Genomic DNA, 57,671 nt, shown 5'->3' with positions numbered 1-57,671 from the left:
AATTTTTTAGATACATTAATGGAATGTATAATTTTTACGCTCAAGTGCCAGCAAAAAATAATGATATTAAACAAAAATTATTAATAAAGATTACTACATTAAATATGGTTATTGGTATTGAAAGTGAAAAGGATATATCAGAAGAATTTTACAAGGAACTATTAACTATATCTAAAAAATTAGATGGAATCATATTTTGGGGCTCACGAGAAATGCTGAACAGTGATGGAAAATTAATACTTGATTTAGATGGAAATTCTGAAATAGAAGATTTTGTAGTTACCGCACATACTAGTCATTTAGATAGAAATTTAAAGATAATTGATTCTGGGATAAAACGTAAAGAAAGGTCTGAAAAAATTCTTTTAGAGAAAAACATACCATTTATAGAACATTTACCTCCTATAGTTGGAGATGAAGATGCAAAAATAAGGACTAAAGAAGAGGTTGTTAAGCGTGCTGTAGCTTTATGTATTGTTGCACTTAAGGGTGAATGTCAATTAAGCGGCGAAGACATTAATGTAGAAAAAGAAATTATTTCTACTGTAATAAGTATTTTTAATGCACAGGATTATTTTTCACCAGACGAAATTGAATTTATAAATAATGATAATCCAAAAGAGGAAGATTCCATTCAGTTTGCATGGAGATATGAGTGTCTTTGGACATTACTATGGGCTTTAGGATTTATCGAAAAACTTGAATATCCAGATAAAATATGCGACGTTGCAAAATCTGTAAGTATTTTAAAAAACTTTGAAGACTTCAATGAATTCTTAAATAAATCAAATTTAAGATCAAAAGAAGAAATACTTGATGAAGCAGATTTAATCTATAGATATGATTGGGCTTGTGTGAATGCAAGAATAAAAGGAAGACAAGCTCCCTCAGAATTAGATAGTGGTGTAGTATCTGAAAGACACAAAACTTTAAATTGGCTAATTAATTATATGGATGATGAATGGGATGATGTTGGAACAGATACATAATTTTAAAAAATCGAGGAGGAGTAATGTATGATTATTACGCCTAACTTACATTTTAATGGAGAATGTGAACAGGCATTGAAGTTATATGAAAAAGTATTTAGAGGCAGGATAACTACATTGATGCATTATAGTGATGCAGACCCATCTGATTTATCCAATTTATTATCAGAAAAAGAACAAGGATATGTATATCATGCAGAGATGATAATTGGTAGTCAGCGATTTATGTTCTCAGATTCTTTAGATAAAATTCCATTTGGTAGGAATTTATCTATTGTTGTTACTTTTGAATCTGTAGATGAAGTAAAGGATGCTTATTCAATGTTAAGTGTTGGGGGGAGCGATATCGTACCACTAAAGGAAACTACATATAGTACTTGTATGGTATCATTAGTGGACAGGTTTGGTGTGAGATGGGAGCTTATGACAGAGAACAATTCCTAACTGATTTACATTTTATGAGTGCAGAAAATATATTTCCCTCTTTATTATAAATATTTCTATCAGGGTGGTGCGTTAGGAAGATACTCTGCAATAACTTTAATAAAAAAGAGTATGCCCTAAAATACCTTTTAAATTAAGGATCTGTTAGCGATAAGTGTTGATTTTTCGTTAAATTCAAAAAGACTAGTCAATATCTACTGACTAGTCAAAAATGGAAAGTGAAGATTTAACGAAATAACACTTCTGCAAATATAATAATCATCCAAGTTTATCGCTAACTTTTTTCTTTACTGGCATCCAAATTTCGCTATATACATTTTCCGATGTTCCATTGTGCTTTGTAAAAGAAATTCCAGGTATATCTGCTACTTCATAATCTGAAGAAGGCAACCATACAGAATAAATTTTTGCAGTAGTTTCTTGAAGAGTAGCAGGAAATGGTCCTTGATTAGGGAAAATTGCCCATAAACTTTCTTCAATAGAAATTTGCTCTAAATCATCGAATGGATTTTCTTTTGTAGTTGCAAAACCAATCATATGAGTTAAGCAGCCTTTTTCTTCCAAGAAGCCATCATCAAAATCATAAGATACATTCAAGACTTGATGAGGATATAAATCAGCTAGTTGATGCATTTCATTTCTTTGTTGTCCGGTAATTGACTGGGCTAGTTCTAAGATAGTATTATTTACACCTTCGAATTGAATTGGCACTCTTTTCGATACACCTACTATATTAAACTTCTCTTTTTTTTCAATTTTGAATTCCATGGATATTCCTCCTCTTATATCTATAAAGAATGAAAATTTAGGAAATGATTTTTGAATTTTGTTTTTAGTTACTTCTGAAGGTAAAAAACCACTCCATTCACGAAAGGCTCTTGAAAATCCTTCTATAGATTGATAGCCATATTTATAGGCAATATCTGTTACTTTTGCTCCATTTATTAATTCAACATTCGCAACTGATAATCTCCTATTCTTGATATACTCATTCAATGACATTCCAGCCATATAGGAAAACATTCTTTTAAAATGATAATCAGATACTCCTACAATTTTTGATATATCTTTTCCAGAGATTTCTTCCGTTAAATGTGTTTCGATGTAATCCATTAAATTATTGAATTCTTGTAACATTCATTTCCCTCCTTTACAAATACATCTTATCGTTAAAATTTATAATTTACTCGATATTTTTTATACGGAATTTATCGGAGCAGGAAGTACAAAAGAAAAAAGTTGGATTATGTATGCCGCAGTTCGTAACAAACTACGCAACTTTGTAAAGGAAAAGGACTAACTAAATTGATTAGCCTCTTAAGAGAAGGCTACTCTTTATTTATATTCGATTGATATTCAAGGATAATCTTCCTTGATTGTTCCCATATGTCTTGCTGTGAATAACTATCTGGATATTGTTCTTCTCCTAGTTTTCCAGTAATGTATTCTTTAATTCCTCAGAGAAATACATTCGATAATAGAGTTCTAGTTTCTTAATATACTGCGATGTGACAATCATTCAACTATTCCCTTTCTATCAAAAGTTTCAATCTTTAAAGTTTTCTTACTCAAGAGATGTAACTTTTTTGATTTCAATAAATTCTTTCACTATTATAACTGGCTAAAGTAATCTGTAAGCTTCTCTTTTTCCTTTGCACATAATTGCTTGTTTTCTTCTTCCAATTTTTTATTTCTCTGCTCCAACTTCTCAATTCTTCTTTTGAGGGAAGCGATGACGGCATTTTGATTGTTTTCATCTCGTTTGATTCTAGAGTCTACAAAACTTTTTTCTTGTTGATTTCGTAAGAAATCGATGCGTTCTCTAATGTCTGGATGATTATAAAGCGTTGCCTTACTTACTCCAGCTTCTTCTGCCACACTGTTAAAGTTGATTGCCTTAGAACTCTTTGTAAGGCGTTTAATGGCTTCCTCTAAGCATTGGAAACGCAAAGATTAATATAAGCTTTGTTGGATTTCCTTTTTTCATATCTATTACCATAGTAAGTATACTCATTTGTTGCAAAATAATGTTTTAGATAATAAAAATATTAATAATTTAATATAATTCATTACATAAGTATATCACCTTATTTTTAGGTGATTAAGTATATGATAACATATAAATAAATATATGGAAAATCCAACTATGGATATTAGAGGATTAGGATATAAAGGTATAGGAAAGAAAAAATATTAGATTTGGTTAATTAAATTTTTTTATGTAATTCTAAATTAAAAAATTAAGAGAGTTGTTGAAGATAAAAAAAGTAACAATCCCAGTAAAAATAAAATTTTTACTGGGATTTATGTGCAAAATCTCTAATTGTTTTTTAATATGCTTGACAAATGATAAGAAAAAGATATATTATTAATGCATGTTAACTATTAAGGTATCTTAACAATGGAGGTTACTAAAATGAATGAGAAACTTATTCAATATGTAAAAGAGATGAGAGAAGCAGACTATGCATGTAATATGATGTTATTGCAGGAATATAAAGAATTAATGGATGATGAAATCACCACAAAGCAAAGTGTTTTGCTTGAGTTGGTACATAAACATGGGAGTCTTAATATAAGTGAAATCGCTGAAGCTATGGAAATTACATCTAGTGCAGTTAGTCAAATTGTCAGTAAACTAGAAAAAGAAGGATATATAAAGCGAGAAATTAATCCTAGCAATCGTAGAGAAATCTTTGTTGAAATAGATACAAAAGGTGTTGAGTATTTTAAAAGATACGAAGAGGTTGAGCGTTCTATTATTAATCGTTTTTACTCAAAATTGAATTGGGATGAGATTGTAGTTTTAAGAAAACTTTCGCTAAAATTTAAGAAAGTCATTGAAAAAGAACTACAACAAAAATAATTTTTTTTACTATTTACTTAAGCAATCTAAAATATTTACATAACTAAACTAAAATGTTTTTGTTAGAAAAATATACAATTACCTTTAAAAGATAATTTAGCTAATATTGAGTTATGTTTTATTAATTATTTTGTTTTAGATGTTTAATTCAAAGGGGGAATTTTTATGAATAAAAAACAAAAAAAACTTCATAATTTATTTATGAATTTAGCTGACAAAGGCCAATTTAATGGAGCAATTTTAGTAGCAGATGGTGGGGAAGTAATTTATAAAGGAGCTTTTGGTATTGCAGATGTATTAACCAATCGTCCACTGACTACTGATTCTGTATTTGAATTAGCCTCTGTATCTAAGCCACTCACCGCCATGGGAATTATGATTTTAAAGGAACAAGGAAAGCTTGATTATGAAGACTTGATTGAGCAATGGATTCCAGATTTTCCTTATAAGGGAATTACAATCAGACAACTCCTTAATCATACATCCGGTTTACCAGATTATTCTGTTCTTTTTTTAGAAAAGTGGAATCGTAATAAGATTGCTAACAACCAAGATGTATTAGAAATGCTAAAAAAATATAAACCATCTGTGTACTTTGAACCTAATGAAAAGTGGGAGTATAGTAATACCGGATATGTTATTCTTGCTTTGATTATAGAAAGAGTAACAGGAATGAGTTTTGAGGAATATATGGCTAAATACATCTTTCAGCCACTTGGTATGAAAAATTCACGAGTATATAATCGTAGATACCGCCAAGAAGAAATATCTGATTATGCTTATGGATATGTGTACTCTCATGAGTCGGAGACATATGAGCTTCCAGATAAATTAGATGGAACAGAATATGTTGTATTCTTAGATGGAATGCAGGGAGATGGAATGATAAGTTCAAATATTGAAGATCTCTTTATTTGGGATATAGCATTATATTCAGAGAAACTAGTGACTAGAAAAACATTAGAAGAAGCTTTTGCACCAGTATGCTTAAATAATAAAGAAACCTTTGATTATGGATTTGGATGGATCATTGATCGTGATGATGATATGGGAAAAATAGTTAGTCATAGTGGTGGATGGCCAGGATATAACAATTATTTATTCCGTTATATAGATGAGGGTAAAACAATTATATATCTATGCAATTTTGAACAAAATATAGATCTTCAGCAGCAAACTATTTTAGCAGTGCAGCAAATTTTGTTTGATAAACCATATGTAATTCCAGAAGCTCCTAAGGAAAAAGAGGTAGCAGATATAGATAAAAGTGTTTATGATCAATATATAGGAACATACCTTTTAGCTCCTGAGTTAAAAATAATAGTTACAAAAAAAGAGGAGAAACTATTTTTTCAAATGTTAATGCGATCGCCATATGAATTACTACCTTTATCAGAGACAAGGTTTTTTATAAAACATGCTTTAGTTGAAGTAGAGTTTTTAAAAGATGAAAAAGGAAAAGTTTGTGAGTTAGTTATTTATCAATCTGGTGGTGAAAAGGCAATTCGAATTGATTAAAATTTCCATGGACAGTTGTATAGTTAATTAAATTCTCTTATGTGATCCTAAACCAAGAAATTAAGAGAGTTGTTGATATAATAATTATTAATAGCTCTCTTAATTTTAATCTTTTTTATAGCCATTAAATAATATTCAGTTCTAAATTTACTATTAAATTGATATTCTATTTATTTTTCAAACTTAAAATCTAATATAGAGAACAAATTTTTCATAAATTTTCATATATTTCTGTAAAATAGCTTAATATATTGAAAATTAAGGATTAAAAGTTATATACTATAAATTGTAAACTATAATTTGTATATTAGAGGTGAATTATGAAACAAGAAGAATTTTTTGATTTTTTAGAAGAGTGTTATTTAGAAATGCTACAAAAGCAAGATAATCTTATAAAAGATTATAATATTACTGAATATGATGAGTACTGGTATAATCAGCGAAGAAAAGTACTACAGTTTAAGAATAACGATATTGTTCAATTAGAGTTTAGTACAATATTTATTGGTACATGGGCTCATAAAAAGAACACATGGCTATGGGCATGGGCAAATAGTGGAATGACAGAAGAAATTAGAGAAGATTCGGAACAAATAAAAGAATTAGCAAATTTGACGGGAAATGATATTTTTATAGAACCACATTTTCAATGCGATGAGGAGATGGCTTATGAAATTACAGCCCTTGCAGTTCATCAATTAAATGCACTAGGAGTATATAGAGTTCCAGGGGAATTAAGTAATTTATTTATTGCAATTATGAAGAAAAATGAAATATAAAAAAACTTATGCATATGTTTTTAAGAAAATAGAAGTAAGATTTAAAAGTAGATAAATTTGTAACTACTAATCCAATAAACAATATAGTCACTTTAATTATCTTATTTGTATCTATTTTAATTGTTGCTATTTCTATGATCTATATTACTGAATATATGTTTAATCATAAAAAAATTAATAAAAGATATTTAATATTTAACTCCTTTATTATAAGTATAGTATTGATGCTTGCTATTATTTTGAAAAAAGAATTTTTTTAGCTATAAAAAATTATTCTTTATATAATTATTTTAAATTTTTTATAGCTTAGGGGGAATTATGGAAAAAGGAATTGAAACCAAAGGAGAAGAGTCAGACTTAGTTATTAACTTAGGAACTGAGAAAAGATTAAGAGAAAAACTATGGAATATAAATTTTATTTTATTATTGCAAGGCCAATTAGTATCAATCTTTGGCAATACAGTTTATGATATAGCACTTAGATTTTGGATTCTTGATAAGACAGGATCAACAGCATTAATGGGATTATTTATGGCGGCTACTGTTTTACCTGAAGTTTTTATATCCCCATTCGCAGGGGCATTTATTGATAGGCATGATAGAAAGAAAATATTAGTTATTACAGATGCCATTAGTGGACTAGCTATAGTTCTTATAGGAATAGCAGCAATGACAGGAGCTTTAAAAATATGGATGATTCTCCTAGTTGGTATTATTGTTGGTATATGCAGTTGTTTTTTTAATCCAACAATTGATTCATCAATACCAGACATTGTTCCGAAATCTAAATTACTAAAAGCAAACTCAACATTTTCTTTAATGACTACAGGAAATGATATAGCAGGATATGCTTTTGGAAGTTTTTTAGTTCAAATTATTGGAGCACCTATAGTATTTTTATTTAATGGAATAAGTTTCTTATTTTCAGCTGCCACTGAATGTTTTATTAAAATACCTAAAATTGAAATATCTTTAGAAGACTCAAGTTTTTGGGAGGATATGAAGGCCGGAATAAATTTTGTAAAAAATGCAAAAGGATTAAAATATCTTTATGTAACAATTTCCTTTTTAAATTTTTCTGCTTCAATGTCAATGACTCTGACACTACCTTGGTTCAAAATGAATAATCAACTTGGTATAAGCCAGTATGGAATAGCCATGGCAATTAATACATTTGGAATGTTTCTTGGATTTACTAGTTTATCTATATTGGAACTAAAAAAGGAAAATAAATTTTATGCCTTCATATGGAGTGGAATTACAACGGCTATTACAATGATCATTTTCTCCATTACATTAAACTTTCATTTAATTGCTGTTTTGTTTTTTATTAATGGATTTTCTATAGCTATAACAAATTCATTAATTCAATCAAGTATGCAAAATAGCGTACCTTCAAACATGAGATCAAAAGCATTTGCATTTAGCCGTACTTTGTCATCTGCTTTAATGCCATTAGGCATGGTGATCGCTGGAGTCTTAGGTGAAAGAATAAATATAAATATAGTTATTTTTGCTGATTATGCTATGTATCTAGTGCTATTTATTTATCTTTCGTTCTTATCAAATGTAAAAGAAATAATTAATATATAGGACATGCATTCTTGTATACAACCAATGACTTGAAATAAAATTAAAGAACTAGCAAAGATATCCGAAATGATTACGGACCCCAAACTATTAATTTTAGATAATAATGGGATTATGCAAATGAGGTTTGTCTAAATAGAGAGGTCAAGTAATTAAGAAATAATTTCAAATTTTTGGAGGTAGTATGAAAATATATAAAAAGATAATTTTAATATTAGTCGGTTGCCTATTAATAGGTTTTATAATTGAAATTATCTGTGGAAGATTAGATAAAAACAAATATATTGCACCTGGGAAATTAGTTGAGATAAATGACAATAAGATGCATATATTTGGCACTGGTAGTGGTGATAATACCATTGTATTAATACCTGGTTATGGAACTTCATCACCTTATGTAGATTTTCAGCCTTTATGGAGTAGATTATCAGAGAATAATAGAGTGGTTGTAGTAGAAAGATTTGGGTATGGATTTAGTGATATAAGTAAATCAAAGAGAAGCATGGAAAATATTATTAAAGAAATGAATGAGGCTCTTAAAATTAGTGGAGAAAATCCACCATATACTTTAGTTGGTCATTCTCTTGGAGGCACTATAAGTATTGCTTATTCACAAGCTTATCCCAATGAAGTAGCAAATATAGTTATGTTAGATGCACCAGTACCAAAGGTTTATAAGGATTGGCAACGACCATTTCAACCACTTGAAAGTATAATTCCATTTCTTAAATCTACAGGTTTAATTAGAGGAATCACTTTAAATAATAAAATCATGGCTCTTTTAAGAGGAGAGCAAAATGAATACAAGGAAGTTTCTAAGGAATTTTGGGATATTGATAGAAGTTTGTTTATAAGAAATGCAATGAATTCTAATGTGAAAAATGAAATGAAATTATTAAATGAAAGTATTAAGTTTGTGGACGATAAACCTTATACTTATGAAATCCCTATTTTATTTATTACAACTCCTAATATGTATGAAATGATTCCTTCTGTTAAAGGTATACAGGATGAATATATTAAAAAAGCTAAAAAAGCGAAATTGATAGAATTAAATGGTAGACATTATATCCATCAATATTATCCTAACGAGATTAGTGAAGCTATAATTGATTTTATCAATGTAGATAATAAATAATTTAATGTAAGAAATTATTTACCAGGGAGGATTTTAAATGGAAGATAAATTAAGAGAACATATTGAAATCAACGAGTTTGATGAAAAAGCAAAGCATTGGAATGATAATATACCAAAGAGGAATTATGATGTAGCTTTTGACTTTATTGAGAAGTTTAATATTCAAAAGAATGCCACAGTCTTAGATGTAGCTTGTGGAACTGGAGTTCTTTTTTCTATTCTTAAAGATAAAAATCTTTCCAAATATATTGCAATAGATATATCAGAAAATATGGTAAATAAATTTCTTGATATTTACCCAGAAGTGGATGTTAGACAAGCAGACTTTGAAAGGGTAGTGTCATTTGAAAATCCCTTTGATTATATAATTATTTATAATAGTATACCTCATTTTAACAATCTAGATATGGTCTTTAAAAATGCTTACGATAATTTAAAAATAGGTGGAAAATTTATTATTGCCCATTCAAAAACAAGAAAGGGTTTAAAGGAACATCATAAAAATATGGGATATGTTTCTAGTAAAAAGGAACCTATACCAGAAGATGGTACTTTATTAGAAAGTGCCAGTAAATATAATTTTAAAAACAACGAAATAAAGGATAGTGATTATTTTTGTTTTTCCTGTGAACGAGGGTAAAAGTGTTCATAAATAAAACATAATTTATAATAGAAAATTTCTTTACATAGTTAATTCACAATAAATGCAAAAGGAGAAATAATTATGGGATTTGATATAACATTTCACCCAATTACAAGGGAGGAATTAAAAACTTTTATATTTGATGTTATTGAAAAGTCAAGCTTATCAGAAGAAAGGGCGTTAATGATATCAAAAGACGAGAATAAACAAGAGAGTATTAAAAACATATATATGAGATTAGAAGAATTTAGAGATGAATTACTTAATGGAGAATGTGGATTTGGAGAAACCTATGGATTTGCCGCTGCAGCAATAGCAGGATATATTCATCCCTATTGGTATTCAAGGCAAGGCTGTATAAGCTTTATTTGTATGGAAGAAAGCAAAAACAAAAACATGTTTAATAAACTATTAAATAACAGTAAGAAAACATTTAATGGACTACTAGAAAGCTTAGTTGAGCTTTCACCAAATACATTCAAGAAAATTGAAGATGAAAGTAATGGACTAATAACTAAAAACTATTGTGGAGGTGGGTATATAGATAATTCTAAGTTGAGTTATTTAAAAGAGTTAATAGAGGATCCTACCTATAAAAATTTAGTTTCAAGAATAATGGATGAGGATAATTTAAAAGCGTTAAAGCATGTAGTTAATTATGCATTATTGCACAACACCGGAATATTAGAAGCTTCTGATATAGTAGTACCTGTGAGTAATGAATGTTATTCTGATTTTGATAATTTTAGGGCCGACTTCATGAGTACAGATAATGATTATAGTAATTCTAGAGAAATATGATATTTAAGCTTATTGTAATGGCAAAGATACATTTATAAAAGGGATAAATAAAAAGGCGGAAGAATGGCAAAGGGAAATAAATAAATATAGAAAGTTGGAGAGTAGCAATGGGATTAATAGATAAATTTTTGGGTAGAAAAGAAAACAAAAAGGAACTTAAACAAGATAGAGCAGAGAATGAAGATAAAGATTTAAATTTAGAAGATGGACCAGCATTAATCATGGTATTTGATAGTCTTCCTATAATAGATGGCAAAAACCTAAGTGAAAGAATAGAGAAAATAGAAAAATTAAATACAGAGGTAGAAGTTACCATAGAAAAGGAATTGAATAATGGAGAGACATTATTGTCTGTAATTGAATTTGATGATCACAAGATAAAATTAGTTGGATTTAATGCTCCTTTGCCGGATGACGTTATCAATTATACTGTGGATTGTTCTTATTGGAAGCCAGAGGATAAAGATAATATCAGAAATCATAAAGCACATATAATTTGCTACTATGATGGACAAAATCTAGATCCTTCAGAAAAATATATAGCTTTGTATAAGGTAATATACGGCTTTAAGGAAAAGGGGTTAGTAGGAATTATTAATGAAGGTGCCTGGACATGTCAGCCAGCATATGTTGTTGAAGATTTAGTTGGGAAGGAAATGTTGATGGCTTCTAGGGAAGTGCCACCACTAATGTTATGGACAAATTTTATTAAGATGCCGATGGATTATGGAACTTGGATGTTTACAAAAGGTAATCACATATTTGGATTAAATGATTTTGCATATTTAGGGGATATTAAGGAAGCGTCCGAAATAAATGAAATATTTAATAATATATTTTATTATATCTATGAAAATCAAGCTATAGTAGCGAGTGGACATACGTTACAAATAGAAGAAGAGGTTTATTTAAAATTTAGAGATGTGTATAGAGAAAATGAGTATCTAGAAAGTCCATTAGGTACGCTAGTAATAGAAAAAATAAATCAAAATGAGATAAATACACCAAGATAAAGATATGTAAAAACCTTAATAACACCATAGAAATGAAACTAAAATCAATTGATTGGAGGGATATAGACGTGGAGTCAATTGAAAATCTTAAATATGATAATTTAGATGAATGCTCAAATTTATTCATAGCAGCATTTAATGCAGAACCTTGGAATGATAAATGGAACTTCAATACTGCTCGTAAGAGATTAGAAGATATATATAAAACACCTAATTTTAAAGGATTAGTTTATAAGAAACACAATAAAATAGTAGGAGTTATTATGGGGAACTATGAACAATGGTATGATGGATTTCACTATAATATAAAAGAGTTTTTTATAGATACAAACACTCAGAAGAATGGAATTGGAAGTAAAATGTTAAGGTGTTTAGAAAAACATTTAAAAGAAACAGGTGTAAATGTCATACATCTGTTTACATCAAAATCCGATAAAACAGAGGGGTTCTATAGAAGAAATGCGTACGAAGTACCTGATGAAATAACAATGATGAGTAAAGATATATAATTATTGGTATGTTATTAACTAGAGTTTTATTACTTAGTATAAGAAGTATAAAGGAGTTAGTAGTAAAATGAATAATAAGAATAAGGCACTTATAAGTTGGTCCATAGTATTGTTAATAATTATTGTAGGAGGAATATTTGTATACAATAATAATTTTGCAGGTATTACATCTAATAGTTATTTAACAAGCAAAGAGGAAAATAGAACTTTTCTAGAGCATGTTAATCAACAATACACTGAAAATGGGGCAAGTTTTGATTTTTCAGGATTTACAGGAAAATGGTCTTTAATAGAATTTGAATCTAGCAAGGATAATAAAATAGTTTTAGAAGATAATACAAAAATTGAAAAAGGTCAATTTTACATTGTAGTATTAGATTCAGATTATAAAAATATAGCCATGCATGAATCAAAGGAAGGAGAAAACTTAGAGTTTACTACACCTAAAGACGGAAAATATCTTGTTAGAATTGTTGGGAAAAATGCAAGCGGTAAATTTGATATAAAGATAAGCTCAGAGAATGATATAAGTATTACCCACAAAGATTTTTGGGAGTAATTTTGTCCCATAATAAAGTTAATATGAGCTTAAAATCAAGTCTTAGGTAAATTTAACTTTATATCAAGGAAATAAAACTATAAATTTAAAATATATAAATAAATGTATAGATAAATATTTAAATAAAAAGGGGGAGAAAGTAATGGCTGTAAGAGAAATACTTTTATTAGGAAACGAAAATTTATATAAGGCTTGTAAAGAAATTGCAAGAGATGAACTTAATAAGGCAAAGGAAATAGTTGAAGATTTACATGATACCATGATGGATTTTAGAGATAAATATGGTTTTGGAAGAGCTATAGCAGCACCACAGATAGATGAGCTTTATAGAATAATATATATGAATTTTGATAATAATTCTATAGCCTTTATAAACCCTAGACTTGAATTTATAGAGGATGATAAATTTGAAATGTGGGATGACTGCATGAGTTATCCGGGTTTAGAAGTTAAACTATATAGATATAGAAAGTGTAAAGTATATTATAAAGATTTAGAATGGAATGATTGTATTTTAGAGTTTGAAGGTGATTTATCAGAATTGATACAGCATGAATATGATCATTTAGATGGTATATTAGCGGTACAGAGAGCAATTGATAATAAATCATTTAGGGTAAATAAAAATAAATCTGGATGCTTTTAAGTTAGACGAACTTGTAAATAAGTAAGTTCATGTAAAGGCCATTATTTTAAAATTTAGGATATTCCATATTTATAAATAGTATTGTAACTAAATAAGCTACAATACTATTTATCATTTTTTGCCTTTCTTATGTCTTTATTTCTTTTAATAAGTAGCTGAAATCATATACATCATGTCTTAAATTAAAAAGCTTCATAAAAATATTTTAATTAGTGAATCTATAACATTATTTTTTATCCAATATACACATTATGCTAAATTTCTACAATTAACCTTATTTAGTATAAAATAGCATATTTAATTGATATTTACAATAAAATGTGATACAATACGGTTAATAAAATAATGTAAGTTATGTAAAATATTTGGAAATTATGTTTATTAAAGGTACTCTAATTAGTTTCCAGTAGAGTAAATGCGTTTGAATAAAGATGGGAGGATATGACTGTGGAATATTTATGTAGTGATATTTTTATGGTTAGAGTTCCAGCGTTATCGTTAAAAACTTTTTTTGAATTTAGTACTTCAAAGTGCAATATAATAGATTATATTTCTAAGGATATTTACTTAAATAATTTTATTGAAGAAAGTTTATTAATATCAAGTAGATCTTTATATCAGAGTCTAAAGAATCCTTCAACTAGTGAGAAAAAAATTAGAAATTTAAATTCTGGAATATTAAATTATATGATAAGAGCATCTACTAGACCAACTCCTTTTGGATTGTTAGCAGGAGTAGGGCTGGGTGAATTTTCAAATCAGACTGAGATTGTTATGAATCAAAAAGAATACATAAAAGATGTTAAAATAGACACACAATGGATGGCTCATGTAATACATGAATTTGAGAGCGATATTAATGTAGTTTATCAATTAAAAGTAAAGTTCAATCCTATTTGTTATTTATGGGGAAAAAGACTCAAAAATCCTTATTTTTCTAATCATGGTGCTCCTAAAGAAGATAAGGAGAAGGTTGAAGAAAATGATATACAATACACAGGTTTGATTGAGCTTATTAGAGGAAAAACAGAAAAATTCATACCTTTTCTAGAAATAAAAAATATTATAAAAGCAGCATATAAAGATGCTCCTGAGGAACTAATTAACCGAACTTTACTTCAGTTAATAGAAAATGAATATTTAATAACTAACTTAAGGATACCTGCTTATTGTGATAATGCGTTAGGTCATGTTATTAATGAGCTGAAGGATAATGAGCATGTTAGTGAGTTAGTGGACAAGCTCAAAGAAATTGAAATGTTATTAGAGCAATATTGCAAAGTTGAAAATAAATCAAAAATGATAGAAATGATTTATGATAAAATGCAGAGTATTTATAAATCAAAAAACTATTTAGAGGTTAATAAAGGCTTAATTTTGAACAAAAACTGCTTAGCAGATAAGATTAAGAAAGAATTAGAGCATTTTGTAAATTGTTTAACCAATATCTCTATGGACGCCACTGAATATTCAAAACTAAACAAATTCAAAGAAGCATTTTCAGAAAAATTTGGATTGAACGTTGAAGTGCCATTAATTGATGTTATTGATAAAAATGGGTTTAATGGATTAGAATTATTGGAAAATTCTAATGAGACTATAACTGAGAGAGAAAAAAAAATAAAAAAAATAATTGATAACAAAATTATCTTAGCTTTGATGAATGGTAGCAAAGAAGTTAATTTATACAATGAGGATTTTTCAACAATATCCAATAAGAAAAAAAATATAAAGGCTCCAAAATCTTTTGATATGAGTTTTTATATAACCAGAAATGATAAGGGTTTAAATGGAAAAAATTATAATATTATCGTTGGACCAAATGCAGGTTCTAATAAAGCTGGAAGTATGTTTCAAAGGTTTTATGATACTTTTAACAAACAATTAATAACAAGATATAATGAAATATACTCAAAGGAGATTGAATTAACTAAAAATGATTATTTAATTTTAGAAGTAAGAGAAATGTCTGTTAATGGAAGAGTAAATAACATTATAAATAGATATAAAAATCATGAATATTATTTGGCGATAGCTTGTACTGATGAAACTGTGTCTGAAGAAATTCACATAAATGATTTATGCATAGGGTTGTCACAGGAGAGAGAATTATACATAAAATCAATAAGCAAAAAGAAAAAGTGTAAAGTAGTTATGGATAATATGTTAGTCTCTCGTTTAAATAGTAAGATGATAAGTTTCTTAAGAACAATTTCTGATGAGTATGAAGATAAAGTAATTAATAGAATTTTTAATCTTTATAAAAATGAATATATTTATACTCCAAGGATTAAGTTTGAAAATATTATAATTCATCCAAGAAGTTGGAATTTTAGCATTGAAGACTTTAATGTAAAAAGTTTTGAAACTTTTAAAAAGAGTTTTGATAAAGTCATCCATACATATAAAATTGATGAATATGTATATCTATGTGAAGGTGATAATCGATTATTAATTGACTTAAAACTGGAAGAATCTTTGCGCTTTATATACTTATCAGTTAGGAATAATGATAAATTGAACTTATGCGAAACTGAAATACTTCGGGAACCAATTGTTAAGGATTTGAAGGAAGATTATTATATATCAGAATTTGTTTTCTCATTCATACAACATGAAACAAAAAATGAATTGATGTTGCAAAATATGAAATATGACTTTGTACAAGACAATAGGATCTTTCAAAATAAAAATAATAGATTTCCTTTAGGGGCTGATGGTTGGATTTACATGAAATTATATGGAGTAGGAAATAAAGAAAATGAATTGTTAACGAAAGAATTATCAAGCTTATTAAATGAGTTAGATGCACAGAAATTCTTCTTTATTAGGTACTCAGATAGTGGGAAACATCTGCGTCTAAGATTTAAATTTGAAAACGAGAGTATTGCATTAAATAAATTACACAGGATTAATTCTTGGATTTTCGAATTACAAAAAAACTGCTTAGTTAATAGGAATGTATTTGATGTGTATGAAAGAGAAACAAATAGATATGGTGGATTAGAGTTAATAGAACATGCGGAACAACTCTTTTATGCTGATAGTATTTTTGTAATAAACATGCTAAATTTATTTGATTTAGAAAATGAGAAGGATAGGGAGCTAGCATACATGGTGGGCATGATATCGATATTAAAAGAGCTAACTCATGATGAAAAGGAATTATTTCAGATTCTAGATGAAGAAAACTTGAGAAATCAATACAAAGATGAATTTAGAAAATCAAGGTCCAACTATCTTAGAATTACAGAATGTATCTTTAAGAGAGAGTTAAAAGAAATTGATGGCAGATTACTAGACGTAATGGATGCCTACAAAAAGAGGCAAGTAACATTATATGATTTCAAAAGTGAGTTAGAAAAGCAGATTCAAAATAAGAAGATAACGAACACTAAAAAAAACATAGTACTTTCCGTAACCCATATGTATTGTAATCGTATGACTGGAATTATAGAATATGAAGGAAAATATTTATCAATTATAAGACATTCTCTATACGCTTTAATAGAAAAGTGGAAGCATACAAATAGAAAATAACTGTATTTTAGGTTTGTTTCAGTAGGTCATCAAAGGGGTCGTAAGAGCTAATAAAAACAAAAACATATTGGAAATTAGAAAGGGGAATTGTTATGAGTAACTTTAAAGATTTTGATTTGGATTTAAAAGAAATAAAAACTAATAATCAATCTGAAGGCATGGCTTCTTTTCCTTCATCCGATTGTTCATTAAGTGATATGACAGCGTGTGGATATTGTGCTGAGCCAGGAAAGGACAACCGCTGCTAATGATTCGTAAGAGTTAATAAAAAACAAAAACATATTGGAAATTAGAAAGGGGAATTGTTATGAGTAACTTTAAAGATTTTGATTTGGATTTAAAAGAAATAAAAACTAATAATCAATCTGAAGGCATGGCTTCTTTTCCTTCATCCGATTGTTCATTAAGTGATATGACAGCGTGTGGATATTGTGCTGAACCAGGAAAGAATAATCGCTGCTAATGGAGCGTAAAGGCTGATAAAAAACAAAAACATATTAGAAATTAGAATAAAGCATTACGACCCTTTTGATGACCTACTGAGTAAATAAAAGGAGGCAGCTTATGATAATCAACAATACAAATAATTATATAGATATTTCAGAAGATACAAAAGATAAAATCAATAAGTTTTTAGAGTGTTTTTTGGGATATGTTGAAGAACAATACGAGTTGAAAATCATAAATCCTGTACACTATTGTGATTTGCTAATCATGATTTCTGAGGCATATCCATTACTAGAGCGTAAAGAAAAGTGGGAACAAATAGGATATGATTTATGTAAAGGACTGAAACAGAATATAGAAACATATGGCATTTCAGAAAAACATATGGGAATGATTGGTGGACTAGGGTATATGTGCTTCTGTGTCAATTTATTTAGTGAAAAAACTGGTAATTTATTAAAATTTTCTCATACATTGAATAAGCTTTTATTCCAAGAATCTGTTAAACTTACAGAAAGATTAAGAAGAAAAAAAGATGTAAATATGAATGATTATGATATGATTGCAGGAGTATCTGGTTTTATATATTTTTTGCTAGATTTTAAATGGAATCTTGAGGAAGAATCACAATTAAAAAAATTAATTGAATATCTTGTTGAATTAACAAAATATCATCAGTATATGGGATGTTCAGTTATTAATTTTCATCTTACTAAGGAAAACTTATCTAGAGAAGATGAAAAACTTGAGTTTCCAAATGGAAATATTAATTTTGGTTTATCCCATGGAATGTTAGGACCATTATTAGCATTAACAAAAGCACACAGTAAAGGCATGGAAGTAGAAGGAATTGAAAGTGCGATTAATGAGCTGTTTGGTATTTATGATCAATTTAAAATATATCATAATGATATTGCTGCATGGCCTACACAACTATCTTTTGAAAGTTACATTAAAGGAGAATTTGAGGATAATTTAAGGCCTGTTATGGCAAGCTGGTGTTATGGAAACACGGGTATAGCTAGGGGGTTACAAAAAGCGGCTCAATATATGAAATATGTACAAAAAGAAGAAGTTTATAAAAAAGATTTGATTAATATAATTAATCAACCTGTGGATCGATATAATTTATACGAGACAATCATATGTCATGGATATTCAAGTGTTTTATGTATAAGAACCATGGCTTATAGAGATACAAAAGATAAACGTTTTGTTGAAACAATCGAAAAAGATATAGATGCGGTCATTAGTATATTTTATAGAAATAGCGATACTAGCTATGATATAAATAAAATTATTAAAAAACATTTTAAAGATAATATGTCTTTAATGCTAGGCGCAGTTGGGGTTGCGTTATCACTTTTAGGAGTTGTTCATGAGGATATGGAATATGGAAAGTTATTGATGGTTGATTGATTTTATTGTTCAACGAAGAAATGTTTATGAAAAAATAAATACCGAAGGTAAAATAAATCGTATGTAAATATTTGGGGAAAATATAATCTGATAAAAGCTGTCTCAAAATAGAAAGTAATTTCTAGAGCGAGACAGCTTTTTGTATATATTTTTAAAAACTATCAATGAATTAAAGAAATCTTTAAGAAATTTTAAGAAATTTATAAAATTTATATGATAAAATGTAAGTATGAAACTATAATTGGATATATTTGCATTTTACATATAAAAGATATGTTATATGGAGGAATTAATTATGATTGAAGAAAAGCAATCCCAATTGATAGAACTGATAGATGAATTAGAAATTATATTTTCTGTTAAGGATGATATTTCTAATGAAGAAATACATAATTTTATAGATAAATTTAATTTATTGTCTGAGTATGATATAAGGAAGAGAATATCAGAAATTACTGGGGATGACACATATATAAATAATGTAGAAGATACACACATAAAAAATACAGAAGATATGCACATAAACAATAGAGAAGACACACACATAAATAATGTAAAAAATATACGCATAAACAATATAGATGATACACAAGAGTTTACATTGCCTATTGGATTAGAACATGATCATGATGAGGATTTTAAAAAGAGAGAATTTAGTAGCTATGAAAATAATATAAATGAAGAATGTAGCAATGTAGATAAAGAACACAGCAGCATGAATGAAGAATGCTGCAATGTAGATGAAGGATATACCAGTGTAGATGAAAAATATAGTAGTACAAATGAAGAGTGTAGCAGTGTAGATAGAGAATATAGCAATGTAAATGAAGAATATAACAATATAGATGAAGAAGATAGCAGTGTAAATCAAGAATGTGTCAATGCAGAGGAAAAAGAGAAAGAAGAGTTACATAAAGACAAAGAGAAGTTACATAAGGCTATAGTAGAAGCCGTAGAGGAGAAAAAATATTCCTTTAATGAAAATTCAATACCTGAGGTGTTATTCATAAGGGGTGAGACCAAGTACGGGCAACTTTCCATAGAGTGGGGTTGGCCAGATGAAATAGAAGAGGTTTTAATATGTCACAGAATGGATAAGTTTCCAACAGGGCCTAGAGATTTATCATCAACACAATGTGAGATTAAAAGGTGTTGTGAGGATAAAATAGGTAGCTATACCATTAACAAGGCAAGTCAAGGAGACTTTTATTTTTGTGTTTACACAAAAGTAAATCTTAACGGAAAAATATTTTATTCACAGGGGCAAAAAAGGCTTGTGGTAAACAAAGAACCTTCGGAAATATTCTATGAAATAAAAATTAAAAAAAATATTTTTGGCAAATTAAAGTCTGCACAGATTGTAGTGTGGAGTAAAGAAAAAGAGGTGAATTTACCTCAACTTACTTTAGTAGGGAAGGTTGGAAATATGCCTCTTCAAAAATCTGATGGAGAGAGTATACTGAATATTGATTATGAAGCTATCACTAAAGATAAGTCCATAGATATTGAGTTACCTGATGATAAGATAAGGGGAAACATGTATGTGAAACTATTTTTTCATGATGATATCAATAGTAGACTCTTTAGAATAGTGTCTCCAGCGAAAGAAAGATTATATTTTAAATAAAAGAAAGATTATATTTTAAATAATTGTAATCATTTTGTAAAAAGAAAGTATTAATATTTGAGGTGATATAAATTATGAACTTTAACTTTAAAAAGAAGGATTATTATATATGCCCATATTGCTTTTCAAAGCATGATTTAGATAGAGTTGGTTTTATATGTGAAAATGAAGGGGAAAAATGCGAGAATGCAAAAATAAGATTTATAATGGAATTCGATGGTGGAAAGAGTAAGGGGCAAATGCCTGAATTTGAGACCTGCGATAAATGTGGTGAGAAAACAACTACAAAGGTATGTCCAACGTGTAATGAAGAACTTCCTTATTCTATTGGAAATTATGATAATTTGATATTTTCAGTGATTGGAGCAAAAGAAGCTGGAAAAAGCCATTACATTGCTGTATTAATAGATAAAATAATGAACGAAATAGGGTCATCCTTTAATTGTAGTCTTCAAGCTATTAATGATTCAACTATCAATAGATATAGGACGGATTTTTATAACCCAATTTTTAGACAAAATGAAGTAATAAGAGTAACTCGTTCAGCAAAAACAGATGCATCAGTAAAACAACCTCTTATTTACACATTGACCTTTAAACAAAAGAGTGGAATAGGAGGCTTCTTTAAAAACAATAAAAACAAAATAAGTAATGTGGTTACCATTGCCTTCTTTGATACTGCAGGAGAGGATTTGGATTCAGAAGATACAATGAAGGCGGTAAACAGATACATATACAATTCATCAGGAATTATATTTGTTTTAGATCCTCTGCAGCTAGAAAAAGTAAGAGATATGCTACCAGAAGAGGCTTCATTGCCAGAAAGAAACACGGAGATAGAGGATTTGCTTTCAAGAACGGCAAACCTTATAAGAAAAGCTAATGGTATAAAAATGGATAAACTCATCGATATACCAGTAGCAGTGGCTTTTTCAAAAATTGACGCAGTGGAATCTTTAGTTGATTCATCCAGTTCTATAAATTATGAAAGTAAACACATAAGCAATGGATATTTTGATTTATTAGATTTCCAAGATGTAAATGGAACAATGGAATCTTTAGTTAGAAGCTGGGGAGGAGAGAATTTTGCTAATCAATTAAGTACTAACTTTAAAGATTATGCTTATTTTGGAATGACTTCATTAGGATGTAATCCTAGAAGTAACAAAATTACGAAACTAAGACCTCATAGGGTAGAAGACCCTTTCTTATGGTTATTATATAAACACAAATTGATAAAGGCAGAAAAAGGGAAGTGATTTATAGCTATGAAAGTTCAGCAGCTTTTTTATACTTCATGTAAAAAAGGTATTTCTTTAGGAATGGGATTTCAAACATATTCTATGTCTAAAGGAATCACAGAGGAAGAAAGAAAAGAAATTGAATCTCATTGTATATATATACCGCCAGATAATCTTCCAACTCAACCTACGAAGGAAGAGATAGAGGAGCTATTTCCAATAGCATTGTCTTCTTTTAGATTAAAGAATGGTAAGTATTGCATTTGTCAATCAAAATATATCGGTAAGGATTACTCAGGAAGATATGGAAATTACTTTTCTCATGTTTTAATTTCTGATGAGACGTGGCCATTTTATCCTATAGAACTTTATGGTTCCATAACTTTTAGAGATTGTTTAACCCTTGAAGAAGAAAATGCAGTAGAAATAAATCCATTACCTAATTTAGAAGAAATACATTTAGGTAATGAAATTGATTTTTACACCATATCAAAATTTCTAAAAGGAACAGGAGTAGAAAATAGAAGAAAAAGTTTTAAGGTTTTCATGGATAATGTTGTAAGGTACCAAAAGGAAGGTAAACCTATAGTATTTTGGGACTCTAAAGAAAATAATCCCTATTGGATTGGAGCAATACAAATGTCTTTACCTAAAAATTTAGCACAGACATTTTCCTTTACAACATACTGTTATAACCCTGAAAATACTAATTATATAATTTCCGGCTTAGACAAAGATGGAAGCGTATTTAACTTAAAGGGCAATCAAAAATTATATAAATATACTTTTATAAATTTTAATGAAAGTAACCAACAAATAGTTAATACTAATTTTTCAAAGTTAGTGGAAGTGGGCTACACAGTTTCAAAGGAAGTACTGTTATCTTTTTTATACTTTATTGAACAATTTCAATATAACCTTTTAGATGAGGATATAGAAGATTGCATTTGCCTATACAATATAGTTAATAAAGGGATAGAAAAGCTAAATATTGAAAATGTAAAAAAAGCTATAATTTTTGCTAATACATATAAATCACAGGATGCCTTTACTAAACTTTTTGAACAAATTAGCCCTAATCTAGAGAAGATTAGCACTCAAGTTGACATGGAACTTACAGAAATAGTAGCTAAGTTTTTATTCAATATGGGAAGAGAGACAGGTAAATATGAACATATACAAAAAGCTTATGGTTTTTTATTTGATGCTATTCACTGTCTTATTATAGATGAAGAAGATATAGATGAGGAAGAAGTTTTTAAATTATATAAAAAGATTAGAGAAAATGAAAAAGAAAGCAGTCATGAATTTATTAAAATGTGTTTAGATAAACAAAGGATAGGTAGATTAAACACTTACCTTGAAGGAGCTAAGGTTAGACATGCAAAATTTTATCTTAAGTCAATAATAGACGACATAATAATGTTTAACAGAGAATGTGATATAAATGATAAGATACAATTATTTAGTATGAACGATGAAGAGGATGTAAAGAGAACAGAGTTATTAAAAAAATGTATGGAAATATTATTACATGCTCCTAAAGATATAGAAGAAGTTGTTCATTATTTTAAAGGTGAATATGAATATGTGTCTAACATAATAATTATGGAATATATACTTAACTTACATAAATGCAAAAATAGCTTGGTGGAGGAGACTTTAGCTAAGTTTGTATTTACTGAGGGAGATAGGGATGTTTACTGGAAAAAGAAAATATATTCTAATATTTATCCTCAGCCTTATGGTATGGATTTTATGTTTTATATGTTTAAATATGAGCTTTCAAAGAATATGGATAATGAAAAATTCTTTATTGAATATTGTGAGGAAATTTTTGATGAATTTATAGAATATAGAAATAAAAGATTTTGGCAGGCAGTAGAGACATACATGAATTTTTTTGAAGATATACCCTTGGAAGAATATAAAAAAATATTAAATTATATATGTAAGAACTTATCCTATATAGAAGTAAATAAAAAGCTTCTTCAAAAAATTATATTAAATTTTGAGGGAAAAATTAATGTAGATAATGCAGATAGTCTTTGTAATGGCATTGAGGAAGTAGAAAAACTTAAAAATAAATATAAGATAAATACTCATTGCAGCATTACAGAGCTTGTATGCATTTATAAGAAACTTAAAGATGATTCCTATAACAATAAAATGAAGGCTTTAAGATGTTTTAAGGCTGATTTTTCACATATGAGTTCAGATGAATATGAAGAGTATTTAAGTTGGATTTTATCAAATTTCAGTATATATATTAGGGATTATATTGATCATAGCAAGATAGAGAGAGCTTTTTTATGTGAAGAATATGAAGAAATTTATTATAGAATCTACACTGATATCATAATAAATATTCTATATGAAAAAAAATATAAAAATATATTAAAGGACTCTAATATAGAAACTTATGAAATATTTTTAGACTATGTTATTTTTATATTAAAAGATAAGGTAGATTTTGAAGAGAATATACAACATTATGTTGAAGATAAAATTATATATGTATTGCAAAATTCTAATGAAAGAAAAATAAACAATTATGACAAATATATAGTGCAAAAAATTAAAGATGATAGAAATAAAGCTGCTATATTAAAAGAATGGCAAAAGATGAAGATAAAAGCTGAGGAGAAAGGTGGATTCAAAAATATATTATCCTTTTTTAAAAAATAGAAGATATCAAATATATTATGGATTGGATGTGATGAGGGTAATATGTTAGATTTAATAATAAAAATACTTATTCTTATTATAGCAATTATTGTATTTATTGCATTAGGATTACCGAGTATTGTTAGTGCAGTTTTAAAAAGCTTTTTTATATGCATTTTTACTTACTTTGAAGCATTGAAATTTAGCATGGGTAATATTTCAGTAAATGAAATAAATGATCATAATGAACCGGCTAAAGAAAAGTATTTCTTTCATAAGCAATATAGAGATTTAAAAAATACTTGGTTCAGTGTTGATGGGGTTAATAGAGGAAAAGTACTGCTTATGAAAAAAAAGATGTATGATAAAGGTAGAGTTAATTTTAAAAAACTAAAAGCTTTTGAAATATCTACATATATATTCGGAAATATTTTTAGAGTAATTTACGCCTTTGTCCACTTTTTAATCGTAACTATTATTAGTATTCCTAATTATATATTTTATTATATAATTAAAACTTTAAAAGGAATAAAAAGGGCCAGAGGGAAACTTTCAAACGTTTGTCTACATTGCTATGAGAAGTTTCAATTACCTCATTATGTATGTGTGAAATGTGGAAGGGTTCATAAAAAACTCATTCCTGGACCCTATGGTATTTTAAGGAGAAAATGTGTCTGTGGAGAAGTTATTCCCTGTGCATTTTACTCAAGAACAGATAAAATTAAAGCGATTTGTCCTACATGTTCTAAAGAAGTTGAAATTAGAGAAAGTACTCCAATATGTATATCTGTTGTGGGGCCAAAGGCATCAGGAAAAACTTCATTTATACTTTCGGCAGTAAACTTATTATTAAATAATATTTCCAGGGAAAAAAATTGGGATGCAAAATTTTTGAAAGAAAATTTAAAGGAAGATGGAAAGATTTATAATGTGTTTATAAATTCGAAAAAATTTTCGAGTGAAAAACTATTGTATATTTATGATATTTTAGGAGAGAAATTTAATGATAAAGAGAGTATTAAGAAACAAAAATATTATAAATACATAGATGGACTAATATTTATTATAGATCCTAGTATAGATATGTACGAGATAAATGATTTGCTTGATAGATTTATAATAGCTTTAAGAGAAATTCGTCAAATTAAATTAGATAAATTTATACCTATACCTATAGCAGTAGTTGTCAATAAAATAGAAGAATTAGACAACAATACTGAAAATTTATTAAATGAGATGGGTGGAGAAACAGTAATAAGAAAAATCAACTATAATTTTACAAGTTATAAGTTTTTCTCATGTAACAGTATGGCTAATATTAGTAAGGAAAAAAGATACGATGTAGAATATGAAAGTGAACCTGTGAAATGGATTTTAAGTGAAGCTAACAGGGAACTTAAGTAAAATTGAAAAGAGGTGTTACCATTTTGAAGTCTAAAATTAAAGTAAATTTAATCATAATGATAATGGTTATATTTCAAGTATTTTCCGCCTCATTTATATCTGTTAAGGCTGCAGAACCATCTTCAAATTTAGATGTAATTTTTGTGCTTGATGCCAGTGGTTCAATGAAAGCAAGTGACCCTGAAGATATAAGGATAGAAGCGGTAAAAATGTTTTTAGATATGTCCCAACTTAAAGGCAATAAAGTAGGACTTGTAGCCTATTCAGACGATATAGTTAGAGCACATAATTTAAATGAAATGGACTTAGAGGATGCTAAAAATAGAATAAAAAATATGGCCTCTAATATTCCCTATGGTCAGAAAACTGATACAGGTGCAGGATTATTAGAAGGGGTAAGGCTATTAGATAGTGAACATGATAAGAACCATAGACCTGTAATAATATTGCTGTCAGATGGTAAAAACGATCCTTCAAGAAGTAATGAAGAATCGTTAAAGGATTTAAATGAAGCAATTAACATATGTAAAGAAAAAGGCTATCCAATATACACCATAGGATTAAATTACGATGGTACTGTGGATAAGAATCAACTAAGCGAAATATCAAATGCCACTAAAGGTAAGAATTATATAACTAACACTGCAGTAGATTTACCTAAAATTCTTACAGATATATATGCAGATAACTCAAAGTTAAAAGTTCAAGATAAAGGAACTTTAAAATTAGATGGAAGCTTTCAAGAGTTAAAAATTGATATTCCAAATTCAAATGTATTAGAAGCAAATGTATCTATGATTTCAGATAAACCAGTAGAAGTAAAGCTTATTAATCCAAAGGGAGAAGAAATTTCAATACCTTCTTCAAATGCCATATTTACTTCTTCGAAAAAATATTCGATGTTAAAAATTATCAAACCTGAAGTAGGAGAGTGGACATTAAAAGTAAAGGGAGTAAGTGGGAGCAGCATAGAGGTAAGCTATGTATTTAATTATGATATTCAAATAGAAGCAAAGTTTGATCCTATGAATCCTAATAAAGGAGATAAATTAAATGTAGAAGCCTACTTTGTGAATAATGGGCAAAAAGTTACAGACAAAGAGCTATACAATGGAGTAAAAGGAAAATTAGTTATAAAAAGTTTAAAAGATAATTCTATAAAAGAAGTACCTTTAAGTGTTAAAGACGGTGCATTTAAAGGGGAGTACTCTATTCCAGATAATGAAAAATATGAGCTTAAGGTAAGAGTGGATGGAAACAGCTTTTATAGAGAAAGTTCTCCTGTAATTATTGGAGGGGGAGGAGCGGTAGCAAAGGATCCTCCTAAGGAAAGTATTTTAAAGAAACCCTTAGTTTTAGTAGGAGTTGGAGCGGCGGTTTTAGCGTTGATCATAGGATTGATATTTGTAACAACTAAGAAGAAGCGTGTAAGTGGATTTGGACGCGTGGAGCTTAAAATTAAGGATGAAAACACCAATGAATCTTTACCACCTCAATTTAGAAGCTTAAAGGGGTACAGAGGAAGCTTTTCTTTATTTGAAGTATTAGGACTTAAAGAAGAGTATGAGGAAACAGAAGGAGTAAGATTTATATTTAGAAATGATGATAGTATAGAGTTAGTTAATAAATCAGAATGTATTGTTCAAAAGTCAGGCAGGAAAATAAATAACGATTCAAATATAAGACTTTATAATGGAAATAAAATAACTATACAATTGAATAAAATTTCAAAGAGTGTAACTGTAGAGTTTTATTCTAAATAGGCTATAAAATGGAGGGTTTTTATGAATATAAGAGTTAGAGAGCATCTTCAAGACCTTGAAGTTAAAAAAGGTGGAGGGATTATAAGTGATAAAATACGTATAGAAACTATATCCAATCCAATGCTTATAATAGGTCTTGGTGGAACTGGTATAGATGCAATGTTAAGACTTAAATATCAAATAAATAAAAGATTTATTCTTGAGGAAGATAAATTATCAGATACAAGAAAAGATAAGCCTAAAAAGGTTGAGTTTTTAGGTTTTGAAACAAACCAAAAAGAAAAAAATAAAAAATATCCAGCAAATTTTGGTATGGGTCTTGATCCACAAAGTGAATTAGTAATGCTTTCAAATGCAGAAGTAAGATCTATATTAAATGACCGTGAAATATTGGATGATTCCATAAAAGAATGGTTAGCGCCAGAGCTATCAGCAGAAAGTGGTATCGATGGTGCAGGTGGTATAAGACAATTAGGAAGGCTGCTTTTATTTACAAAAATCAATGAAATAGTGGATTGTCTTGAAAAGAAAATAAGGCTTCTTTTAGAAGATAGTGAGGATGTTCTACATGTATTTGTTCTATCAGGACTAGCAGGAGGAACAGGAAGTGGAACTTTTATAGATATTCCTTATATAGTTAGAGGAATCATGAATAACATTTATGGCTCTAAGGGAGAAGATAAAGTTAATATAATGGGATATTTATTTACCCCAGATGTTAACTTGTCAAGGGCAGCAGATAACCAAACCTCACAATCCTATATTATAAAAAATGGATTTGCAGCACTTAAAGAGTTAGATTACCTTATGGGTATTGGAGATAGACATGAAAGATTTAGGCAAAAATATAGGAATAGACTTACAGTAGACTCCCCAATGCCGCCATTCAACTTATGTCATTTAATATCAGCTACAAATACTTTAGGAAGACCTATGAGCAATGCTTATGATTATTGTATGAATGTTACAGCGGAAAATATAGTAAACTTTATGTCAAATGAAGTTAGAGAATCTGGTGGAGAGTTTGCAATACAGGACTATATAAGCAATTTAAAGCAAAATACGGATAATATGGCAAAGCCTTATATGGCAAATTATAAATATGTAATGATAGGGGCCTCTTCTGCAGTGCTTCCTATTGAAGAAATAACTACATATATAGCATTTAAGATTTTTGAAAAGATGCAGTATATGTTTGAAAAAATGCCAGAAGAAAAGGACATAGATCAGTTTATAAGGCAGATTAGGATGGATGAAGATTCTGTAATAGAAAGGTTTGAACTTCATCTTCAGGATAGAGAACCTATTTCAGGTTATGAAGATAGAGATAGGTACAGTTACGATAATGTTATAAAAAAACAGGCCATAAATATTGATGATGAAATGAAGGAGTTTTTAAGAGATTGTACTAATGAGTATAACAAAGTAAAAACTCAATATCCAGGAGAAGTTGTAAAAAATGTAAGAGCTATGTTGGATGGTATTTTTAGAGATCCTAATAAAGGGCCATTCTATGCATCAAGGATGTTATTTTCTCAAGGCTTTTGTGTAATAAAGACACTAGAGGCAGAAATAGTTTCATTAGAAGAAAGGCTTTCAAATGTGTCAAGAGAAATAAAGATGAGCAGGGAAGACGCTGAGGATAGATTAGTTGAAGCTAAAAAAGCTATACTATTTACAAAAGATAGAAAGAAAAATGACTATATTGAAGCTAAAAGTGACGAGTATATTTTAAGGGCTGAAGAAGAAAGAATCTTTAAGATGATGGAGTTTTATAGAAATATAATATCTGATTTAAGTGATTTAAATAACAACATATACAGAGTATACACAGAGATTCTTAATGAATTAAATAAGATATTTAAAGAAGACGGTGAAATACTTGCAAAGGGAGAAGAAATAGAAGGAGTACTTGGAAAAAGCTATTCTTGGACAGTAGTAAATGTTCCAGATTTAACGGATTATATTGAAAAAATAGTAAATAAAGATACTGCAGATGAGATAGTTAGAAGGTTTTCAAAGAAGCTTTTAGAGGAATCACAAAAATGGATTGATGACGTCCATATAGATGTAGTTGGATCTATATCAAACTTTGTCACTGAAGAATATGGAGATGTAATAACTCAATCTATGGAGGATTTTCTTGCCTTAGAATATGGAGAAGATAAATCTATAATAAGTTTAGTTAAGGATGAAATCGCACCAAGGCTTGATAAGGATGCTGTGCCAATTTTTCATTTAAATAATATGGAAGCTCTTAATTTTCCTTCATGGAGCATGGTTTCTGTGCCTAGAAATGCTAAAAAGATTCTTGAAGGAATTAAAGAATATAAGAAAAATGCTAATACAGGAAGCTCTCTTAATATAAAAGAAAGCATGGTAACAAATAGAATATTCTGGTTAAATACTAGAAATGGAGTGCCTCTTTATTCCTATTCTCCAATAAAACATTATGAAGAGATTTATGAAAGCTCACTATTTGCATATGATGGAGTGGGAAGGCATCTATACCAGAGTAGAGAGAAAAACTGGAACTACTTACCATCACCAATTCCAGAACAGAGTTGGGGTTCGACCTATAGTAATGAAAGAGTTAAAAAGTATAACGATGATGTAAGAAATCTTTTTGAACGTGCACTTAAACTAGGATGCATTGTAAATGTTGAAGGAAGCAGCAGTGTAAAATATAAATGTGTCGTTACAGAGCCATTTAATATTGAAGAGTTTATGAATGGATATTCCATAAATTTAAAAGATGATAAATTTAATATAGGAGAAATAAGAAAAGCCATAGAAGATATTAAAGGGCTTTTGGATAAAGGACTCACCCCTATTGAAAACTCTAATATTCAAAAATATTATATTTATGAGAGTAGTGGTGAAGAAAAAGCAAAAAATAACTTAATAAGAACACTAGAACTTACAAAACTTGTGAAATCAGAAGTTGAAAAATATGAGAGCATTATAGAAAAGAAAAATGAGCTCCAAAGCATAATAAACAATTTAAGCAAGGCTGAAACGGATATGGATAACTTCCTTAGAGCTATGTATACAGAAACCATAAAAAAAGCGGGATTACTCTTTGTTTATAATGGAGGAGAGGAAAGTAAAGTAGATATAGAGCCTTTCATAAATACATTAAAACAGAAGGAATATCAACATGAAGCTATTTATAGAAAATATATAGAACTGGATGAAAAAGAAAAAACTATTGTAGATAAGACTTCAGATAAAAGACTAGAACAGCTTTCTTTAGAAGAAGACGCAAAGACTCTTAGGGAAAATGTAAATGAACTTTTTGATAAGATAAAAGCTTCTGTAGAAGATTTAGAAACAAGAAAATATCAGCTTGTTACAGGAGAAGAGCTTTTTGTATTTTATAGTGATATGCTTTCAAGACTTCAAGAAGTAAAAAAGCAATTAGAGTAGAGTTTTAGAAGGTAAGGGCATCCCTTACCTTCAATGTGTTAAAGATGCTCAGGAGGAATTTGTATGGATAATATATTAACTGACTTTGCCAATACTTACGCATTAAATATGGATAAGAAAATTTTTAGTAAAGATGCTCAAAGGAATTCACAAAGTCCTATGCTTTTTGTATTTATAGGGGATAGTTTAAATGAAGCCTCATCCTTTATTAATAATATAAAAGACAGATGGGATAATGGAGAAGGAATAATTTTCATAAATATATCTACTGTAGATATAGAAGACTATTCTAATGTATTTAATGTTCAAATTCCTTGTGAGCATAAAGACAAGAATATTTTAAGAAGTAGTATAAGAGATAGATTCTACAGCGATAAAAAACTTCTTCAAGAATTAAATGAAAAATTAACTATGGTAAGAGATAGAATGCTCCGTTGCGGAGAATTATTTAATTCCTTTGAAAATCTTAGTATTTCTGTGGTTACAATGGCAGATGATCCTTTAAATATAATACTTCCAGAGGTATCTATACTTGCAAAAAAAAGAATGATGGAAGTTTTTAAAAGTTCATTAATGGATTTATATATACTTATAAAAGAACAAAATGTAGAAGATGAATTTTACTCTAAAGCTTTTGCAGTTAGCTTTTTTAGGGAAGTTGAATACATTCAGAAAAAGGACTTTACGTTCAATGAAAAGATAGCTATATATGGGGAAGAAAGAGAATTGCCTGTAGAAGAAAAGGGTCCTTTATTTTATTTAACATATTTATTAGAAGAGAAGAATGGAAAAGGATTAATACCTAAAAGATCAATGGAAAACAATTATGAAATAATATCCTATATAAGCCTTTTAAAAAACATAGGTATAGAAGGAGAAACTTATTCAGATATAGAGAATCAATATTATGATAATGGCAGATTTAAAGCAAATATAAGCTCCACTTCGCAAGAAAAGGTGAGAAATATATATTCAACTGGTGGGCTTTCAAAGGTAAAAAGGCCTAATGGAGCAATTGCTTCAACTGTTATCAGAGCATTTTATGATAATGTATTAAATAAAATGATATGTTTTTCTAAAAAAGATAAAAATTTTATTGGGAAGATTTTAAAAATAGATGAGGATAGCTTAGATTTAATGGGAGAAGGTCTAATACCACAAACTGTAAGTGTAAATGATATGATGAGCATAATGGCTTCAAATAGAAAAAGTGAGCTGTATAGACTTACAGTAAGAGAGGCAGAGGAAAGTCTTTATGGTAGAAGATGTGAAGAGTTTTTCAATCAAAACTTCATTCAAAGAGCTGAAAATAATCTATCTAACCTGAAGCTTGAAAATAAAGTAAGAGATTCAATTTATAAGGATATAATAAATAATCCTATTTTAGGAGTATATTGTTCTTGGCTCTGGACTTTAGAAGAAGGAGAAGGAATAAAATATATAAGAGAATATGAGAACTCAATTCAAAAAAATATTGAACATTTAAATAACCAAATTGAAGATATGTACGAAAATAGAGCGTTAGAGGGATTTAACATTAAAAGCATATTCTTTAAAGATGAAAAAACTAAAGAAGTAAAGAATAGTATATTTGCTGTATATGAGAAGAAAGCTGAAGTTTTAAAGCTTAAGATGATGAAAGAAGTCCTCAAAAATTATGAAGAGGTTTTATGCAAAATAAATGAAGAAGTTTATATTTATATAAAGGATTTAAATGAAGTTAAAAATATAGTAAAAGATAATGAGGATGAAATAATAAAAAGTCAAGATGAATACACGGGGCAAAATATAAATGCTTATTATGAGAATTTAGTAAATAGTATAATGACAGAAATGGAGAATTCCCAAGGAGAAGGTTTCTATTTTAATGACAAGTACATAGGAAATATTTGCGAAATATTGAAAGAAGGAAAGGCTGCTTTACTTCAAAAACTTATACAATTTTGTAGCAAATATATTTTATCTAATGAAGAGTTTTACAAAGCTTTTGAGGAAGAATTTAATAAAAGAGCTAATGTAGATGTAGTTGATTCAAATAATAGTGTGCTTTCTAAAGAGGAACTTTACAGAAAACTCTTTAATATATTAGAGGATAATTCAGCTGTTAAAGCATACATAATGAATTATGATGTAAGAGCATATGAAGAAAAATATTTCTTTGGAGATTATGAAAGCAGTTTTATAAAATATGCTTTTTACTTTGATAGAAATACTAGGAATTATAAAATTGGGTATATACATGAAAAAAGAGCTAGTGGAATTGAAAAGTTAAGTTTGATGGGCGGTTTTACGGCTAAAGATGTTGTTTATATTAAAAATGCTTTTGAATGCTATAAGTATTGTTTAGAAAAAGGGTATAAACTTCACGGTATAGATGTAGATAAATTGCCAGATATAATATAGATAATTTAATATGGAGGGGAAGCCTTGTGATAGAGAAACGAATAAATTTAACCATGGCAATAATGAGTTTAATTGGAGGAGTATTAGGATTCATTATTGGAGAGATTTTATTATCACTATATAAGTATACACTTCCTAATAGTGTACTTATGGGACTATATTTTGGAATATTAGCATTTTGTATAGGGGTTATGTGTTTAATAGCAGAAATGATAAGTCCAAGATTAAACGGGTATGGATGGAAGAATAATTATTTAAAAACCTCTTTTAAATTTTTAATACCTTGTACCCTAATAGCTATGTTTATAATGGGAGCAATTTTTCAATTTGTATACCAAATGAATATAGGAAAAACTAAGAAAATAAACGATGTAGTAATGCTTCTAGATACTTCTGGAAGTATGAAGGAAACGGATCCTGAAAATGAAAGATTTAAAGCTACTTTAAACTTATTAAATAGTATGAAAGAAGATAACAGGGCTTCCATATATAAATTTAATGATAATGTAGAAAAAATATTGCCTATGACTGAGATTACACCAGATACGAAAGATTATGTAGAAGAAAAACTAGAAGAGCATAAAAATCCAGTGGGAAAAACTAACATGAGTGAAGCACTTAAAGAGGCTTACAAAGAAATTGAGTCCACATCAAGTAATGATAGAAGTGCTATGATAATTTTATTATCAGATGGTGGAGATAGCTTTAACCTTAATTCAGAATTTGAGGATACCATGAATCCTATTATAGAAAGAGGTATACCGGTATATACAATTGGGATGTCTAGCGGTAACGATTCTTCTATGTTGAAAAAAATAGCTAGAGAAACTGGTGGAGCCTACCACAATGTAGAGAATGTAAAAGAGTTAAATGACGTATTTAATAAGATATATAATAGCAGAGAACAAAGGCTTCTTGTGGATAAGAGAAATGGGGTTTCTGAGGAAAAAACATTATATATGATACTTAGAATTTTATTTGTAGCTATACTTGGAGCTCTTATACCTGTATGCGTAAGCTTCGTATTTGACAATAAGAATTTGCTCAAAGGTTTTATAATAGGGGGAAGCATTTCTGGAATAGTGGCAGGGCTAATCATTGAATATGGATTTTTACACTTACCATGGATAGGGGTTATGCATAGATTTTTAGCAGATATAATCATAGCTTCAATTTTTACACTTATCCCTGTAAAAGTAGATATAAAGGATTACTCGAAATCTTCATACTCTAGAAATAGTAAGAAGAGACATATAGAAGATGAAAAAAGAATTATTAATAAATTTGATTAATTATTATTATCATTATTATTATTAAAGCATGTTTGAAGGGGTGTTTTGGTGAAGATACAAGAGTTTCAAGGGGATGAAAATGGAATAAGGCAAGTAAATTATACCTTAGATAAAGATAAATTTACAATAAGATGGAAGTGGCCTAAAAATATAGATATAGTATATATATTAAAGATAGATAACATTGAAGAACTTTCAATGGAACATATTGAGAATAAGCATCTAAAATTATATACAAAAGAAGAGTACAAGGAATTCAATGGTTATGTAGAAACTATAAAAGAAGTAAAGCAATATAAATTTTTTGTTTTCCCAGCCTGTGAAGCAGAAGAAGATGTGATGCTATTAAAACAACAGGACGGAGAAAATGAGATAATTGTAAGTACGGGAATTCCGAATATATATTATAGTATTAATCATATTAAGAGTATTAAGAGTATTTTTTCAAAGGAAAAGACTCTTCAAATTATAATAAATTCAGATGTAGAGCTAAAAAGTGATGTTTTATGTTATGTAAAAAAGAAAGACTCCCATCCCGTTAATAAAAACGATGGTATACAATTTGATTTCATATATAATATTTATCCAGGTGAAAATGTTATGCCAGAAATAGTTATAGAAAAAGATGAATACATAAAGGTTTTTATAAAGGATGTAGAGAAATACGGTAATGTATATAATCTTAAGCAGAGATAAAATTTCATAATTTTTCTAATAAATATAATAATTAAAGCGTGAAAGGAACGGATGTTTAATGGGTCTTTTTAGTTTTTTAAGAGGAAACAGAAGTGAAAATAATGATTATAAAAAGGCAACTTACGAAAAAGGACCTTTTATGATAACATGTCCATTTTGTTTTAAAAAATTTAAGACAGATCAGGTGGTTTTCAGAGCATCTCACTTTGAAAATGGAGATCCTGAATATGAAAAAACTGTAGATGAATTGCTAAATGAGTATAATAAGAAAGTTGGAAAAGGTGTATTAGGAGAAATAAACCCTATAATTGTACCAAAGGATCTTCCAGAAAAGAATAAAACAAGGGTGGATGGAGTTTTAATAGAGATTAAGGATAAATACGATATGTCTACCAGTGAAAGACTTTGTCCTTTTTGTCATAATGAACTCCCTATAACCTCAGGAAGGGGCCCTTCAAAAATTATTTCTGTTGTTGGAGCTTCACAGGCTGGAAAATCTGTTTATATGACAACTCTTTTATATACATTAGAGAAGTATAGTTGTGGGAGGATAAATGCCTCTCTTATTGCAGGAAGTTCTCTATATAATGATGAAATAAGAGAAAATCAAGAAAAGATTTTTGAAAAGAATATAATGCTAGATCCTACCCCAAAACAACATGTGGAACCTTTAATAGAAAATATGAAATTTAGAGATGACAAAATAGCTCCAATCACCTTTATTTTTTATGATATTCCTGGGGAAGGAATGACGGATAAAGATTATATAGAAAGACATGGGGATCACATTAAGAATTCTGATGGAATAATATTTCTTGTAGACCCTTTACAGATGAGAACTTTAAGAAAAAAAGTAAGTCTTATGAACAGAGAAATGAAAGGGGATTTCACAGAAAAGTATCAAGAGCCTAAAGATATAATAGTTTATCTATTTGAAAATTTTATATCTAAACAGTCTAAAGAGAAAACCAATATACCTACTGCAATTGTGGTTACAAAAAGCGACATGTTGAGAAACTTAAATGATGAAGAATATATAAATGAAAATAGCAATATTTTTAGAAATTACGATCATAGCGAGTTTTTTAATTTAAATGAATTTGAAAATATAGATGGTGAAGTGAGAAAATTTTTATCAAAAGCAGATGCTTCCTTTAAAGGAGCAATGGATACTTATTTCGGAGTTACGGGATATTTTGCAGTGTCGTCTTTAGGCTGTAATCCACAAAATTTAAAGATAGATAGCGGTAATAGCATAAATCCTTTAAGGGTGGATGAACCATTTTTATGGCTTCTCTATCAAATGAATTATTTGGATGGAGGGAGACAATGATACAACAACATTACTACACAAGGGATAAAAAGGGTGTATACAGTAATACACCAGGATATGATACGGTGGGTAAAAGCATAAATCTAGAGGATGATTTTATAGCTAATGTGCTTCACAACTTATGTTTTTATGAAGCACCATCTATTTTAGCTGGAGAAGAGGATATTGCAAAATATCCTCAAGCATTATTTTGTGTAAATACAGAAGATAATAGAATGATAATAGGACAATCGGTTTTTGCAGGTAAGGATTACACAGGAAATAGAAATAGATATTTTACACATAGCTATATAATTTCAGAAAAAGAAAGAGAAGATTATATAAAAAAACCGGAGAAGATAATTTATTTAAACGGCTTTGTGGATAATTATGATGTAGATAAGGGAAAAATCATTCCTGAGGTTTTAGAAACAAGCGTAGGAAAAAATACAGAGAGTTTTTCATCTATGGATGAGATGTTTAGTAAGACAGGCATAGAAGAAAAAACATTTAAAAAGCTCATTACAGCTTCTTTTAATGCAGCTTTATATGGTAAAAAAATATATATAGTTTTAGATTGTGAACCAAAGGATTTAAATAATATATCAAAGGAAATATTAAAATATCTTTATAGGTGTATTCCTTTTGAAGTAAGAAGAAAGATTGGATTCATTACTTATATGAAAGAGCCTCAAAATAAGGATCTTATAAACCTTATGTTTTTAAATAAAGGGAGTATAAAAAGACTTACAACAGAGATAAAAGCGGGATATGTATTTAATTTTGCAGATAATAATTTCTATTTAGAGGACTTAGAGACAGAGCATAGCTTTACAGACTTTATTATAGATAATATAGATAAGGTAGACAAGCTAAATGATTTTTTTAAAACTGTAGATCAATTTAATATGAAAAATAAATTAGATATTGAGGAATATGATAGTATTACTGATTTTATTCACAGTCAGTACAACAATTGTTATATAGAAGATATGGAAGCAAAATATAAAGAATTTTTAAATATTAATAAGAAAAAAAATAATTTAAATGAAAGTTTAGGATGCCATGAATTTACAGAGAAAGATTATAATAGTCATAGTCGTTGTAATAAAAACATGGAAGATAAGAGCAAAAAATATATTATAGCTCTGAAAAAACTCATAAAAAGAATTAAAAATTTTTGTAAAGGAAAATAGAAAAGTTTTAATTTTATCAGCTTAAAAATTAAAACTTAATCTTGGAGGGAAAAATGAGTTATGTTGTTAATATAATTTTATTTGAAGAGTTTGAAACATTAGATGTTTTTGGGCCAGTTGAAATATTAGGACGGTTACCAGAAATTTTTAAGTTAAACTTTATATCTCTAGATGGTGGAATTATTTCAAGTTCTCAAAATGTAAGAATTGATACAAGTACATATAATAATAATAATAATAGTGAAGAGAATATTTTATTTGTTCCAGGAGGAATGGGTGCAAGAGAAAAGGTTAATGATGAAAAATTAATTCATCTTATAGAAAATATTAATAGGGAATCAAAATATATTATGAGTGTTTGCACAGGAGCAGCTCTATTAGCTAAAGCAGGAATACTAACGGGGAAAAAAGCTACCACAAATAAAAGAGCTTTTAATTGGGTAATGGATCAAGGTAAGGATATAGTATGGATAAAAAAAGCTAGATGGGTAAATGACGGCAATATATTTACTTCATCAGGGGTTTCTGCAGGAATGGATATGACATTAGGATTTATAGAGCATTTAATGGGAAGAGAAAAGGCCATAGAAATTAGCAATGGTATTGAGTATAAATGGAATGAAGATAGAGAATGGGACCCTTTTGCCGAATTATATGGACTAGCATAACTAAGAGCGTTAATTTTTTATAATAAAGTAATTTGAAATTTAGACGATACATAGTAAAATAGGATAATTTTAACAAATGGAAATTACTATTAATATGGGGAGGAAATATCATGTATCTATCTTTGTCATCGTGGAGCCCTATGGCTAGTATGTCAAATTATAATAGGACTACAACGGGATCCACTATAAAAATAGGGGCTAAAGATAATAACTCAAAACAAAATAAAACTTCTATAAATAATCCTTTATCTAACAATTTTAATCAAAATATGGGCAAAAAAAATCAAAATACTATGATTAAAAGTTTAATGGAACAGAAACAAAATTTGATGGAAAGAAAAAATAATTATCTAAGTGATGCATTAAAAAAAGGAGCGAGTTCAAGTGCTATAGAGAGTGGTCTGGAAGAGATTGATAAACAGATTCGAGAAATAGAAGAGCAGATAGGAAAAATTAAACTTGAAGAAAAGCGTAAAAGTTTAGGAGCAGATAAAGAAAGTAAAATAGATAAAGAAGATAAGAACAATGTGAAAAACAAAAAAGAAAATAGTGGAGAGGAAAATTCAAATAAGAAGGATCCACTTTTATCTAACACTATGAAAGCTGTTATAAATTCAAAGAATGATATAAAAAATTTTAGCAGTGTTAGAGCGGCTCAAATAACTCTCAGAAGGGAATCTAAATTCTGGGAACATAGTGATCCTGTAAGATCAGAAGAGCTAAAAATAAAATCTGAAGCTTTAGATGGTAAAATAATAGATATATCAAATAATGTAAATAATCGTATTTCAAAAGCCATAAAAAAAGATAAGGATTCAGAAAGTAATTTAAAAATTTCAACTGAGGACACTAAAGAAAATAATAAACAAGTTAATTCATATGAGGAAAGTCAATTAAACGTAAAAAAGATTAAAGTATATGATGATATTGTTAAAGGAGAAGTATTTTCCACTGGAGCATCAGTTAATACTATAGCTTAAAATATCTACATAATTAACTATTAATCTAAATATATATCTATATAAGAGAAAACAAAATGAAAATCCATGGGTTAGGTTACTCTGACTCATGGAATTTTTTTTAAGTTTAAAAGAATTTATAATAATACTATAAAAATGGTTGAAAAAACCATGGAAAAGATTTACAATGAAGTAGAGTTCTGAATTATAATTCTAATAATTTTTAAGTAATAGGTGTTCTTAATGGTTTGTATACATATTATATAGTAATGTTCTTAAGAGTTCAATAATATATTTTATTGGGGGAGGGAACTGTAGTGAACCTAAATGAGTTAAGGTGGAAGTCATTAGGGATGGTTGGTCTGCAGTATGAATATATTAAAAATTATATAAATAGTAAGTATAATATTTCCATTAGTGAAAAAAATTTAAATGATTTTTTGAATGTTTTTACAGAAAAGTATAGTATAATAAATGAAAGTGAAGTTCTTTTTAATCTTGAAGATATAGCTTTTAAGAAAGTCTCTGTGTTTTATTTAAGAGAAAAAGAGCAAGAAGAGTTATTATGCCCTATGTTAAGAGAACAGTTCAAGATAAATAATAGGTTAAATAATACTATAAACAATAAGGAAGTAAAAAGAGTTGATGAAATACTATATCCTTGTTATGTAAATTTTTATGATAGATTTACTATAATAAAAATGGCTCAATTGCGGAAATATGAGACAGCGGAAGTAGATAGATATAATGTGGTGACAAATACAAATGAAATATATTATCATTACACAAAATTTGTTATTGACTTAAAGGAAGGTATTGTGGCCATGTTTTATAATGATGTTCAAAATGAAGATGATGATAGTAGTTCAAAAGGTAAAGCTATAATAGAGAAAAAGCAAGCTTTTTACAATTTGTTTGCAGAAGGTGATCAAAATACATTAACTAAGTGTAGCTTTGACTACTATTTGAATAATTACATAAAAAACTATCTACAATCAGTTGAATTAAACGAAGAAAATTCAAAAGAAGTGATAGCAATTGAAACTTCAGACCCAATAGAACCTAAAAATAATTTAAGAAGCAGTAAAGAAGATGGAAGACATAATGAGTATAGGTTAAGAGCTATTAAATATGCATTAGATAATGAAGAGCATACAGTTAAGACCATGGAATGCAATATTGGGCATAGATGGTTTCAATTAAGAAATCAAGGTGAAATTATATCAAGTATTACACATTTTGACACGGAGGTAATCCAAAATGTATGCAGAGAAATCTTCCCAGACTATGAATTATCCACAGAATATGCAATGTCATAATATTAATAAAAATATAGTTAGGCTTCTTGATACTATAGGTGATAGAGGTGTAACAATTTCTTATGTATCCAAAAAGATAAACAATGATCAATCTTTAGTATTTAAAGCTATAACTGAACTACAAAGCAAAGGAATAATTAAAAAAATATATTCATCTCGATGTCCTATTTGTACCTATGAAAATGTGTCTGAAACAGAAGATCAATTGGTAGTATGCAGTTATTGTAAAGAAAGTTATTATCCTCATGATAATAATGAGAGATTTAAAATGAGTTTAAAAGATAGATAATAATGGCGCTTAATTTGAATAATATTTTAGTTTCAGACTATATATTTTTATTAGGATGCATATTATTAGTAGCCTTTGCATTCTATAGAAAAAATAAAGTTAACGATAATAGCTTTTCCTTTAAGTTAGTATCTATTATTAAAAAAGAATATCCTTTATTTTTATTATTAATAATGAGCTACTTTATTTATAATTATATATACATGAGATCTAAAGGGATAGAATTAAATTTAAATAACTCATATAAGATATTATGGGAGCAATGGAATAAGCTATTTTTAAATATCGGGTTTATTTTAAATGAAATTTTCAAAGTTATATTAAATATAGAAGTTGTAAAAGTATTAATAATAGGATGGTTTACAATTAAAGTATTATTTAATGAAAATATGCTGGAAAATTTTAAATATATAGTTTCTCAAATTAAGGAAATAAATTATAAAGATATATCTATCAAGGCTCAGGAAGCTGAAAGTATAAAAAATATTAAAGAAAAAGAAATAGAAGATATAAAAGTGCAAGAAAAAGAGGGAAAGATAGATTCACAATATGCTGAAGAGAAAATAAAAAATGCAAAAACTAAAGCTGAGGTTATTGCAATAATGATCGACAATAATGAAATAGTAAAATATATAGATACGTTTATAAATAAAGATTCAAAGAATATTATAATCCCTAAAAATTTAATCCCTAAAATTATATCTTTAAGTAATTTAGAAAAGTTATTTTTATTTGATTTAACGTTTAATTCAATAAAGCTTACGGGAATCAAGCCGGAAATATATAATATTGTTAAAGAAACATTTGATGAATTGAAGAATAAAGGCATTATTTACTGTACTAATTAAAATAGATAATTAGATAAATAATTAATTAAATAAACAAATAAAACAATCTCTCTCAACTTAAAAATTATATGAGAGGGGTTGTTTGTTTTTAACTAACATATAGAACCATATTTTATACAGAGTTAAATTGTAGATTTTTAGGAGGAAAGAATTATGATAGAAAGATTTTCTAAACCGGCAGCAGGTGGAATAATAGAAAAAAACGTAGATGGTATAGACTATATTTTAATTCAAGAGAGATCTAAAGAGGATGCTAAATTAGAAGAAGGGTTACTTGAGATACCAGCAGGGAAGATTAGAGAGTTTGAAAATATATATGAATGCCTTAGAAGGGAGATATGGGAAGAAACTGGCTTGCAAGTTACTGAAATAGATGGAGAAAAAGATTCAACTATTTTTGAATCAAATAGATATAAAGTATTGAACTATACTCCTTTTGCATGCTCTCAAAATATAGAAGGAAACTATCCTGTAATGGTAGAAACATTTATATGTAAAGTAAAGGGAGAAATGTTGGCAAAAACTAACGAGACAAAAAATATTAGATGGATATCATTAAAGGATTTAAAAGAATTGATAGTCAAAGATAAAAATAGATTTTACCCAATGCATATAAAAACCTTAGAGAAGTATATAGATATGAAATCAAAAGCATTATAATTTTCACAAAGATAATATTATAATTATTAAATAAAAATAGTACATAAAATCAGCACGTAAAATGGGAGCTAAGTATATAAAAAAACTATTTTAAAATTATATATTTAGCTCCTTATAGATTTAAATAAAATTTAATCAAGTAAATATAACAAGATATCTTCTATAGAAGTATTATTGTAGGTAGGATCTAGCGTGTTAAATTTTGTTTCTAAGTTAGATTTAAGATTATCTATATAACTCAATGTAAAAGGCAAAAAGTTTTCTATTGTTTTAATATATTCATTAGAGTAAAATTTTTTATTATGAGCAATAGAAAAAAGTATCATGATTATACAGTTGTTTTTAATAAGTTCTTTTAGCTCTTCTTTGTTGCTTCCTTTAAAGCAGTTTTCTGTATCTATTATATTTATAGTGAGGTTTATTAATTTATTAGTAATCATATCAAGAGGATATTTTCCAGCTAATTGTGACATTATGGTCATGTGATTGTTTTTTAAATCCATACTTACATCTTGGAGATCATCGCAGAGTTGAAGCAAGAATCCATATCCATAGGCAAATATTTCTTCATCCTTTGTCAAAGCCCCATTAACGAGATATCCGTCTACTAAAACAGAGGCTCCCCCTTTTTCAATAGATATACCTAAAATATCTTTTTCATAAGGAATACTTAACACCTCTTGCTGCATCAAACTTTTAATTTGCCCATCGTGGATTAACAATAATTTTTCATAAACTTCTTTATAATTATCTCTATTGAATACTGATTCAATATATTCAACTAACCTATATACCATTTCTTCGTGGCAATTAATACTCTTAATTTTTTCACCCTTTAATCTCTTTGAGAACCGCTCATTAAAATACCTTTTCTCTTCCATAGATATGGACGGATCATCTAGGTAGTTATCAGTGTAAGGATAAAGCATACTATAACCAAAGATAGCATTAGTAAATTCAATATTACTATCTATGATTTTTGGAAAATGCTAATTATCCACACATTTCTCATAGCCTGACCTATATCTTTATAATCTAAATTACTATCAAAATTTTTACATTCCTTTATAAATTCTTTTGTAATTTTAAAGAATCCGCTTTTCATTTCTTTATCTATTACGCCTAACTTAAAAGCATTTTCCTTTAAAATAATATTTTCAATGTAATTATCGAACTTCTCTTTCCATTTTAGTCGTTTTTCGTCCCCTTTTGGGAAACTTTTTATATGGTTTATCATCAAGTTGATAAAACGGTCAAATTTTTTTTCGTTTTTATTCTTTTCAAAGGAGGTGGTAGTTTCAATGTGTAGTTTTAATTCTGTACTAGAATTCCACCATATATTTCTATATAAATTAATTAAATAATCAATATTTTTTCTAGTATACATAATCAAAATAAAATAACTCCTGTATTATTTATTGTACTTTAATTATACAGGAGTTATTATGAAATTTAAAACCTATTTGTAATGTTGAATAAATATATCTTAAAATATAGATTTTATTAAAATGTAATAATAACAAATTGAAATCATTATGGCATAATATTATGGATTGTAGGGTTCAGCAGTTGGATATTCCACAGTAAAATATCCATTTGGTAAATCTCCTTTTAAGCAGGTAGATAATTCGTCGTTAAAATATATGGCGATTTTATCTACACCCAAATTATAACCATAAGTAGCTATTAAGGATGTTAAAAGACCGCTTTCAGTACTAGACCCTAAGTTCATATTGTCTACATAAGAATCAGAGAACACAATTTTAAGAACACCAGTTGTTTCATCTAGTTTTGCTGATTTTACCTCTACTTTATCTGTTAATGACAAAAAGTCCTTGTTATAAGAAGTGCTTTGCAGCTCTTTTGTCAAAGCAGTGATTAAAGCATCATTTTCTATAGGTAGTGTTTTATCTATATAATAATGTTTTAATTCAGATATATTAAAAAAATACAGCCTACACCTAGTATCTTTCACTGAAATTTCTTCAGTAATAGTAGGTGTTTCATTAGGATTTTTATCACCATCTAATTTATTTTCATTACTTTTACAACTAATTAGAACAATAGCAAATATTATGGAAATGACTATTGTAAATAATCTTTTTTTCATATTTTCGTGGCAAATTTAATTTTACCACTTTACACCCCATTCCTTTTAAAATATTTTATTGAATAGCACATACGACTTCATTATATTTTTAGTATATCATTATTATATTGCTTTAATAATGATATATTTCCATATTTAACTTTGGATATGCTTTTAATATAAATTGTCTTAATGATAAACAATAAAAGGTCTTAAATTAGTGATATAATATATATTAAAACTATATAACAAGAGGTTACAAATGATGAACATGTTAAATGAATGTAGATTATGTCCAAGGAAATGTAAAGTAGATAGATTAAAAGGTGAGATTGGATTTTGTGGAGCTAGCGATAAAGTTATGATATCCAGAGCTGACCTTCACTTTTGGGAAGAACCTTGTGTTTCAGGAAACAGCGGTTCAGGAACCGTATTTTTTTCTAATTGTAATTTAAAATGTGTATTCTGCCAAAACCATTGTATAAGTCAAGAAAATTTAGGGATAGAGATTTCAATTGAAAGATTGGCACAAATATTTTTAGAGCTTCAAGAAAAGGGAGCTAATAATATAAATCTTGTAACGCCTACTCATTATGTACCACAAATAATTGAAGCATTAAAAATATCAAAGGCTAAAGGTTTAAGGATTCCTATACTGTATAATTCTAATGGGTATGATAGCTTAGAGGCTTTAAAAGCCTTAGAAGGATATATAGATGTATATCTGCCTGACTTAAAATATTATAATCCTAAGTATTCATTAAGATATTCAAAAGCTAGGGATTACTTTGAAAAAACTTCCTTAGCAATAGAAGAAATGTATAAACAGACTGGAGAGGCTACCTTTAATGAAGAAGGCATAATAAAAAAAGGTGTCATAGTAAGACATCTTATGCTTCCAGGATTATTCTTTGATTCTAAAAAGATTATAGGTTTCATATATAAGACTTTTGGTGATAATGTTTATATAAGCATTATGAATCAATATACTCCAATGTTTAATGCTAAGGATTATCCAGAGATAAATAAAAGTTTAGATATGAGACACTATGATGCACTTATAGACTATGCTTTAGAGTTAGGAATTAAAAATGCATTTATACAAGAAGAGGGAACTTCATCTAAAGAGTTTGTTCCAGATTTTAAAAGTTTTACTGGAGTATAATTTACTGAAGTATAATAATGAAATTTTACATAGAAGACCTATAAAAATGATATATGATGATATTTAATAAATTTTAGTATGATAACTAATTTTTATATAAAATATAATTATGAGGTGATGTAAATGTCAAAGTTTATAGACTTAAGTCATTATTTTGAAGACGGAATGCCAGGCTTTAGAATGAAGGATGAATCTGGGAAATTAATACAATACACAGCTCAGGTAAAGCCTTTTATAACTCATGAGCAGTCAGCACCTAACTATGAAGGAAAGGCTTGTTTTGAGATAACAGAGATAACCTTTCAAATTTCAATAGGTACATATTTGGATTCTCCGTATCATCGTTATCCTGAGGGGAGAGACATCAGTGAAATTGAAATAAATGAAGTTGTACTCCCAGGTGTAGTTATAGATGTAAGGGACAGAGAAGAATTTGAATCCATAGGGGTTAACGTTATTCCTAGTGGACTTGATTTAAGTGGCAAAGCTGTTTTATTTAATTTTGGATGGGACAAACATTGGGGAGAGGAAAAATATTATTCTTATCCATACATATCTGAAGAACTTATAAACTTTCTTATAAGTTCAGGAGTAAAGCTTGTAGGAGTAGATACTATAAATATAGATAGTTCTAAAAATCCTGAAAGACCTGCTCACACTTTACTTTTGAAAAATGAAATTCTCATAGTTGAAAACTTGACATCATTAGAAAAATTATATGACCATGATTTTAGATTCTTTGCTGTACCTTTAAAAGCTAAGAAAACTGCTGCCATGTCAATAAGAGCATTTGCTGAGGTTAAATAAGAAAAAGTAATTAACACATGATTATATTAAGGAGAAATATTATATGGACAATTTTATAATAAAAGAAATAAATGAAAGTGAAAAGATTCCATTTGATTTATTGCTTTTAGCTGACCCTTCTATGGAAGCTATAAAAGATTATATCAGTAGAGGGGAATGTTATGGTGGTTATATAGAAGATGTCATAGTTGGGGTATATGTTTTAATAAAAACAAGACCTTTTACTCTGGAGCTTGTAAATGTAGCAATAAAAGAAGGGTTTCAAGGAAAAGGACTAGGTAAAAGAATAGTAATGGATGCTATCCACAGAGCTAAAGAGAAAAAAGCTAAAACTTTAGAGGTAGGTACTGGTAATTCAGGTATGTTACAATTAGCACTTTATCAAAAATGTGGATTTAGAATGAAAAGTATAGATAAAGACTTTTTTATAAAACATTATGAAGATAAGATTGTAGAAAATGGCATAGAGTGTGTGGATATGGTTCGTTTAAGTTTGGATTTATAAAAATTAAAAATAAGTTATCATTATGCTTAAATTTATGATAAGAAGTTGTTAAACAGCATGGTTATTATAGTTTTGAAACATCAAGTATTTTCTGATATATACGATTATTTACGTGAAATTAAAATTACGAGAAAAGAGGGACAATTTTATGGGTATTTTAATATTAAGCATAGTGGTAGGGTTATTTACTATTGTATGCACAATTGCAAAACCTAATTTTTTTTGGAATCATAGAAAAGCTAGAAGTTTAAGAAGGTTAGTAGGTGATGGCTTTACAAGCATTTTCTATTTTATTCTTTCTATAGCAATCATTGCTTTAGGTGTATTGCATTATATGTATCCAAATGGAGATAATCTTTCAAAAGGATACAAGCTGCATATGGAGGGCAAATATGAAGAAGCTCTTGCTTATTACAAAAAGGAATTAGAGGAAGATCCTTATAGTGATGTAGCTTATAATAATATTGGTTGGGCTTTAAATGATTTAGATAGATATGAAGAGGCTATAACTTATTGTGACAAGTCTATTGAGTTGGATTCTAAGTCTTCGGAACCATATGCAAATAAAGGTAATGCACTATTAGGATTAGGTGAATATGAAGAAGCTTTAAAGAATTATGACTTAGCCTTAAAATATGATAAGAAGTCTTCATATGCATATTATGGAAAAGGCGTTGTAAACTATGATTTGGGAGAATATGAAAAAGCTATAGAGTGCTTTGAGGAATATGAAAAATTAAAACCTAAGGATGTGGATGCATACTATTATTTAGGGGAATCTCATTACAATTTAGGAAGTTTTGAAACAGCAATAACTTATTACGATAAAATTATGGAGATAGATAAAGACAAAGAAATTATATATTTATTTAAAGCAGATGCACTGTATTATTTAGATGAAAATGAAGAAGCAATAAAATGTTACGAAAAAGCTATAGAGCTAAATAATGAATTTTCTGAGGCCTTTTATGGTAAAAGTAGAGTATTAGCAAGAATGGATAGAATTGATGAAGCACTAGTAGATTTGGCTAAATCAATTGAATTTGATGAAGAATACAAAGAGTACGCCAAAGAAGATGAGGCATTTGAGAATTTGAAAAATAATGCAAAATTTATTTCACTGATAAAATAATAATTATGTTGCAAAAGAAGAATAAAGGAATTAAAAAGAACTAAAAGAAATTTAGAAAAAATTAAAAGAAATTAAAAAAAATTATCTATGAAATTAGATTTAAGATACTAATCTTCATTAAATAGTTTAAGGGAGTGAAAAATAATGAAGGAGATTATCGATGATATTTGGCCAGGAGTAGCCATTATTATTTTTGATAAAGATAGAAGGGTTTTATTGCAAAAACGTGCGGACGTAGGTTTGTGGGGAATTCCTTCAGGTCATGTGGAACCTGGAGAAAGCGTAATGGAAGCTGCTATTAGGGAAGTAAAAGAAGAGACAGGATTAAATATTAATATCACACGATTAATAGGTGTTTATTCAGATCCTAAGTCTCAAGTTTTTAAATACCCAGATGGGCATGTTACTCATTTTGTAACGACATATTTTGAAGGGGAAGTTATAGATGGACAACTATCCTGCTCTTCCTCAGAAACCTTAAGATTGGAGTATTTTGACACTAATAATTTACCTTCCGATATTCTTCCAATGCACCCACAATGGTTAAATGATGCACTATGTGAACAAGAAACACCTTTTGTTCGCTAAAAAATATTATAGATATTTTTATAAGTAAGCTCTACATAGACCTATAATTATTTTATTTATAAAAGGAGATGTATTCATGGATATTATAAAATTAAACCAAAATAATATTGATGAAGAACACATTTGTTGTGCTATTTCTGATAAAAAGTGTAAAGAAGGATATATTAAGAAAAAGCAATGGATTAAAGAAAGAATAGACAGTGGATATGTTTTTAAAAAATATGATGTAAGACATAAAGTTTTTATTGAATATTGCTCTTCAGAAATATCTTGGTTACCAGTTAATGCTCCTAATTATATGGTGATTAATTGTTTTTGGGTAGCAGGTAGTTATGGTGGTAAAGGATATGGTAAAAATTTATTAAATGAATGTATTAAAGATTCAAAAGATAAGGATGGAATTATTCTTCTATCCAGTGATAAGAAAAGACCATATTTATCGGACAAGAAGTTTTTTTTAAGTCAAGGATTTGAAATATGTGATACAGCTCCTCCTTATTTTGAACTATTAGTATATAAGAATAATCCTAATTCTATTACTCCAACTTTCAATGAAAGGACAAAGAACAATATATGTGAAAACAAGGATGGATTCACAGTATATTACTCTAATCAATGCCCATATACAGAGTATTATACCAATGTAGTATTAAAGGAATTAGCGCAAAAAGAGGGAATGCCAATTGAGATTATAAAGATAAATACTAGAGAAGAAGCAATGAACATACCTACAGCATGTAGTATATATAGCCTATTTTATAAGGGTGAGTTTATTACAAATGACATAATAAATGAAAATAAGTTTTATAAACTTATAGAGAAGATAAGATAGATGTTATTGAAAAGTGATATAGTTAGAAAAAATATTATGTAAGTATTATAAAATGGTAGTAAAAAGAAGGTGCTAAAAAGTGCCTTCTTTTTTAATTATTGAGATGCTAAAATATAAATAGTGAAGATATGAGAAAAATAGAATAAATAAAAATCGGAGGATAAAATGGAAAGAAATTTATATGAATATAAAGGAAAAATATTTAGACATTTTAAAGGGGATCTATACTTATTATTAGATATTGCTATACACTCAGAAACAAGGGAAGAATTAGTAATATATAAAGCCCTTTATGGGGATTGTGGATTATTTGCAAGACCTTATAGTATGTTTAATGAAGAGGTGCCAAAGGACAAAGAAAATCCTACAGGTCAAAAGTATAGATTTGAATATGTTCAAATTGAAAGTGTAAAAAACAGATAAATTAATAAAGTAAGCGAAAGGATAATTTATATGGCAGAGGGGTTAAATATAAGAAATATAGGTATACTAGCTCATGTTGATGCTGGAAAAACTACTTTAACTGAGCAGATGTTATATAAAAGTGGAGTTATAAGGGAGCTTGGAAGTGTGGATAAAGGAACAGCTCATACGGATAGTTTAGAGGTAGAGCAACAACGAGGGATTTCAGTAAAGGCTTCAGAAGCAAACTTCAAATGGAAAGATGTAGAGATTAACATAATTGATACGCCTGGTCATATAGATTTTTCAGCTGAAGTGGAAAGGTCCCTTGCTCTTTTGGATGGAGCCGTATTAGTAGTCTCAGCAGTAGAAGGAGTGCAACCACAGACAGAAGTTTATTTTAAAGCGTTAAAAACAATGAAGGTACCCACTATAATATTTATAAATAAAATTGACAGAATAGGAGCCGATGTGGAAAGGGTACTAGGAGAAATTAGAAAGCTATTAACTGAGTTTTTATTACCAATGGAAATTATAAAAGAGGAAGAATCATCAACACCATCAGTAGATTTAGTATTAAAAGAAGAACTTAAAAATAGTATACATTTCAATAAACTAATAGAAATTCTGGCTGAAAGAGATGAAGATATATTAGAAAAATATTTAGAAGATGAAGAAATTACTTTTGAATTTTTAAAAGAGAAACTATCCCTGGCTATAGAGAAGTGTAACTTATATCCTGTAATTTATGGAGCTGCTCTAAAAGGAACTGGAATTGAGGAGTTGTTAGATTTATTAGTAGAATCTATACCCTCCCTATGTGATGATAAAAGTGAGGAGCTTTCAGCTATAGTGTATAAAATTAAGGGGCACAAAAATTTAGGGAAATTAGCATATATTAGGCTTTATAGTGGACAAATTGAAAGTAGAGATGCAGTTTATAATCATACTAAAGATGTAGAAGAAAAGGTGACACAGATTAAAAGATTTAGTGGTCAAAAAGAAATTAATTGCGGAAAAGTAAGCTCAGGAGAGATTGCTTGCATTTCTGGATTGTCTAAAGCTAGCATAGGTGATATTTTAGGAAATCCATTTAAAGTACCTAAAACTCCAAGTATTGCTAAGCCTCTTTTGACTATTCAGGTATTTTCAAAGATTAAGGAAGATTACATAAAATTAGTAGAGGCACTACAAGAATTACAGGAAGAAGATCCATTATTAAATCTTCAATGGATAAAAGAAAAGAATGAAATTCATATTCAAATTATGGGTATGATTCAGCTTGAAATATTAGAAAGTATATTAAAGAGTAGGTTTAATATAGAAGTCACCTTTGGAAAACCTTCTATAATATATAAAGAAACCCCATGTAAAAATGGTATAGGTTTTGAAGCTTATACCATGCCTAAACCTTGTTGGGCTGTAGTAAAATTTGAAATTGAACCATTGCCAAGGGGCTCTGGATTAGTGTATGAATCTAAAGTAAGAACTGAAGATATAAAACTTAGATATCAAAGGGAAATAGAGAGTCAACTACCAATAGCCCTTAAGCAAGGTTTATATGGATGGGAAGTAATGGATTTAAAAGTTACTTTGTTAGAAGGTGAAGACCATGTTATGCACAGCAATCCAGGAGATTTCATTATAGCGACAACTATGGGAATAATGAACGGGTTAGCTAGTGTAGGCACTACATTATTAGAGCCAATAATTAGCTTTAGAATATCCGTACCAGAAGAAGTAGGAGGAAAAGTTCTAAATGATATTATTCAAATGAGAGGAAGCTTTGATAGTCCTTTAATATTAAATGGGGTATTTACGGTAGAAGGTCAAATGCCAATAGCAACATCTTTAGATTATCCTATAAGGCTTGGAATTATATCTAGTGGCAAGGGAATAATGAGTACTAAATTTTTATGCTATAGCCCCATAGCTTCTGAATTGGGATGTAGTCGAGAAAGGGTTGGAGTAAATCCACTAGACAGAGCAAAATACATACTGTATGCGAGAAATGCAATTAAATAATTCTTAGATTTATAAACAGTAATAGGTGGCACTATGTTTTTAATTAGGGTAATGTTAAAATATAGATAATAAAGAAAATATAGTATGTATAATATAAAAATAATTAATAAATAATGGAGGGTATTATGGCAAACTATATGCTTGAATTAAGAGAAATTGTAGGACATAGGCCACTTATTCAATGTGGTACAAGTGTTGTTATAAGAGATGAAAATAAAATTTTATTACAATTAAGAAGGGATAATAATAAATGGGGTTTACCTGGTGGCTCAGTGGAAATTGGTGAAATGGTAGAAGAAACTGCTACTAGAGAGGTTAAGGAAGAAACAGGATTAGAAATAAACTCAAATAGTTTAAAATTACTTGGTGTTTTTTCAGGGGAAGGACAGCATTATATATATCCTAATGGTGACGAAGTTTATAATGTGGTTACTGTATTTATATCAGATAAGTATAGCGGGGAATTAGACTTAGAAAACGAGGAGAGTATTTCTTTACAATTTTTTGAATTAGATAAAATACCTCATGAAATAAATCCACCAGATGTAGAGATTATAGATAAATATATTAATAATTATTACAGTACTTTTAGATAGATAGTGTCTATTATTTTATTTATGAATGTTTGATATTATATAATTTACAAGAGGAGGAAAGAGGATTGAAATTTATTAAATCTGAGATGCCCTTAAGTGAAGAATTTGATCCTACTCAAGGAAATTGGATAAAAGCAAAAGAACCTAGCCAAGATAAGTATCTTCTATATTCTGTTCCACTAGCAATTATAACCTGGATTATTATGTGGGTTATTGCCATAACTTTATTTAAGCAAAGTAGGGTTTTTAGTTTTATCTATTTTATTATATCCTTTATACTCATCATTCCAATTCATGAGACCATTCACGCATTAGTTTTTCCAGAGAGCATAAAATCAGATAATGTTATATTTGGCATGTGGTTAGAAAAGGGAATATTTTATGCCTACTACGAAGGGGAGATGAGTAAGAAAAGATTTATATTATGTTTATTAATGCCGCTTATGACTTTGTCTGTGCTTCCTATTATTTTAATGTATTTTTTAGGATGGAATAAATTTGTTTTTAATTTTGCTCAATTAAATGCTTTTCTAGCCTGTGGAGATATATTAGGTTTTTTTATTATGACTTTCAATTTACCTAAAGGAGTAATTGTGAGAAATAAAGGATGGGAAACATATTATAGATTTTAATTAATAGATAAAAAAGAAATTATGGGGGGATGAACATTATGAATAGTAGCTTTGAATTATCAAAAGCAGAAATTTTTATTTTAGGCACATATCATTTTGACCCGCCAGGAACTGATTTTATAAATTTTAAAGTATCAAATATATTGTCCTCAGAAAAGCAAGAGGAAATAATTGAAGTAGTGAACAAATTAATTGATATAAATCCAAATAAAATAGCTGTTGAAGAATGTTTAAAATGGGATAGAGTATTGAACAATTCATACAGGCAATATTGTAACGGAAATTATTCTTTAAATAAAAACGAAATTCATCAGTTAGGACTTAGGCTAGCAAAAATTATGAATCATTCAAGGGTTTATGCAATTAATGAGGAGATGGGATTACCTTTTGAAGATGCTATGGATTATGCTCAAGAATTTCAAAAGGATTTTTATAATAACTTTATTAGAAAGACCAATGAAATTGATAGTACAGTAAATAATTTAATAAAAACTGCAACAGTTATGGATGTACTAAAATATTTAAATACTCCTCAATGGATTGCGGAAAATCATAGTCTTTATGTAGATTTTGCCTCTATTGGAGCTGGTGACACGTATTGTGGTGCTAAAGTTCTTTCCACTTGGTATGAAAGAAACATACGTATATTTGGGAATCTAAAAAGTATAGTAGAACCAGGAGATCGTATTTTAGTAATATATGGAGCGGGGCATAAAGCAATATTGAGTGAATTAGTTAGCTCTTGCAGCAATATGCAACTGAGGGAAATTTCTAATTACTTATAAGTTGAGTAGACTATATTTTTAAGATTTATGTTCAATAAAAATTTAAATAATTAATAACTTCATATATAAGAACCATGGATTTTAATTTGGGGGGGCATAGAGATGAAAAGAAATTTTGTATCAAAAATTTTAGCTGCGAGTTTAATAATGATTATATCTATATCAATGGTCGCTTGTGGTAACTCTACGAAACCAGCTATAGCTCATGATAGAAATGGTAAATGGGTAAATGATATTACTTATTTAGAAGAGCAGCTACCCAAAAGACATAAAAATTTATTCTTTAAAGTAAAGAAAGAGGATTTTTATAGAGATATGAATGAATTGAAAAATAAGGTGAATGATTACTCAGATGAAGAAATTAAAGTTCAATTAAGTAAAATAATTGCATCCATAGGAGATGGACATACAATGGTATATCCTAATATAGAAACTATATATCCATTAAAATTTTATTGGTTTAAAGAAGGAATTTATGTTGTTGACGCACCAGAAGAATATAAAAATACTCTTAATCTTAAATTAGATAAAATAAATGGCAAGAATATATCAGAGGTATTAGAATTATTAAAACCTATTATATCACATGAAAATTCTCCTCAATTTAAGAATTTAGCGGGAATATATTTAACCATGCCTGAAATATTAAAGGGATTAAATATTATAAATGAAGATGAAGTAAATATGATTTTTTTAGATGAAAAAGGAAAAGAGATAGAAGTTGATATAAAGCCAGATAAAGTAGAAAATATAAAGTATATAGGGAAGATGGTAGAGGATAATAATAATCTCCTATATTTACGTAATCCATATATAAATTATTGGTATGAATACATTAAGGAAGATAATACTTTATATTTCCAATACAATTCCTGCTCAGATATGAAAGAAAAGCCTTTCAAACAATTTGCAAAAGAAATGTTTGATTTTATAGATAAGAATAATGTTGAGAAGCTTGTTATTGATTTAAGACATAATGGAGGAGGGAATTCTAGCATTATGAATCCATTCTTCGAAGAGCTAGAGAAAAGAGAAGAATTGAATGATAAGGATAAGCTATATGTGGTAGTAGGAAGAAAAACTTTTTCTTCGGCCATATTAAATGCTTTAACTTTTAAGAATAAAACACAAGCAACCTTTATTGGAGAACCTACCGGAGGAAAGCCTAATCACTATGGAGAAGTTAAAGAACTATATTTGGATAACACGGGAATTACGGTTAGTTATTCAGTTAAATATTTTAAAAACTCTAAAGAGGATACGGATTCTTTAATGCCAGATATTAATGTAGAACCTAGTATAATAGATTATATAAACAAAAAAGATGCAGTAATTGAGAAAATATTAAATTAGAAAGAAGGGAAAAGTTTGAGTTTATCACAAAATAAAAATATTAAGTATATAATTGGAGAAGAAGAATTATTAGATTCAATACAATCCTTATGGGAAGAATTAAATCAACATCATAAGGAAAGATCTCCTTATTTCAAAGAATTTTATAGTATTAATATCTTTGAAAATAGAAAGAAAGGACTCCTTGAAAAATCACAAGGTGGTAGATTAAGAGTTCATTTAGCTAAAGATATAAGTATGAATAAAATTATAGGATATTGTGTGAGTTCAATAACTGATGATGGTATAGGAGAAATTGATTCTATATTTGTACAAAAAGAATATAGAAAACTTAATGTTGGAGATTATTTAATGTCTTCTGCATTGAGTTGGATGAATGAAAATAAAGTGAAATCAAAGATAATTGGAGTAGTTAGCGGAAATGAGGAAGCTTTAGGTTTTTATAAAAAATATAACTTTTATTCAAGTACAATTATTTTAAAAGAAAAGTAAATTATCAGGTTGAATTAACTATGCTTTACATGTATTATAGTGACTAATGCAGAATATATAGAAAGATAGAACTGGAGCGTAACTAATGAAGAAGTTTAAAAAATTTTATATTGAAATTACAAATGTATGTAATCTTTCTTGTAGTTTTTGTCCTAAAACTAATAGGACCTCACAATTTATGACAATAGAAACATTTAGTAATATACTAGAACAAATTAAGCCTTATACAGAATATATATATTTCCATATAAAAGGAGAACCTTTACTTCATCCACAAATAGATGAGTTTTTAGATATAAGCTATGAGAAAGACTTTAAAGTAAACATTACTACCAATGGAACTCTTATAAAGAAAGTAAGAGAAAAATTAATTAATAAGCCAGCTTTACGTCAGATTAATTTTTCATTGCATAGCTTTGATGGAAACAACATGGTATGTGATAAAGAGGAGTACATTAAGGATATTATAGCTTTTACAAAAGAAGCTAATTCTCATACTGATATGTTAATATCCTTTAGATTATGGAATTTAGATAAAGATAATATAACAAATCTTCAAAGAGAGATAAATCGTGATATTTTACATATAATTGAGGAGGAGTTTAATTTACCTTATAAGATTGAAGAAAAAATTGAACCAGGCAGGGGAATTAAACTTAAAGAGAGAATATATTTAAATCAGGACCATGAATTCCAGTGGCCAGATTTAAAAAATTCAAATAGGAGCAGCCAAGGTTTTTGTTATGGACTTAGAAATCAAATAGGCATATTAGTAGATGGAACAGTAATCCCTTGTTGTCTTGATGGAGAGGGTGTAGTAAATTTAGGCAATATTAATGAAAGTAATTTTTCAAAAATAGTAGAAGGAGATAGAGCAAGCAATATTTTAGATGGATTTTCCAGAAGAGAAGTAGTAGAAGAATTGTGTAAAAGCTGTGGCTATAGGGAAAGATTCGATTAAATTAATATTTATTATAAAATTAATTAATAATTCAAATATAGAGGAAAAACTTGTTATAAATAAAGAGGTTGCTAAGGAGGAATGAAAATGAGTAATAACAATGAATCTAATAAGTCTATTAAAAGAGAAGTGATGGAATGGGCATTTGTCCTTGTATTTTCTATAGTTATCACTTTTATTGTAAAAAGCAATGTATTTGCTATGCCTATGATATTAGAAAGTTCCATGGAGAATACTGTTTTTGAAGGAGAAAGAATATTTGAATATAAACTAAATTACTTATTTAAAGAACCTGAAAGAGGAGACATTATAATATTAGATAAATATGAGGAGAGTAAGGGAATAATCCACAATACATATACTGATGCAAAGGAAACTTTAGATACTATGTTAGGACAAGGTAAAAAAAGATATTTAATTAAACGTGTTGTAGGAATACCAGGAGATTTAATAGATATAAAAGATGGGTACTTATATGTAAATGGAGAAAAAGTAGAAGAAGATTATATCAAAGAGCAGGGAGAAACTCATCCAGGTGCATTCTCACTTCCTATAAAAGTACCTGAAAATAAAGTATTCGTATTAGGAGATAATAGAGAAGTAAGTCTAGACAGTAGAGATTTAGGACCTATA

At 28.4% G+C, this 57,671-nt stretch carries 54 protein-coding genes (2 of these 54 cut by a window edge); 49 read left to right on the top strand and 5 right to left on the bottom strand.

Annotated features, from left to right (window positions below; all coding sequences use genetic code 11):
- Both KQI86_RS05325 and KQI86_RS05320 read left to right on the top strand, forming a co-directional pair.
- On the top strand, positions 1–989 hold the 3' portion of the coding sequence (locus KQI86_RS05325) for a DUF4272 domain-containing protein (protein WP_216438098.1). It extends 190 nt beyond the left edge of the window; only the last 989 of its 1,179 coding nucleotides appear in the window; its start codon lies beyond the left edge, outside the window; it ends in the stop codon at positions 987–989.
- Between the two features lie 27 nt (positions 990–1,016).
- On the top strand, positions 1,017–1,433 hold the full coding sequence (locus KQI86_RS05320; protein WP_216438097.1) for a VOC family protein: 417 nt from the start codon (positions 1,017–1,019) through the stop codon (positions 1,431–1,433).
- 258 nt (positions 1,434–1,691) lie between these two features.
- Here the strand turns inward: KQI86_RS05320 and KQI86_RS05315 are convergent, their stop codons facing one another.
- Positions 1,692–2,570 (bottom strand): AraC family transcriptional regulator, encoded by an 879-nt coding sequence (locus KQI86_RS05315; protein WP_216438096.1) that lies wholly within the window; start codon positions 2,568–2,570, stop codon positions 1,692–1,694.
- Between the two features lie 474 nt (positions 2,571–3,044).
- Positions 3,045–3,383: a DUF6262 family protein gene (locus tag KQI86_RS05310; protein WP_246582655.1), complete on the bottom strand. Its 339-nt coding sequence runs from the start codon at positions 3,381–3,383 to the stop codon at positions 3,045–3,047.
- Positions 3,384–3,849: 466 nt separating this feature from the next.
- Here KQI86_RS05310 and KQI86_RS05305 point away from each other — a divergent pair, with 466 nt between their 5' ends.
- From KQI86_RS05305 to KQI86_RS05150, 32 genes are all read left to right on the top strand, one after another.
- Entirely contained in the window at positions 3,850–4,299 is a 450-nt protein-coding gene (locus tag KQI86_RS05305; RefSeq protein ID WP_216438094.1) for a MarR family winged helix-turn-helix transcriptional regulator, read from the top strand.
- 165 nt (positions 4,300–4,464) lie between these two features.
- Entirely contained in the window at positions 4,465–5,817 is a 1,353-nt protein-coding gene (locus KQI86_RS05300) for a serine hydrolase (protein WP_216438093.1), read from the top strand.
- Between the two features lie 320 nt (positions 5,818–6,137).
- Positions 6,138–6,596: a DUF6882 domain-containing protein gene (locus KQI86_RS05295; protein WP_216438092.1), complete on the top strand. Its 459-nt coding sequence runs from the start codon at positions 6,138–6,140 to the stop codon at positions 6,594–6,596.
- A gap of 318 nt (positions 6,597–6,914) precedes the next feature.
- Positions 6,915–8,189, top strand: a complete 1,275-nt coding sequence (locus tag KQI86_RS05290; protein ID WP_216438091.1) for an MFS transporter — start codon at positions 6,915–6,917, stop codon at positions 8,187–8,189.
- A gap of 181 nt (positions 8,190–8,370) precedes the next feature.
- A complete protein-coding gene (locus tag KQI86_RS05285) occupies positions 8,371–9,324 on the top strand; it encodes an alpha/beta fold hydrolase (RefSeq protein WP_216438090.1) in 954 nt (317 codons plus the stop codon).
- A gap of 37 nt (positions 9,325–9,361) precedes the next feature.
- On the top strand, positions 9,362–9,964 hold the full coding sequence (locus tag KQI86_RS05280) for a class I SAM-dependent methyltransferase (RefSeq protein WP_216438089.1): 603 nt from the start codon (positions 9,362–9,364) through the stop codon (positions 9,962–9,964).
- A gap of 84 nt (positions 9,965–10,048) precedes the next feature.
- Positions 10,049–10,768 (top strand): hypothetical protein, encoded by a 720-nt coding sequence (locus tag KQI86_RS05275; protein WP_216438088.1) that lies wholly within the window; start codon positions 10,049–10,051, stop codon positions 10,766–10,768.
- A 107-nt stretch (positions 10,769–10,875) separates the two neighbouring features.
- The gene (locus KQI86_RS05270; RefSeq protein WP_216438087.1) at positions 10,876–11,781 is read left to right on the top strand and encodes a DUF4261 domain-containing protein; all 906 of its coding nucleotides are present in this window, start codon (positions 10,876–10,878) and stop codon (positions 11,779–11,781) included.
- A gap of 32 nt (positions 11,782–11,813) precedes the next feature.
- Entirely contained in the window at positions 11,814–12,290 is a 477-nt protein-coding gene (locus KQI86_RS05265; protein ID WP_216438086.1) for a GNAT family N-acetyltransferase, read from the top strand.
- A gap of 67 nt (positions 12,291–12,357) precedes the next feature.
- A complete protein-coding gene (locus KQI86_RS05260) occupies positions 12,358–12,849 on the top strand; it encodes a type 2 periplasmic-binding domain-containing protein (RefSeq protein ID WP_216438085.1) in 492 nt (163 codons plus the stop codon).
- 142 nt (positions 12,850–12,991) lie between these two features.
- Positions 12,992–13,495, top strand: a complete 504-nt coding sequence (locus tag KQI86_RS05255) for a peptide deformylase (RefSeq protein ID WP_216438084.1) — start codon at positions 12,992–12,994, stop codon at positions 13,493–13,495.
- Between the two features lie 447 nt (positions 13,496–13,942).
- Positions 13,943–17,035, top strand: coding sequence for a thiopeptide-type bacteriocin biosynthesis protein (locus KQI86_RS05250; protein ID WP_216438083.1), 3,093 nt, complete (start codon positions 13,943–13,945; stop codon positions 17,033–17,035).
- Between the two features lie 92 nt (positions 17,036–17,127).
- The gene (locus KQI86_RS05245) at positions 17,128–17,283 is read left to right on the top strand and encodes a hypothetical protein (RefSeq protein WP_216438082.1); all 156 of its coding nucleotides are present in this window, start codon (positions 17,128–17,130) and stop codon (positions 17,281–17,283) included.
- 59 nt (positions 17,284–17,342) lie between these two features.
- Positions 17,343–17,498, top strand: coding sequence for a hypothetical protein (locus tag KQI86_RS05240; RefSeq protein WP_216438081.1), 156 nt, complete (start codon positions 17,343–17,345; stop codon positions 17,496–17,498).
- Positions 17,499–17,599: 101 nt separating this feature from the next.
- Positions 17,600–18,901, top strand: a complete 1,302-nt coding sequence (locus KQI86_RS05235; protein WP_216438080.1) for a lanthionine synthetase C family protein — start codon at positions 17,600–17,602, stop codon at positions 18,899–18,901.
- 295 nt (positions 18,902–19,196) lie between these two features.
- On the top strand, positions 19,197–20,528 hold the full coding sequence (locus tag KQI86_RS05230; protein WP_216438079.1) for a hypothetical protein: 1,332 nt from the start codon (positions 19,197–19,199) through the stop codon (positions 20,526–20,528).
- Between the two features lie 74 nt (positions 20,529–20,602).
- Positions 20,603–21,787 (top strand): hypothetical protein, encoded by a 1,185-nt coding sequence (locus KQI86_RS05225; protein WP_216438078.1) that lies wholly within the window; start codon positions 20,603–20,605, stop codon positions 21,785–21,787.
- Positions 21,788–21,796: 9 nt separating this feature from the next.
- Positions 21,797–24,457, top strand: a complete 2,661-nt coding sequence (locus tag KQI86_RS05220; protein ID WP_216438077.1) for a GAP1-N2 domain-containing protein — start codon at positions 21,797–21,799, stop codon at positions 24,455–24,457.
- A gap of 42 nt (positions 24,458–24,499) precedes the next feature.
- Positions 24,500–25,840 (top strand): GTPase domain-containing protein, encoded by a 1,341-nt coding sequence (locus KQI86_RS05215; RefSeq protein ID WP_216438076.1) that lies wholly within the window; start codon positions 24,500–24,502, stop codon positions 25,838–25,840.
- 23 nt (positions 25,841–25,863) lie between these two features.
- Positions 25,864–27,603: a vWA domain-containing protein gene (locus tag KQI86_RS05210; RefSeq protein WP_216438075.1), complete on the top strand. Its 1,740-nt coding sequence runs from the start codon at positions 25,864–25,866 to the stop codon at positions 27,601–27,603.
- A gap of 21 nt (positions 27,604–27,624) precedes the next feature.
- Positions 27,625–31,032, top strand: a complete 3,408-nt coding sequence (locus KQI86_RS05205; protein WP_216438074.1) for a tubulin-like doman-containing protein — start codon at positions 27,625–27,627, stop codon at positions 31,030–31,032.
- A gap of 63 nt (positions 31,033–31,095) precedes the next feature.
- Positions 31,096–33,435, top strand: a complete 2,340-nt coding sequence (locus tag KQI86_RS05200; protein ID WP_216438073.1) for a hypothetical protein — start codon at positions 31,096–31,098, stop codon at positions 33,433–33,435.
- Positions 33,436–33,461: 26 nt separating this feature from the next.
- Positions 33,462–34,727, top strand: a complete 1,266-nt coding sequence (locus KQI86_RS05195; RefSeq protein WP_216438072.1) for a vWA domain-containing protein — start codon at positions 33,462–33,464, stop codon at positions 34,725–34,727.
- A gap of 48 nt (positions 34,728–34,775) precedes the next feature.
- Positions 34,776–35,423, top strand: a complete 648-nt coding sequence (locus tag KQI86_RS05190) for a hypothetical protein (RefSeq protein WP_216438351.1) — start codon at positions 34,776–34,778, stop codon at positions 35,421–35,423.
- A 58-nt stretch (positions 35,424–35,481) separates the two neighbouring features.
- A complete protein-coding gene (locus KQI86_RS05185; protein ID WP_216438071.1) occupies positions 35,482–36,756 on the top strand; it encodes a TRAFAC clade GTPase domain-containing protein in 1,275 nt (424 codons plus the stop codon).
- Positions 36,753–37,931 carry a GAP1-N2 domain-containing protein gene (locus tag KQI86_RS05180; protein ID WP_216438070.1) on the top strand — a complete coding sequence of 393 codons (1,179 nt, stop codon included), beginning with the start codon at positions 36,753–36,755 and terminating at the stop codon, positions 37,929–37,931. Before KQI86_RS05185 ends, KQI86_RS05180 begins: the two co-directional genes overlap by 4 nt.
- 53 nt (positions 37,932–37,984) lie before the next feature.
- A complete protein-coding gene (locus KQI86_RS05175; RefSeq protein ID WP_216438069.1) occupies positions 37,985–38,599 on the top strand; it encodes a DJ-1/PfpI family protein in 615 nt (204 codons plus the stop codon).
- A gap of 110 nt (positions 38,600–38,709) precedes the next feature.
- Positions 38,710–39,579, top strand: coding sequence for a hypothetical protein (locus tag KQI86_RS05170; RefSeq protein WP_216438068.1), 870 nt, complete (start codon positions 38,710–38,712; stop codon positions 39,577–39,579).
- A gap of 296 nt (positions 39,580–39,875) precedes the next feature.
- Complete coding sequence (locus tag KQI86_RS05165) at positions 39,876–40,877, top strand: hypothetical protein (RefSeq protein WP_216438067.1); 1,002 nt, start codon at positions 39,876–39,878, stop codon at positions 40,875–40,877.
- Positions 40,819–41,166, top strand: a complete 348-nt coding sequence (locus KQI86_RS05160) for a hypothetical protein (RefSeq protein ID WP_216438066.1) — start codon at positions 40,819–40,821, stop codon at positions 41,164–41,166. Before KQI86_RS05165 ends, KQI86_RS05160 begins: the two co-directional genes overlap by 59 nt.
- A 2-nt stretch (positions 41,167–41,168) precedes the next feature.
- Positions 41,169–42,014, top strand: a complete 846-nt coding sequence (locus KQI86_RS05155) for a hypothetical protein (protein ID WP_216438065.1) — start codon at positions 41,169–41,171, stop codon at positions 42,012–42,014.
- 153 nt (positions 42,015–42,167) lie between these two features.
- Positions 42,168–42,674, top strand: a complete 507-nt coding sequence (locus tag KQI86_RS05150) for an NUDIX hydrolase (RefSeq protein WP_246582653.1) — start codon at positions 42,168–42,170, stop codon at positions 42,672–42,674.
- Between the two features lie 131 nt (positions 42,675–42,805).
- Here the strand turns inward: KQI86_RS05150 and KQI86_RS05145 are convergent, their stop codons facing one another.
- The 3 genes from KQI86_RS05145 to KQI86_RS05135 form a co-directional block, all read right to left on the bottom strand.
- A complete protein-coding gene (locus KQI86_RS05145; RefSeq protein ID WP_216438064.1) occupies positions 42,806–43,603 on the bottom strand; it encodes a class 1 isoprenoid biosynthesis enzyme in 798 nt (265 codons plus the stop codon).
- A gap of 41 nt (positions 43,604–43,644) precedes the next feature.
- Positions 43,645–44,061: a hypothetical protein gene (locus KQI86_RS05140; protein WP_216438063.1), complete on the bottom strand. Its 417-nt coding sequence runs from the start codon at positions 44,059–44,061 to the stop codon at positions 43,645–43,647.
- 159 nt (positions 44,062–44,220) lie between these two features.
- A complete protein-coding gene (locus KQI86_RS05135) occupies positions 44,221–44,784 on the bottom strand; it encodes a GerMN domain-containing protein (RefSeq protein ID WP_216438062.1) in 564 nt (187 codons plus the stop codon).
- 241 nt (positions 44,785–45,025) lie between these two features.
- Here KQI86_RS05135 and KQI86_RS05130 point away from each other — a divergent pair, with 241 nt between their 5' ends.
- The 15 genes from KQI86_RS05130 to lepB form a co-directional block, all read left to right on the top strand.
- The gene (locus tag KQI86_RS05130; protein WP_216438061.1) at positions 45,026–45,928 is read left to right on the top strand and encodes a radical SAM protein; all 903 of its coding nucleotides are present in this window, start codon (positions 45,026–45,028) and stop codon (positions 45,926–45,928) included.
- A gap of 123 nt (positions 45,929–46,051) precedes the next feature.
- Positions 46,052–46,735, top strand: a complete 684-nt coding sequence (locus KQI86_RS05125; protein ID WP_216438060.1) for a cyclase family protein — start codon at positions 46,052–46,054, stop codon at positions 46,733–46,735.
- 43 nt (positions 46,736–46,778) lie between these two features.
- On the top strand, positions 46,779–47,240 hold the full coding sequence (locus KQI86_RS05120) for a GNAT family N-acetyltransferase (protein ID WP_216438059.1): 462 nt from the start codon (positions 46,779–46,781) through the stop codon (positions 47,238–47,240).
- A gap of 148 nt (positions 47,241–47,388) precedes the next feature.
- On the top strand, positions 47,389–48,372 hold the full coding sequence (locus KQI86_RS05115) for a tetratricopeptide repeat protein (protein WP_216438058.1): 984 nt from the start codon (positions 47,389–47,391) through the stop codon (positions 48,370–48,372).
- A 144-nt stretch (positions 48,373–48,516) separates the two neighbouring features.
- Positions 48,517–48,960, top strand: a complete 444-nt coding sequence (locus tag KQI86_RS05110) for an NUDIX domain-containing protein (protein WP_216438057.1) — start codon at positions 48,517–48,519, stop codon at positions 48,958–48,960.
- Between the two features lie 76 nt (positions 48,961–49,036).
- Positions 49,037–49,792 carry a GNAT family N-acetyltransferase gene (locus KQI86_RS05105; protein WP_216438056.1) on the top strand — a complete coding sequence of 252 codons (756 nt, stop codon included), beginning with the start codon at positions 49,037–49,039 and terminating at the stop codon, positions 49,790–49,792.
- A gap of 165 nt (positions 49,793–49,957) precedes the next feature.
- Positions 49,958–50,215 (top strand): DUF1653 domain-containing protein, encoded by a 258-nt coding sequence (locus KQI86_RS05100; protein WP_216438055.1) that lies wholly within the window; start codon positions 49,958–49,960, stop codon positions 50,213–50,215.
- A gap of 30 nt (positions 50,216–50,245) precedes the next feature.
- Positions 50,246–52,219, top strand: coding sequence for a GTP-binding protein (locus tag KQI86_RS05095; RefSeq protein WP_216438054.1), 1,974 nt, complete (start codon positions 50,246–50,248; stop codon positions 52,217–52,219).
- A 125-nt stretch (positions 52,220–52,344) separates the two neighbouring features.
- A complete protein-coding gene (locus tag KQI86_RS05090; RefSeq protein ID WP_216438053.1) occupies positions 52,345–52,815 on the top strand; it encodes an NUDIX hydrolase in 471 nt (156 codons plus the stop codon).
- 65 nt (positions 52,816–52,880) lie between these two features.
- Positions 52,881–53,447, top strand: a complete 567-nt coding sequence (locus tag KQI86_RS05085; RefSeq protein ID WP_216438052.1) for a DUF3267 domain-containing protein — start codon at positions 52,881–52,883, stop codon at positions 53,445–53,447.
- Between the two features lie 38 nt (positions 53,448–53,485).
- Entirely contained in the window at positions 53,486–54,232 is a 747-nt protein-coding gene (locus KQI86_RS05080) for a DUF5694 domain-containing protein (protein ID WP_216438051.1), read from the top strand.
- Positions 54,233–54,334: 102 nt separating this feature from the next.
- On the top strand, positions 54,335–55,585 hold the full coding sequence (locus KQI86_RS05075) for a S41 family peptidase (protein WP_216438050.1): 1,251 nt from the start codon (positions 54,335–54,337) through the stop codon (positions 55,583–55,585).
- A gap of 15 nt (positions 55,586–55,600) precedes the next feature.
- A complete protein-coding gene (locus KQI86_RS05070) occupies positions 55,601–56,077 on the top strand; it encodes a GNAT family N-acetyltransferase (RefSeq protein WP_216438049.1) in 477 nt (158 codons plus the stop codon).
- Positions 56,078–56,162: 85 nt separating this feature from the next.
- Entirely contained in the window at positions 56,163–57,038 is an 876-nt protein-coding gene (locus tag KQI86_RS05065) for a radical SAM/SPASM domain-containing protein (protein WP_216438048.1), read from the top strand.
- Between the two features lie 87 nt (positions 57,039–57,125).
- On the top strand, positions 57,126–57,671 hold the 5' portion of the coding sequence (gene lepB / locus KQI86_RS05060) for a signal peptidase I (protein WP_216438047.1). 72 nt of this gene lie beyond the right edge of the window; 546 of the gene's 618 nt are visible here — the first part of the coding sequence; its start codon is at positions 57,126–57,128; its stop codon lies beyond the right edge, outside the window.

Source organism: Clostridium mobile (assembly GCF_018918285.1).
GTDB lineage: Bacteria > Bacillota > Clostridia > Clostridiales > Clostridiaceae > Clostridium_AW > Clostridium_AW mobile.
The sequence above is the reverse complement of the archived record's forward strand: the minus strand, read 5'-3'. Positions and strand labels throughout refer to the sequence as shown.

Excerpts from the sequence above, each read along its gene's own strand:
- KQI86_RS05140 (WP_216438063.1), bottom strand. The coding sequence starts at position 44,061 with ATGTATACTAGAAAAAATATTGATTATTTAATTAATTTATATAGAAAT.
- KQI86_RS05130 (WP_216438061.1), top strand. The coding sequence starts at position 45,026 with ATGATGAACATGTTAAATGAATGTAGATTATGTCCAAGGAAATGTAAA.
- KQI86_RS05205 (WP_216438074.1), top strand. The coding sequence starts at position 27,625 with ATGAATATAAGAGTTAGAGAGCATCTTCAAGACCTTGAAGTTAAAAAA.
- KQI86_RS05290 (WP_216438091.1), top strand. The coding sequence starts at position 6,915 with ATGGAAAAAGGAATTGAAACCAAAGGAGAAGAGTCAGACTTAGTTATT.
- KQI86_RS05215 (WP_216438076.1), top strand. The coding sequence starts at position 24,500 with ATGTTAGATTTAATAATAAAAATACTTATTCTTATTATAGCAATTATT.
- KQI86_RS05090 (WP_216438053.1), top strand. The coding sequence starts at position 52,345 with ATGGCAAACTATATGCTTGAATTAAGAGAAATTGTAGGACATAGGCCA.
- KQI86_RS05155 (WP_216438065.1), top strand. The coding sequence starts at position 41,169 with ATGGCGCTTAATTTGAATAATATTTTAGTTTCAGACTATATATTTTTA.
- KQI86_RS05125 (WP_216438060.1), top strand. The coding sequence starts at position 46,052 with ATGTCAAAGTTTATAGACTTAAGTCATTATTTTGAAGACGGAATGCCA.
- KQI86_RS05175 (WP_216438069.1), top strand. The coding sequence starts at position 37,985 with ATGAGTTATGTTGTTAATATAATTTTATTTGAAGAGTTTGAAACATTA.
- KQI86_RS05260 (WP_216438085.1), top strand. The coding sequence starts at position 12,358 with ATGAATAATAAGAATAAGGCACTTATAAGTTGGTCCATAGTATTGTTA.
- KQI86_RS05285 (WP_216438090.1), top strand. The coding sequence starts at position 8,371 with ATGAAAATATATAAAAAGATAATTTTAATATTAGTCGGTTGCCTATTA.
- KQI86_RS05160 (WP_216438066.1), top strand. The coding sequence starts at position 40,819 with ATGTATGCAGAGAAATCTTCCCAGACTATGAATTATCCACAGAATATG.
- KQI86_RS05075 (WP_216438050.1), top strand. The coding sequence starts at position 54,335 with ATGAAAAGAAATTTTGTATCAAAAATTTTAGCTGCGAGTTTAATAATG.
- KQI86_RS05270 (WP_216438087.1), top strand. The coding sequence starts at position 10,876 with ATGGGATTAATAGATAAATTTTTGGGTAGAAAAGAAAACAAAAAGGAA.
- KQI86_RS05135 (WP_216438062.1), bottom strand. The coding sequence starts at position 44,784 with ATGAAAAAAAGATTATTTACAATAGTCATTTCCATAATATTTGCTATT.
- KQI86_RS05180 (WP_216438070.1), top strand. The coding sequence starts at position 36,753 with ATGATACAACAACATTACTACACAAGGGATAAAAAGGGTGTATACAGT.
- KQI86_RS05115 (WP_216438058.1), top strand. The coding sequence starts at position 47,389 with ATGGGTATTTTAATATTAAGCATAGTGGTAGGGTTATTTACTATTGTA.
- KQI86_RS05200 (WP_216438073.1), top strand. The coding sequence starts at position 31,096 with ATGGATAATATATTAACTGACTTTGCCAATACTTACGCATTAAATATG.
- KQI86_RS05145 (WP_216438064.1), bottom strand. The coding sequence starts at position 43,603 with ATGCTTTATCCTTACACTGATAACTACCTAGATGATCCGTCCATATCT.
- KQI86_RS05230 (WP_216438079.1), top strand. The coding sequence starts at position 19,197 with ATGATTGAAGAAAAGCAATCCCAATTGATAGAACTGATAGATGAATTA.
- KQI86_RS05235 (WP_216438080.1), top strand. The coding sequence starts at position 17,600 with ATGATAATCAACAATACAAATAATTATATAGATATTTCAGAAGATACA.
- KQI86_RS05185 (WP_216438071.1), top strand. The coding sequence starts at position 35,482 with ATGGGTCTTTTTAGTTTTTTAAGAGGAAACAGAAGTGAAAATAATGAT.
- KQI86_RS05170 (WP_216438068.1), top strand. The coding sequence starts at position 38,710 with ATGTATCTATCTTTGTCATCGTGGAGCCCTATGGCTAGTATGTCAAAT.
- KQI86_RS05295 (WP_216438092.1), top strand. The coding sequence starts at position 6,138 with ATGAAACAAGAAGAATTTTTTGATTTTTTAGAAGAGTGTTATTTAGAA.
- KQI86_RS05265 (WP_216438086.1), top strand. The coding sequence starts at position 11,814 with ATGAAACTAAAATCAATTGATTGGAGGGATATAGACGTGGAGTCAATT.
- KQI86_RS05150 (WP_246582653.1), top strand. The coding sequence starts at position 42,168 with ATGATAGAAAGATTTTCTAAACCGGCAGCAGGTGGAATAATAGAAAAA.
- KQI86_RS05255 (WP_216438084.1), top strand. The coding sequence starts at position 12,992 with ATGGCTGTAAGAGAAATACTTTTATTAGGAAACGAAAATTTATATAAG.
- KQI86_RS05280 (WP_216438089.1), top strand. The coding sequence starts at position 9,362 with ATGGAAGATAAATTAAGAGAACATATTGAAATCAACGAGTTTGATGAA.
- KQI86_RS05220 (WP_216438077.1), top strand. The coding sequence starts at position 21,797 with ATGAAAGTTCAGCAGCTTTTTTATACTTCATGTAAAAAAGGTATTTCT.
- KQI86_RS05245 (WP_216438082.1), top strand. The coding sequence starts at position 17,128 with ATGAGTAACTTTAAAGATTTTGATTTGGATTTAAAAGAAATAAAAACT.
- KQI86_RS05120 (WP_216438059.1), top strand. The coding sequence starts at position 46,779 with ATGGACAATTTTATAATAAAAGAAATAAATGAAAGTGAAAAGATTCCA.
- KQI86_RS05275 (WP_216438088.1), top strand. The coding sequence starts at position 10,049 with ATGGGATTTGATATAACATTTCACCCAATTACAAGGGAGGAATTAAAA.
- KQI86_RS05225 (WP_216438078.1), top strand. The coding sequence starts at position 20,603 with ATGAACTTTAACTTTAAAAAGAAGGATTATTATATATGCCCATATTGC.
- KQI86_RS05300 (WP_216438093.1), top strand. The coding sequence starts at position 4,465 with ATGAATAAAAAACAAAAAAAACTTCATAATTTATTTATGAATTTAGCT.
- KQI86_RS05240 (WP_216438081.1), top strand. The coding sequence starts at position 17,343 with ATGAGTAACTTTAAAGATTTTGATTTGGATTTAAAAGAAATAAAAACT.
- KQI86_RS05305 (WP_216438094.1), top strand. The coding sequence starts at position 3,850 with ATGAATGAGAAACTTATTCAATATGTAAAAGAGATGAGAGAAGCAGAC.
- KQI86_RS05320 (WP_216438097.1), top strand. The coding sequence starts at position 1,017 with ATGATTATTACGCCTAACTTACATTTTAATGGAGAATGTGAACAGGCA.
- KQI86_RS05105 (WP_216438056.1), top strand. The coding sequence starts at position 49,037 with ATGGATATTATAAAATTAAACCAAAATAATATTGATGAAGAACACATT.
- KQI86_RS05110 (WP_216438057.1), top strand. The coding sequence starts at position 48,517 with ATGAAGGAGATTATCGATGATATTTGGCCAGGAGTAGCCATTATTATT.
- KQI86_RS05065 (WP_216438048.1), top strand. The coding sequence starts at position 56,163 with ATGAAGAAGTTTAAAAAATTTTATATTGAAATTACAAATGTATGTAAT.
- KQI86_RS05095 (WP_216438054.1), top strand. The coding sequence starts at position 50,246 with ATGGCAGAGGGGTTAAATATAAGAAATATAGGTATACTAGCTCATGTT.
- KQI86_RS05100 (WP_216438055.1), top strand. The coding sequence starts at position 49,958 with ATGGAAAGAAATTTATATGAATATAAAGGAAAAATATTTAGACATTTT.
- KQI86_RS05315 (WP_216438096.1), bottom strand. The coding sequence starts at position 2,570 with ATGTTACAAGAATTCAATAATTTAATGGATTACATCGAAACACATTTA.
- KQI86_RS05080 (WP_216438051.1), top strand. The coding sequence starts at position 53,486 with ATGAATAGTAGCTTTGAATTATCAAAAGCAGAAATTTTTATTTTAGGC.